The organism is Mesorhizobium sp. M1406 (genome assembly GCF_040317555.1).
GTDB lineage: Bacteria > Pseudomonadota > Alphaproteobacteria > Rhizobiales > Rhizobiaceae > Mesorhizobium.
This window is the reverse complement of record NZ_JAMYKW010000043.1, coordinates 1-45196: the sequence shown is the minus strand read 5'-3', so window position 1 is coordinate 45196 and position 45196 is coordinate 1. Positions and strand designations below refer to the sequence as shown.

At 60.9% G+C, this 45196-nt stretch carries 36 protein-coding genes; 15 read left to right on the top strand and 21 right to left on the bottom strand.

Annotation, left to right across the window (positions count from 1 at the left end; genetic code table 11):
• Positions 1-68 precede the first annotated feature (68 nt).
• The 9 genes from NKH03_RS25995 to NKH03_RS25955 form a co-directional block, all read right to left on the bottom strand.
• Positions 69-689 carry a L,D-transpeptidase gene (locus NKH03_RS25995; protein ID WP_352971437.1) on the bottom strand — a complete coding sequence of 207 codons (621 nt, stop codon included), beginning with the start codon at positions 687-689 and terminating at the stop codon, positions 69-71.
• A gap of 289 nt (positions 690-978) precedes the next feature.
• Entirely contained in the window at positions 979-2859 is a 1881-nt protein-coding gene (locus tag NKH03_RS25990) for a CocE/NonD family hydrolase (RefSeq protein WP_352872262.1), read from the bottom strand.
• 18 nt (positions 2860-2877) lie between these two features.
• Positions 2878-3933 (bottom strand): ABC transporter ATP-binding protein, encoded by a 1056-nt coding sequence (locus NKH03_RS25985; RefSeq protein WP_352883252.1) that lies wholly within the window; start codon positions 3931-3933, stop codon positions 2878-2880.
• The gene (locus tag NKH03_RS25980) at positions 3930-4892 is read right to left on the bottom strand and encodes an ABC transporter ATP-binding protein (RefSeq protein WP_352883254.1); all 963 of its coding nucleotides are present in this window, start codon (positions 4890-4892) and stop codon (positions 3930-3932) included. The genes NKH03_RS25985 and NKH03_RS25980 overlap by 4 nt, the downstream gene beginning before the upstream one ends.
• Complete coding sequence (locus NKH03_RS25975; RefSeq protein WP_352883255.1) at positions 4889-5812, bottom strand: ABC transporter permease; 924 nt, start codon at positions 5810-5812, stop codon at positions 4889-4891. Before NKH03_RS25975 ends, NKH03_RS25980 begins: the two co-directional genes overlap by 4 nt.
• Position 5813: 1 nt before the next feature.
• Positions 5814-6791, bottom strand: coding sequence for an ABC transporter permease (locus NKH03_RS25970; protein WP_352883256.1), 978 nt, complete (start codon positions 6789-6791; stop codon positions 5814-5816).
• A gap of 58 nt (positions 6792-6849) precedes the next feature.
• Complete coding sequence (gene ggt, locus NKH03_RS25965; protein ID WP_352883258.1) at positions 6850-8463, bottom strand: gamma-glutamyltransferase; 1614 nt, start codon at positions 8461-8463, stop codon at positions 6850-6852.
• Complete coding sequence (locus NKH03_RS25960) at positions 8460-9317, bottom strand: alpha/beta hydrolase (protein WP_352883260.1); 858 nt, start codon at positions 9315-9317, stop codon at positions 8460-8462. Before NKH03_RS25960 ends, ggt begins: the two co-directional genes overlap by 4 nt.
• 12 nt (positions 9318-9329) lie before the next feature.
• Entirely contained in the window at positions 9330-10940 is a 1611-nt protein-coding gene (locus NKH03_RS25955) for an ABC transporter substrate-binding protein (protein WP_352872274.1), read from the bottom strand.
• A gap of 232 nt (positions 10941-11172) precedes the next feature.
• Between NKH03_RS25955 and NKH03_RS25950 the strand changes: the two genes are divergently transcribed.
• From NKH03_RS25950 to NKH03_RS25910, 9 genes are all read left to right on the top strand, one after another.
• Complete coding sequence (locus NKH03_RS25950; RefSeq protein ID WP_352872276.1) at positions 11173-11955, top strand: IclR family transcriptional regulator; 783 nt, start codon at positions 11173-11175, stop codon at positions 11953-11955.
• Between the two features lie 247 nt (positions 11956-12202).
• Positions 12203-12385 carry a hypothetical protein gene (locus NKH03_RS25945; RefSeq protein ID WP_352872278.1) on the top strand — a complete coding sequence of 61 codons (183 nt, stop codon included), beginning with the start codon at positions 12203-12205 and terminating at the stop codon, positions 12383-12385.
• A gap of 80 nt (positions 12386-12465) precedes the next feature.
• Complete coding sequence (locus NKH03_RS25940; RefSeq protein ID WP_352883262.1) at positions 12466-13011, top strand: FAD/NAD(P)-binding protein; 546 nt, start codon at positions 12466-12468, stop codon at positions 13009-13011.
• A 254-nt stretch (positions 13012-13265) separates the two neighbouring features.
• Complete coding sequence (locus NKH03_RS25935) at positions 13266-14216, top strand: sulfonate ABC transporter substrate-binding protein (protein WP_352872282.1); 951 nt, start codon at positions 13266-13268, stop codon at positions 14214-14216.
• A gap of 148 nt (positions 14217-14364) precedes the next feature.
• Positions 14365-15180: an aliphatic sulfonate ABC transporter permease SsuC gene (gene ssuC / locus NKH03_RS25930; RefSeq protein WP_502911025.1), complete on the top strand. Its 816-nt coding sequence runs from the start codon at positions 14365-14367 to the stop codon at positions 15178-15180.
• 140 nt (positions 15181-15320) lie between these two features.
• The gene (locus NKH03_RS25925) at positions 15321-16016 is read left to right on the top strand and encodes an ATP-binding cassette domain-containing protein (RefSeq protein WP_502911026.1); all 696 of its coding nucleotides are present in this window, start codon (positions 15321-15323) and stop codon (positions 16014-16016) included.
• Positions 16017-16068: 52 nt separating this feature from the next.
• Complete coding sequence (locus NKH03_RS25920) at positions 16069-17868, top strand: vanadium-dependent haloperoxidase (protein ID WP_352971435.1); 1800 nt, start codon at positions 16069-16071, stop codon at positions 17866-17868.
• 76 nt (positions 17869-17944) lie between these two features.
• Positions 17945-18745, top strand: a complete 801-nt coding sequence (locus NKH03_RS25915; RefSeq protein WP_352971434.1) for a sulfurtransferase — start codon at positions 17945-17947, stop codon at positions 18743-18745.
• Positions 18746-19303: 558 nt separating this feature from the next.
• Entirely contained in the window at positions 19304-20233 is a 930-nt protein-coding gene (locus NKH03_RS25910) for a LysR substrate-binding domain-containing protein (protein WP_352872287.1), read from the top strand.
• On the opposite strand, the gene NKH03_RS25905 is transcribed toward NKH03_RS25910, so the two are convergent.
• From NKH03_RS25905 to NKH03_RS25870, 8 genes are all read right to left on the bottom strand, one after another.
• Positions 20220-21683, bottom strand: a complete 1464-nt coding sequence (locus tag NKH03_RS25905; protein WP_352872288.1) for an amidase — start codon at positions 21681-21683, stop codon at positions 20220-20222. The two genes, NKH03_RS25910 and NKH03_RS25905, sit on opposite strands and share 14 nt — an antisense overlap.
• 48 nt (positions 21684-21731) lie before the next feature.
• Positions 21732-22559, bottom strand: a complete 828-nt coding sequence (locus tag NKH03_RS25900) for an FAD binding domain-containing protein (RefSeq protein ID WP_352872290.1) — start codon at positions 22557-22559, stop codon at positions 21732-21734.
• A gap of 10 nt (positions 22560-22569) precedes the next feature.
• Positions 22570-24957: a xanthine dehydrogenase family protein molybdopterin-binding subunit gene (locus tag NKH03_RS25895; protein ID WP_352883270.1), complete on the bottom strand. Its 2388-nt coding sequence runs from the start codon at positions 24955-24957 to the stop codon at positions 22570-22572.
• 13 nt (positions 24958-24970) lie between these two features.
• Positions 24971-25447 carry a (2Fe-2S)-binding protein gene (locus NKH03_RS25890; RefSeq protein WP_352872292.1) on the bottom strand — a complete coding sequence of 159 codons (477 nt, stop codon included), beginning with the start codon at positions 25445-25447 and terminating at the stop codon, positions 24971-24973.
• Between the two features lie 13 nt (positions 25448-25460).
• Positions 25461-26564, bottom strand: a complete 1104-nt coding sequence (locus tag NKH03_RS25885) for an ABC transporter ATP-binding protein (protein WP_352883266.1) — start codon at positions 26562-26564, stop codon at positions 25461-25463.
• Positions 26561-27475 (bottom strand): ABC transporter permease, encoded by a 915-nt coding sequence (locus NKH03_RS25880; protein ID WP_352971432.1) that lies wholly within the window; start codon positions 27473-27475, stop codon positions 26561-26563. Before NKH03_RS25880 ends, NKH03_RS25885 begins: the two co-directional genes overlap by 4 nt.
• Positions 27472-28347, bottom strand: coding sequence for an ABC transporter permease (locus NKH03_RS25875; RefSeq protein WP_352971430.1), 876 nt, complete (start codon positions 28345-28347; stop codon positions 27472-27474). Before NKH03_RS25875 ends, NKH03_RS25880 begins: the two co-directional genes overlap by 4 nt.
• A 67-nt stretch (positions 28348-28414) precedes the next feature.
• On the bottom strand, positions 28415-29725 hold the full coding sequence (locus NKH03_RS25870) for an ABC transporter substrate-binding protein (RefSeq protein ID WP_352971428.1): 1311 nt from the start codon (positions 29723-29725) through the stop codon (positions 28415-28417).
• A gap of 883 nt (positions 29726-30608) precedes the next feature.
• Between NKH03_RS25870 and NKH03_RS25865 the strand changes: the two genes are divergently transcribed.
• Positions 30609-31289, top strand: coding sequence for a LacI family DNA-binding transcriptional regulator (locus tag NKH03_RS25865; RefSeq protein ID WP_352971426.1), 681 nt, complete (start codon positions 30609-30611; stop codon positions 31287-31289).
• A 320-nt stretch (positions 31290-31609) separates the two neighbouring features.
• Here NKH03_RS25865 and NKH03_RS25860 read toward each other — a convergent pair whose 3' ends face one another.
• The gene (locus NKH03_RS25860; RefSeq protein WP_352971425.1) at positions 31610-34171 is read right to left on the bottom strand and encodes a glycosyltransferase family 4 protein; all 2562 of its coding nucleotides are present in this window, start codon (positions 34169-34171) and stop codon (positions 31610-31612) included.
• 87 nt (positions 34172-34258) lie between these two features.
• Here NKH03_RS25860 and gmd point away from each other — a divergent pair, with 87 nt between their 5' ends.
• The gene (gene gmd, locus NKH03_RS25855) at positions 34259-35299 is read left to right on the top strand and encodes a GDP-mannose 4,6-dehydratase (protein WP_352971424.1); all 1041 of its coding nucleotides are present in this window, start codon (positions 34259-34261) and stop codon (positions 35297-35299) included.
• 10 nt (positions 35300-35309) lie between these two features.
• On the opposite strand, the gene NKH03_RS25850 is transcribed toward gmd, so the two are convergent.
• Positions 35310-36098: a sulfotransferase family protein gene (locus NKH03_RS25850; protein ID WP_352971421.1), complete on the bottom strand. Its 789-nt coding sequence runs from the start codon at positions 36096-36098 to the stop codon at positions 35310-35312.
• A 124-nt stretch (positions 36099-36222) separates the two neighbouring features.
• Here NKH03_RS25850 and NKH03_RS25845 point away from each other — a divergent pair, with 124 nt between their 5' ends.
• From NKH03_RS25845 to NKH03_RS25835, 3 genes are read left to right on the top strand one after another with little or no spacing between them, the layout of a single operon-like run.
• Positions 36223-38961, top strand: a complete 2739-nt coding sequence (locus NKH03_RS25845) for a hypothetical protein (RefSeq protein ID WP_352971420.1) — start codon at positions 36223-36225, stop codon at positions 38959-38961.
• Positions 38962-39005: 44 nt separating this feature from the next.
• Positions 39006-39872 (top strand): UbiA family prenyltransferase, encoded by an 867-nt coding sequence (locus NKH03_RS25840; protein ID WP_352971418.1) that lies wholly within the window; start codon positions 39006-39008, stop codon positions 39870-39872.
• Between the two features lie 47 nt (positions 39873-39919).
• Complete coding sequence (locus NKH03_RS25835) at positions 39920-40690, top strand: glycosyltransferase family 2 protein (RefSeq protein WP_352971416.1); 771 nt, start codon at positions 39920-39922, stop codon at positions 40688-40690.
• A 99-nt stretch (positions 40691-40789) separates the two neighbouring features.
• On the opposite strand, the gene NKH03_RS25830 is transcribed toward NKH03_RS25835, so the two are convergent.
• Entirely contained in the window at positions 40790-42679 is a 1890-nt protein-coding gene (locus tag NKH03_RS25830) for a sulfotransferase family protein (protein WP_352971415.1), read from the bottom strand.
• A gap of 303 nt (positions 42680-42982) precedes the next feature.
• Between NKH03_RS25830 and NKH03_RS25825 the strand changes: the two genes are divergently transcribed.
• Positions 42983-43705, top strand: coding sequence for a class I SAM-dependent methyltransferase (locus NKH03_RS25825; RefSeq protein ID WP_352971412.1), 723 nt, complete (start codon positions 42983-42985; stop codon positions 43703-43705).
• 21 nt (positions 43706-43726) lie between these two features.
• Here NKH03_RS25825 and NKH03_RS25820 read toward each other — a convergent pair whose 3' ends face one another.
• Positions 43727-44704 (bottom strand): UDP-glucuronic acid decarboxylase family protein, encoded by a 978-nt coding sequence (locus NKH03_RS25820; RefSeq protein ID WP_352971410.1) that lies wholly within the window; start codon positions 44702-44704, stop codon positions 43727-43729.
• Between the last annotated feature and the right edge of the window lie 492 nt (positions 44705-45196).

The window sequence follows — 45196 nt, the reverse complement described above, 5'->3', positions numbered from 1 at the left end:
CCAGCACCAGCAGGCCGGCGGCGAGCAGCCGGCGCGTGGTTTCAATCATGCGGTTCATGATGCGCCAATCATTCGACAGTGGTGGAAGCGGGCGCCTGGTCGGCGATGTGCGGTAGGACCTCCACTGCGGTGCCGATCGGGCACCGCTGGTAGAGGTCGATGATGTCTTCCGGGAACATGCGGATGCAGCCGCTGGAAGCGTCGGTGCCGATGCTCCATGGCTCCAGCGTGCCATGCAGGCGGTAGCCGATGTCGGCGCCGTCGCGGTACAGATAGAGCGCGCGCGGCCCGAGCGGATTGTTGGACGCGCCGCCTGCGACCATGGGCGGCAGGTCCGGCTTGCGCTTACGCATTTCGGGGGGCGGGACCCATTGCGGCCACAGCGCGCGGCGGTCGATCGTCGCGCGGCCGTACCATTTGAAGCCGTCCTTGCCGACGCCGACGCCGTAGCGGATGGCGGTCTTGTTTTCCGTGATGAGGTAGAGGAAGTGGTGGCGGGTATCGACCACGACCGTGCCGACCGGCTCGCTGCTGAAATACTTGACGATCTGGCGATGCCATCTCTTGTCGATCTTGGCGAAGTTGGTCTTGCGATAGACAAAATTGGTGTCGCTGGCGGTACCGGCGTAAAAGGATTTTGCCGTCGCGGCTTGAACAATATTGCCGGTGATCGCTCCGCCAGCTTCGATCCCTAGTGTTGCATGACCGTATCCCGCTCAATCGAATTGGCTAGGTCGGTTCATCAGGAACGCCCCAGCATGGATGCACTCAGATGGATCGCAGAAGGGCTGACCATCAGCCGCCCACCAAATCCACGTCACGGCTCGTCAAAAACGGCCCGCCCCACGGTTCCCTGGAGGACCGCATTCGAAGACAACATCCGCGCCGCCCGGCAAAATTTCATGACCAGATGCGATCCGGTCAAGGACGTGTCCGGTCGAAGGTTCGACAGTAGCGGTCGCGCCCAAACGCGTGCCGTTAGTTGATGTCAATCTTATCCATGATCAACCGCGAGGGTCGCATCTCATCGAGAAAAACCGTATTGCGCGCCGCCTGACGGCTACGACCGAAGCCAGCTGGTTCACCGGTATTCGGATTGACGTCGAACTTTGGAAAATTGCTCGAGGATATGTCCAGCCGTAGCCGGTGGCCGGCACGAAACAGGTTGGCGGTTGCAAACAGCTCGATGCGAAGCCGCATGATCTCACCAGGCCTCACCAGCTCGGCTCTTTCGAATGAATGCCGGAACCGGCATCGGAAAATCCCGTCGGTCAGGTTCAAGGCAAAGCCCGTCGGATAGTCCGCGCTCGGTGGATGAACGTCGATCAGCTTCGCCGTAAAATCGGTGTCAGGCGCATCGGTCGCCGCCCAGAGCTCCACTGCCACCTTGCCAAGCACGGTCAGATCGTTGACCAGCGGCTCTGTCTCGAACGAAAGGACGTCGAGGCGGGCAGAAAGCGGCAGGCCGAAATTTCGGCAGCCGAAGAACCTCTCGTCCTCCCTCTGGTCGAAGCCGCCGCCAGCGAAGATCGGTTGGCCGCTTGTCAGCGCGCCGCCTATGGTCGGGACTGGATCGGCGGGATCGAAATCATAGCTCAGCGGCGGGTCGTCGGGCGCAGGAAGGGACTTCGAGAGCCTGCCCTCGCGATGCAAGTAGTAGCTTAGCTCCTCCACATTGGGCAGCGGCCATTTTTGAGCCCTGATCCAGCGCCCGCCGTGATCGAGACGGCCCGCTTCATTTTTCGTGCCCTTTCCCCCGCCCATGACAAAAAGACGGATCGGCTCCTTGTCGAGATCGTTCTGCGGCCCACACTTCAGCCAGCGATCGAACCAGCGGCGACGAAACTCCAGCCAGCTTGCTGCCACATTGCCGCCGAGCGGAGCGTTCGGTCCGAAGTCGACGTCGCCGGCAAAGGTCAGATTCCGGTCGCCATGCAAGCCCGGACCCATGATCATGGAGAGCGGCCGTTTGCCATTGCTGGCAAGGCCTGCCAGATTCTCGAACGTCGTCGAGACATAGACGTCGAACCAGCTCGACATCAGGGCGATCGGAATGTCGGGGATGGCGTCGTAGAAGCCCGCCGCATGAATGCCGGCCTGCTTCCAGAAATCGTCGAAGGTCTCGTGCCGCCACTGCTCCAGCAGATAAGCCTCGTAGTCCGGAGCCCAGCGGAGCGGGGAACGGCCCTCCGACCAGGGCATTTTGCCAAACCAGCGATGCAGGTTCTCGGCGTCGATCGCCTTTCGGGCCAACTCGTCGCCGGCGGCAACGGCGCTCTCGCGGGCTTCCCGGTAGGCCCAAGTCGCCTGTTTCAGCTCGAACGCGCCGCCTTGGCGGATGCCGCAGGTGAAGGCGTTCGAGAACCCGCCGGAATCGAGGATCATGGTTGCAAGAGCGGGCGGCGCAAGACACGCCGCCGCCATTTGGGTATGCGCGGCGTAGGAAAGGCCCATGGTACCGATCCGGCCGTTGCACCAGGGCTGGGCCGCGATCCATGCGAGCGTGTCGTAGCCGTCCGGACCTTCTGAGAGATATTTGACGAACTCTCCTTCCGAGCCGTAGCGGCCGCGGCAGTCCTGATAGATGACGATGTAACCATGGCGCACGAAATGCTCGGCGACTGTCGCGCGATCCATCGGTTCGGTCATGCCGACTTCGAGCTCGGCGCGCGACGCCATCGCCTTGCCATAAGGCGTCCGTTCGATGATGACGGGAGCTGACCGGTCCAGCGCGCGGCCTCCCCTTGCCGGTCGGTAGATGTCGGTCGCCAGTCTTACGCCATCGCGCATCGTCACCATGACGTCGCGGCAGAGGACCATGTCATCGGTCACGGACTGGAGTGCCTGGAGGTCGGTCATCTAAAAATTCCAAGGCGTTCAGGCAGCAGCGTCATTGAGGTGGCATGCGCTCTTGTGTCCGGCAGCAACCACCTTCAGGCGGGGCGCTTCGGTCCGGCAGCGAGGCATCGCGTGCGGGCAGCGCGGGTGGAAATGACATCCGCTCGGCGGCGACAGCGGGCTCGGCAATTCACCGTTGATCGCGGCAAAGCTGCGTTTGGTGGTTTCGATCCGCGGCACCTCGGCGAGAAGCGCCTGCGTGTAGGGGTGGTTGGCCCGTGCAAAGATCTCCTCGGCCGGAGCCTCTTCGACGATGCGGCCGAGATACATGATCGCCACGCGATCGGAGATGTGCTCGACCACCCCGAGATCGTGGCTGATGAACAGGTAGGTAAGGTTCAGCCTCTCGCGCAGGTCCATGAAGAGATTGAGGATTTGCGCCTGGATCGAGACGTCCAGAGCGGCAACGGCCTCATCGCAGACGAGAAATTCCGGCTGCACGGCCAGAGCGCGCGCGATGCCGATCCGCTGGCGCTGACCGCCGCTGAACTGATGCGGAAAGCGGTGCTTCAGCGCCGGATCGAGGCCGGCACGTCGGAACTGTTCATCGACAAAGGTGCCGAGATCGCCCTTGACCAGCCCGTGAACGCGCGGCGCCTCGCCGACGATATCGGCCGCTTTGCGGCGCGGATTGAGCGACGCATAGGGGTTCTGGAATATCATCTGCACGCGCAGTTTGGCTTCACGTCGCTCGGAAGGCGGGAGCGCCCTCATATCCTTGCCGCGCCACGATACCGATCCCCTGGTGGGCGATACGATGCCGGCGACGATCCGCCCGAGGGTGGACTTGCCGCATCCCGATTCGCCGACGAGGCCCAGAACCTCGCCCCTGCGAACGGTGAGGCTGACGCTATCGACCGCTTGCACCCTTGCTGCGGGTTTGGCGAGTTTGAGCGAGATTGCCAGACGGGCGGCGAGGTCTGGCCGCGTGCCGAAGCTGTGGGAAATGTCGTTCAGCTCGATCAGCGGCACCGCGTCGGCAGAACCGGCCGAGGCGCTTTGGACATTTGCCGCAACCGGAGTGGAGGAGATCATATGCGGAGCTCCGGTAAGGGATGAACGCAGCGGTGCTCGCGTGTGCCAGCAGTGAACAGTGGCACCGCCTCGGCACACATCGCATCGGCACGGGCGCAGCGCGGGGCGAAAGCGCATCCAGTCGGCAGCCGCGCAACACTGGGCGCCATTCCGGGGATCTGCCGAAGCCGCTCGCCGCGCTGGTTGCGGCTGGGAACGGAGTCGATCAGACCGGCGGTATAAGGGTGCAGCGGACGGGCGAGAACGTCCGACACCGGGCCGGATTCGACGATGCGGCCCGCATACATCACGGCGATCCGGTCGGCGAGCCGCGAGACGACGGCGAGATCATGCGTGATCCATATCAGCGACGTGTTGTTCTGCGCCACCAGCTTTTGCATCTCGGCCAGGATCTGCGCCTGGATCGTCACGTCGAGCGCCGTGGTGGGCTCGTCGGCGATGATGAAGTCCGGCCGGTGCAGCAGCGCGATAGCGATGACGACGCGCTGACGCATGCCGCCGGAAAACTGATGGGGATAGGCCTGCAACCGCTCATCCGGGCTCGGAATTCCCACCATACCCAGCGCATCGCGGGCCCGCGCCCTGGCGTCGGCTCGTGAGACATCTTCATGCGCCTGCACCGCTTCGATCATCTGCGTATCGATGCGCAGGACCGGGTTCAGGGTCATCATCGGATCCTGGAAGATCATGGCCATGCGGCGCCCGCGCAGCGCACGCATCTCCTCGCGGCTGGAGCGGGTGATGTCGCGTCCGGCGAACACGATCTGGCCACCGACAATCGTCCCAGGCGGATCAACCAGACCGATGATCGAAAAGCCAGTGACCGACTTGCCGGAGCCGCTTTCGCCGACGAGACCCAGAACCTCGCCGCGCGCGACGCTGAAGGAGACGCCGTCGACGGCTTTTGCCGATGCGAAATGAGTCCGCAGATCGCGAACTTCCAGCAGTGCCCCACTCATGCTTGCCCCCGCGGATTGAGCACGTCGCGAAGCCGATCGCCGACGAGGTTGATCGCCACCACGGTTACCAAAAGCGCCACCCCTGGATAGAAGCTGATCCATGTCATGCCGGAGAGCATGTACTGGTAACCGTTGGAGACCAACAGACCAAGGCTCGGCTCGGTGATCGGCACGCCGAGACCGAGAAAGGACAAGGTCGCCTCCAAGGCGATGGCGCGCGCCACCTGCACCGTCGCGATCACGATCAGCGGCGGCAAGCAGTTCGGCAGCAGATGGACGAACAGGATACGCCATCGCGGAATGGCCAGCGATTCCGCGGCTTCCATGTATTCCTTGCGCCGCTCCGTCAATGCGGTGCCGCGCGCGGCGCGCGCATAGGTCGCCCATTCGACAATCACCAAAGCGAGTACGACGTTGAGCACCCCCTTGCCGAGAAAGGCAAGGATCATCAGGGCGACGAGGATGGACGGGAAGGAGAGTTGCAGGTCAACGATGCGCATGATCACCGTCTCGGTGCGGCGGCCGATATAGGCGGCGAGCAGACCGAGCGAAGCGCCGAACAGCGCTGCGAAGAGCGCTGAACTGACGCCGACACCGAGGGATATGCGCAAGCCGTAGATGATGCCGGAAAGCATATCGCGGCCTTGGTCGTCGGTGCCGAGCCAGTAGGTCATGCCGGCCATCGATTGCGAGCCGGGCGGCAGGCGGCTGTCCATGATATCCAGTTGACTGAGGTCATAGGGGTTCTGCGGCGCTATGAGCGGCGCGAAAAGCGCCAGCAGAACGATCGCCGTCAGCAGCACCAGACCGACGACAGCCATAGGCGAGCGGAAGAATGCCCGCACGAGGAGCCGGAACGGCGGCTCCTCACCTTTTTCAACCTCGGTCGGCAGTGGCGGCGGCAAGGTGTCGATGCTCATCTCACGACCCCTCGCCCTGAAGCCGCACCCGAGGGTCGAGCGCGGTGTAAGTGAGATCGACGACGAGATTGATGATGACGAAGAAGACGACGATTGCCATCAGGTAGGCCGTGATGATGGGGCGATCGAGCACGTTGATGCTGTCGATGATCAGCTTGCCCATTCCGGGCCAACTGAACACACTTTCGGTAACGACCGAGAAGGCGACGATCGAACCGAATTCCAGGCCGACGATGGTCACCACCGGGATCATGATGTTCTTCGAGACATGGACGCCGATGACGCGCGATTCCTTGAGGCCCTTGGCTCGTGCAAACTTGATGTAGTCGAGCGGCAGGACTTCGGCGACACCGGCGCGTGTCAGGCGCAGGATGAGGCAGGCATCGAACAGAGCGAGGTTGACCGCCGGCAGGACCAGATGGGCAAGCCCGTCTTTTGTCAGGAATGCCCACTGGACGCCGAACAGCTCGGCGGTCTGCCCGCGTCCGCCGCTCGGCAGCCATCCGAGTTGCACGCCAAAAAGCATGATCAGCACCAGCCCGACCCAGAAGGTCGGCAGCGAGAAACCAAGGATGCTGACAGTCATGATGATGCGACTGACGATGCCATCTGGCCGTAGCCCGGCATAGAGCCCGAGTGGCACGCCGACGACGATCGCTATGAGTATCGCCGAAACGGCCAGTTCAAGCGTTGCCGGCAGCCGCTCCAAGATCACCCTGATCGCCGGTTCGTTGTAGACGTAGCTCTGGCCGAGATCGCCATGCAGCGCGGCTTGGAGGAAGCGGAAATATTGCTGCCAAAGCGGCAGGTCGAGGCCAAGGGCTTGGACGACGCGCGCTCGCTCGATCTGGTCGGCGTCAGGCGAGATCAGGATATCGACCGGATCGCCGATGACATTGACCGCGATGAAGACGATGACGGTCATGGCAAACATGACCAATGCGGCCTGGAACAGACGACGCACGATGGCGGCGGTCATGACGACCTACCCCAGCCTGCCTGCCGGGAACTGTTGCAGGTCGCGTGTACGAAACGCGTCACGCCGGCACCGCCATAGCCATGCCATCGCGTTGCGGATCGGCGCCGCCGCGACAAACTCCGTCCTCGATCTGGATCCCGTGAAGAGCGGCAAAGGCGTAACTTTGCCAGGAGCGCTTCACCTCGTAGCCCTTGCCCTCGATTTCGTCGGTGACATAGCGTGGAACGCGGTTGGAGACGTCGATCGTGTTCGACACCGCCACGATCCGCGGGGCGGCCACCGCTTCCGGCATGCTCATGCCGAAATCAATGATGTTCATCAGGCCTTGGGCCATGGATGGCGCGATATAGCTGCCGCCCGGCGCTCCCATCACAATTACCGGCCGGTCATCCTTGAAGACAATAGTGGGCGCCGCTGAGCTGGCTCGCCGTTTGCCAGGAGCCAGCGATCCTGCCCTGCCCGGCCTCGGATCGAAGCGGCTCATCGTTCCGTTATACATGAAACCCAAGCCATCGGTGATCGCTCCCGACGGACTGCCCAGCGTGTGGGTCAATGCGACGGCATTGCCTTCCCGGTCGATCACCGAGATATGCGTCGTCTCGCGCGGCGACCGGTCCTCCACTCGCTGGACTTGGGCCCGAACCCCAGCCTTGATCTCGTCGGCCATTTGACCGCAATACTCCCGGGACAAAAGACGCCCGACCGGCACATCGACATAGGCTGGATCGCCGAGGTGTCGATCCTTGTCGTTGGTCATGCGTTTCATCGCTTCTGCCAGTACGATGACATGCTCGGTGCTGCCGTGGCCCAGGGCACCGATGTCAAAATGCTCAAGGGTATGGAGCAGTTGCAGCATGGATATGCCGCTGGCGGGCGGCGGGCTGGTCGCGATGTCGTAGCCGCGATACTCCCCCCAGAGTGGCTCGGCGATAGAGAGCTGATAGTTAGCCAGGTCGTCTTTCTCGATCAGGCCTCCATTCGCGGCCATGTCGGCTGCGATTTCGTCGGCGATCTCGCCCTTGTAGAAGATATCAGGGCCAGCTGCAGCGATGCGCTCCAACGTGTGCGCGAGGTCGGCGTTGACGACGATGTCGCCCGGCAGCTTCACCGTGCCGTCGGCGCGGAAATAGATGGCGCGTCCGGTCTTGCTGAAACCCAGCTTGTCGAGGGTCCGCACTTCGCCGGTATCGACGCCGTCCTGCGCCCAATACCAATGGACATGCGGACGTACCATGAAACCTCGCCTCGCCTGCCCGGCCGCGGGTGCGATGACGTCGGCCCAATCGAAGGTGCCGTATCTCGCCAGCGCCTCGGCGTAACCCTTGACGCTGCCCGGAGTGCAAACGGCGAGATAGCCGACCTCGCTGATGCCGCCTTCCAGCAGAAAAGCGAAACCGTCGCGCGATTGGCCGACCAGCAGTTCGCTCCACATATCCGGGGAGGCCTTGAGCGGCGCCCTTGCATAGAACTCAAGCACCTCGTGCACGCCGCGCCGTGGCATATAGACCTGCATCGAGCCAAAGCCCCCAAGGCCGGACATTTGTGGATCCACGACGCCCTGCATGAAAGCGCAGGCAATCGCCGCATCGACGGCGTTGCCGCCGCGCTTGAGCACAAGGGCGCCTGCCTCCACCGCTTCAGGCTGTGGGGCAACGATCATTGCATTCATCACGACGCGTTCCGTCGTTGCTTGAGTTCTTCTGCGAGGAAATCCTGGACGGGATCAAGAACCTCCAATCGGTCGTGCGAGACCCCCGGCAGCAAATCGAAGCGGACGCGCACGCCCACTTGCTCGAACGATTGACACAATGCCCTGAGGCGTTCCGGCCTCGTGCGGCCGGCATCGTTGGCTCCGGGTAGCCAGTGGGCCCCGCCTTCACGATGCGTGATTTCCCAAGTCTCCAGATCAGCGTCGCCGACAATCATCTGGACAGGCACGTTGGCCAGTGCGGCGGCGTTGAAGGTGATACCGAACTTCTCTGGAAGATCGCGAATGCCTACCCACCAGTCCCGGGTCGGGTCGAGCAGGGTCACCGAGCCGGGCGCGCCGATCGAAGCCGCCCACAGCCGATCGGGATGCAGAATGGCGAAACGATGCGTGAAATGCCCGCCGCCGGAAAAGCCGAACATAGCGAAGTGGCTCCAGTCCTGACGGTATTTGACACTGACTTCCTCGACGATGGCGAGCAGCGCCTGATCGTAGCGGATCTCGCCCTCCAGCATGTATTTGTAACCACTGCGGGCACCATCGCCCAGAACGCCCATTGGAAATACCGGGCACAAAATGGCGCAGTCATTCCAGCGCCCGAACTCAGCGAAACCGTCTCGGAAGTCCAGGAAGGAGGTTCGGCCGGTGCCGTGCATGGCAACCAGCAGATCGACCTTGGCGCCGTCTCCGACCGAGCGCGGTACATAGAGACAATAGTGAAAGCGCGGATCTGATTTGGAAGCAAAGATTGCGGTCGCGCCAAGATCATAGATAGCGCGACCGCGATCTGCAACGAACCCAGTGGTAATGCTCGTCAAGTCGACAACTCCTCAGGCAGTCTTGGCGTTCATGGCCAGCGTGTACTGATCGGCCCGCGTCGTGAACTGAATATCCTTGCGGGCAGCCACCACGAGAACCTCGTGGTGCATCGGGATCAGGGCGACATCGTTGAAGACAATCTCGCTAATTTCCGACAGCATCTTTTCGCGCTTGGCATCATCGAGCGTCCGCTTGGCCACGGCGAGCTTGGCATCAACGTCGGGATTGGAGTAGCGGCCCGAATTGGCGATGCCCAGACCAGCGTCGGAATTTTGCGTCGCAATCAGCGCCGTCAGCGGGTTCGAAGTCTCGCCTGTGTTTACGCCCCAAGAATCCAGATTGAAGCTGAACGTATGCGCATCCGCTTTGTCGGCATAAACCGACCAGGGCATGACGTCCACGCTGACCTTCAAGCCGATGCGGGTGAGCATCTGGGCCACCACCTGCACGATCTTGGAGTCGTTGACGATACGATCGTTGGGCCCGTGGATAGTCAGTCGGAAGCCCTCGGGGTAGCCAGCTTCGGCGAGCAGGGCCTTGGCTTTTGCAGTGTCGAATGGAACGGGTTTGATAGCAGCCGAAGTGCCCGGGGCGCCGGCAGGCAGGAACTGCGAAGCGACAATGGCATTGCCCTGCATCAAGCGCTCCACAATGGCGCCGCGGTCGATCGCCATGGACAGCGCCTGCCGCACGCGCAGATCCTTCAGCGGGTTGCGGTCGAGCGGCTTGCCGTCCTTGCCAGTGATGAAGGGCGTGACGTCTCGGAACGTGTCCAGGGAAAAGAAGACGACCCGGCTCGAGACGCCGCGGATGATATGAAAACGTTCGTCCTCTTCGACGCGAGCAACGCCTTCATAGGGCACCTGTTCGACCAGATCGAGATCGCCGGCGAGCAGGTTCGCAAGCCGCGCGCCGGCATCGGTGACGATGCGAAGCTCGACGTCCGGCAAGGCAGGCTTCGGTCCCCAGTAGTTGGGATTGGCGGAAAGCGCGACACGGTTGCCGGAAACATATTCCTTCAGCACATACGGGCCGGTGCCGATCGCCGCGGTGCCGTTGTTGAACTGATCGCTCGCGGTATCCTTGAACTTGGCGCGGATGATGCGAATGCGACTGAGGGAATTGGGCAAAAGCGGCTCCGGCTGCTTGGTTTCGATGAGAAGCTTGCCGGGTTGGGGTGAGGTGATCGACTTGATGTTGCGCGTGTAGGTCCGGAAGGACGCGGTGCTTTCGATTGTGTTGGCCCGGTCGAATGAGACGACGATGTCGTCTACCGTGAGCGGCTCGCCGTCGCTGAAGCGCACGTCCGGCCGCAGGTCGAACTCCCAATGGGTGTCGTCGACCACGCGCCAGGCCGTCGCGAGCCCCGGTCTCGAGACGGATTTTTCGTCATTGGTGACAAGCGTGTCGTAGATGTGGGTGGCAAGCGCGTTGTTCGGCGCGTTGCTCTTCAGATGCGGGTCCAGCGTCGTCGGCGGAGCAGCCATGCCGATCCGCAACTGGCCGCTTGCCGCCGCAGCTTGGGCCATCCCCACTCCCGTCCAGTTGGCGCCTTGCAAGACGGCGGCACTGCCGAGCGCCCATTGCATCAGCGCACGGCGCGATATTGTCCGGTTCTTCATTGGTTTTCTCCGTGTCCACTCTGGATAGTTCCATCGGAGGAGTTCTTTTCCGCTGCCGCTTGCCATCATCGACCCTGTTGGGGGTTCGCTTACGGTGCCGGCCTCCTTCCTGACAGCGAGTTGAAAAGAAAGCTTCTCCGTTTGTCAACGCAGATAAACCGTTGTTTCACTGGACGAAACGAAATTCCTCATTTAACCTTCGGAATCAGATGTTTTGGGGAGGGAGTGAGAAATGACCGATCAGGCAGACACCCGATACACGGTCGATTCCGTCGATCGCGCGATCAGTTTGTTGCACACTGTGGCCGGCGAGGCAGATCTTGGTGTTTCCGAAATCGCGCGGCGTTCTGGTGACAGCAAGGCACGAGCTTTCCGGCTTTTGCAGACGCTGGTGAAGCGCGGCTTGCTGGCGCGGTCATCGGATGGAAAGGGCTATCGTCTCGGCCTCGCCGCGCTGATGCTCGGCCACGCCGCTAGCGAACAGATGGACCTGATCCGCATTGCAAACCCTGTTCTGGAAGAACTCGGTCAGGAGATCGGCGAAACCACACAACTGCGAATCCGCGATGACCAGGAAAGCCTCTGCGTCGCCAAATGGGAGCCGAAGCGAGATCTTCGCGTCAACGCGATTGTCGGCCGACGGCGCCCACTACATGCTGGTTCGAGTAAGGCATTCCTGGCCCATATGGATGACGAGGAGCGCGAGGCCATTCTTTCCGGCCCCTTGAAGCGCTTCACCAAGAAAACTGTGACCGATCCTCGGCTTCTAAGGGGCGGGCTCGAGCAAATCCGCAAGGCCAAGTTTTTCGTCAGTCGCGGTGAGATCAACGACGATCTGATTTCGATCACCGCGCCTGTGTTCGCTTCGCCTGGCAAGATAGTCGCAGCACTGAACATCGCCGCCCCGGAAAACCGCGTACCAGAAGAACGCATATGCGAACTCGGTGAAATGGTGGCCAAAGCCGCCCAGCGAATTTCTGCCGCTCTCGGTTTCCGCTCACCGGCTATGAAATGATGCAGACGAGCGCCCTCGGCAAAGGCTCGGTTGGGATCGAGAATCTCCTGGCTATGGCGCTCGCCTACTCGCAGGCGGAGGCGGCCCATCCAGGATGCCGCGCGCGTGTTGCGGGCGCTCTGTGTCGAGCGTCTACGCAATCTCGACGCCGCCTAGTAATCACATCTAACTGGAGCGTGTCGGATTTCTCCTTATACCCCCCTCCCGGGTCGCGCCCCGCGCTCGCGAGCCGCACGGAGATCGCTCGTTGATGACGGTCGCCCATCGCCGAAAATGGAATTTGGCCGCCCCCACGGTATCGGCGAGCTCGATTGCAATCATCGGCGGCGGTGCAAGCGGCGTGCTGATGACGACCAGCTTCTGCGCAATCGAGATTCCGACCTTGACATCGTCATCCTCGAAAAGCGGACCTTGCTTGGACGAGGCTTAGCCTATTCAACCGACCTCCCGGATCACCTTCTCAATGTCCGGCCTCGAATATGAGGCCTTCGCCGATGATCCCGACCATTCGTGCATTGGCTGCGGGCTCGCAATATCCAGATCGATGATCCGACGACCTATTTCGCTCCCCGCCGCCTGTATGGCAGATATCTCGGGCAGCTGCTGCATGAGACTTCGAAAGAGAACGGCTCATATGGAAGATTGCGCATAATCGACGAGGAATGCGTCGGAATCGTTGAGCGCGATGAGTATTTGGAGCTGGCCGATGGTTCAAGTGTTGTGACGCAGCGATGCGTTCTGGCGACGGGACACGATCAGAAGGCGAGCCGCAGTCAGTCCTTGCTTGCGCAGTCAGGGGCAGATGACGCCGCCCTGCCCGATCCAGCCGATCAAGTCCTCATCATCGGCAGCGGCCTCAGCATGGTCGATACATGCCTGTCTCTGATGCTTGCCGGGCACCACGGCCAAATCGTCGCTGCTTCACGTATCCGCAGAGATCGCATTTCAGCAGTGCGCTTACCCGCGGCACCTTTTTCGAGATCGAAGCGATCCCACATCCGCGTTCAATGCCAGCGCCTCGCGACCGCATTGCTCAGCCAGCCTTCGTCGACGTGACGCCAGGTGGCGCCTTCTTGTTCGGGCCACGGGCCGGTGCTTTGTCGGTCCTCTCCTCCAAAGGAAAACCTTTCTCAATAAATTCTATCAGATTAGTAGAATATCCTTTGTGAGGGCTCCTCCCGCCCGTTACGCTCAACGAAATCGGGCATCCCCGACTGCGCTCCTGAATTGCGGGCGCAGAGCACTGCGGCATGCTTCATGCCAGCTGATTTCAAAGTCCTGTACTGACGTTGGGAAGAGGAGTCCGATTGATGAATGCCTTCATAAGCTACCTTGCGAAGCTCGCTCTCGCCGGCACCATTGCGCTGGCCGCCGCCACCGCAACTCATGCGGATGACAAAATCGTCCGAATAGGGTTCCAAAAGTACGGCACACTCATTCTACTGAAGACAAAGGGGCTCCTTGAGGAAAAGCTGAAACCGCAGGGCTACACGGTCGAGTGGACCGAGTTCCCGGCGGGGCCGCAACTGCTTGAGGCGCTCAACATCGGGTCCATTGATTTCGGCACGACTGGCGAAGCGCCGCCTATCTTCGCGCAGGCTGCCGGTGCTCCCCTCGTCTATGTGGGTTATGAACCTCCGGCGCCTGAAGCCGAGGCGATCCTGGTCCCCAAGGATAGCCCGCTCAAGACCGTCGCCGACCTGAAGGGAAAGAAGGTCGCGCTGAACAAAGGCTCGAATGTCCATTACCTTCTCGTCAAGGCGCTGGAGAAAGCCGGGCTGGCCTATTCTGACGTGGAAGTCTCATTTTTGCCGCCTGCCGACGCACGCGCCGCATTCGAGAAGCAGGCTGTCGATGCCTGGGTGATCTGGGAACCATTTCTGGCGGCCGCGGAAGCAGCCACCGGTGCCCGCCAATTGGCGAACGGCAGCGACGTGGTGGACAACCACGAATTCTATCTCGCCTCGCGCGGCTTCGTCGACACTCACCCCGAGGTCGTCGACACCATCGTGGTATCCCTCGGCGAGATCGACACATGGATCAACGCCAATCGCGGCGATGTGGCCGAACAGTTTTCGCCGGCACTCGGCATTCCTGCCGACATTCTCGAAGTCGCAGTCCAGCGGCGCTCCTATGGCGTGAAACCGATCACACCGGACGTGGTGGCCGCGCAGCAGAAGATCGCCGATGTGTTCCATGAACTCGGCCTGATCCCGACCGCGATCTCGATCGCCGATGCCGTGAGGAAGCCACAGTCGTGAACGTCGCCGACGAGCTTTTTCCCGACCGCGTCAACGTGCTGTGGTTCCTGCCGTCTCATGGAGACGGCAGGTACCTCGGCACAGCGACTGACGGGCGTGCCACAGACCTGCCGTATCTGCGCCCGGCGCCGCCAAGGGCATCCTGACCGTGGCTCACCCGACGCAGCTTCGAAACGCAGGCGCAGCGGCACTGCAGATCCTCGCGTCCTGGGCGTTGCCGATCGGCACTGTGGTCGTATGGGAAATTGCTTCGCGCAGCGGAATAATGTCGACCCGCCTGCTGCCAGCTCCGAGCGCGGTGGCCGCCGCTTTTTGGGAAGGCCTGCGCAATGGGACGCTTCTCACCCATGCCGCCATCTCGACGGAACGGGCGCTGAAGGGGCTTGCTATCGGCGGCAGTATCGGTTTCGTCCTCGGCGTTCTGGCCGGAATTTCGCGGCCGGCCGAGACCGTGTTCGACTCGTCGATGCAGATGTTGCGCAACGTGCCGCACCTGGCCATGATTCCCCTCGTCATCCTCTGGTTCGGGATCGGTGAGGAGGCGAAGATCTTTCTGGTGGCGGTCGGGACCGCGTTTCCGATCTACCTGAATACTTTTCACGGCATCCGCACCATCGACGTCAAGCTGATCGAGATGGCGCGCGTCTATGGGCTCGGCCGCCTGGCGCTGTTCTGGCGGGTGATCTTGCCGGGTGCGTTGCCGTCGATTCTTGTCGGCCTGCGCTTCTCGCTCGGCATCATGTGGCTGACGCTGATCGTCGCCGAGACGATCTCGGCCTCCTCGGGCATCGGCTACATGACAATGAATGCGCGGGAATTCCTTCAGACCGACATCGTTGTCCTCGGCATCATCGTCTACGCGCTGCTCGGCAAGCTCGCCGACGCGATCACCCGGCTGATCGAGGCGCGCGCTCTCGCCTGGCATCCGGCGTACCAACCCGCCGCCACCAGGGCAGCACCATGAGAGAAGTTGCAACCGCGCTCCGGCTGCGCGAAGGCGGCCCCACAGTATTCCAGGAAACGGATTCCGTCCTGGTTCGTACCGAGACGCTCCGCGAATTCGCAGAGCGTGGTCTTGAAGAGCGCTCAGCGAACGGAGAAGCCGTGCTGCTCGACGGCTTGTCCAAGTCGTTCGGAGAAAGGCGGGTGCTGTCCGAGTTCGGTCTGAGTATTCCGGCGGGGCAACTGCTGGCGATTGTCGGTCGCTCCGGCTGCGGCAAGTCCACGCTCCTTCGCCTGATCGCCGGCCTCGACCGCCCGACGAGCGGGACCGTCTCGGTCGGCGGCGCGAAGGTCCAATCGCTGCAGTCGAACGTCCGGCTGCTCTTCCAGGACGCGCGGCTTCTCCCTTGGCATCGTGTTCTCGGCAATGTCGGAATCGCACGGGCGAATGGCTGGCGCGAGACCGCCACGGCAGCGCTCGCCGATGTCGGGCTTGCGGACCGGGCAAACGATTGGCCCGCGGTCTTGTCGGGGGGCCAGTGTCAGCGCGTCGCCCTTGCCCGTGCCCTGGTGAGTCGGCCCGGTGTTCTTCTCCTCGATGAGCCGTTCGGGGCTCTTGACGCGTTGACGCGCATGGAGATGCATCGTCTGCTCGAGCGCATCTGGCGCGAGCACGGTTTCACGACGGTTCTCATCACTCACGATGTCGCCGAGGCGGTGGCCCTTGCCGACAGGGTGATTGTCATCCGCGACGGCGCCATAGCGCTCGACAATCCGGTCGATCTCCCTCGCCCTCGACGCGAGGCCGCGGACACGTCGGCCGTCGCCCTGCAAGCGCGAATTCTCGAAGAGGTTTAGGCGCGGCACACCTTCGATCAATGCAGCGCTTCGGCGAAACAAGGAGATCGCAATGACGCACTGGGATCACGGATCAGAAGGCGACGGCCAGACCGGCCGTGAGGCATCCGCACCGGATAGGGCAGATGTCCACAACGGCGGCCGCCGCCGCTTTCTTGGAGCAGCCGGAGGCGTCGCGGCGATAGCGGTCACAGGCTTGCCTTCCCTTGCGGTCGTCCGCTCGGCCAGGGCGCATGCCGGCGAGGAGACGACGGACGCCCACCTTGTTTTCCGCAAACACGCCTTTGTCGTGCGGAGCGCCGCGGCGGACACGGATTTCGCGGTGGCGGTCGTGCCGCATCCGGTCAGTGGCGACGAAGAGAAATACCCAACTCTCATCGGTTCCGATACGCGCGGCCTGCCGCACGACAAACGCGGTGAAGTCGACAGACCAGCCTTCGACGCGACGCTGAAGGCCTACGCCTCGGGTGATCCGGCCGACTTCGAGGCGATACCGCTCGGCGGCAAGCGCAAGCAGCTCAATCCGATCGGCTCCCTTGCCGTGAACCTGACGGGCTGCGTCGGTCCGCAGTTCGCGATCCCGCCGGCACCTGCGCTCGACAGCGTGGCGCGGGCCAGCGAGGCTGTCGAACTCTACTGGCAGTCGATCCTGCGCGACGTTCCGCTGTCGGAGCTGACGGACGACACCAGCAGCAAGGACGTGCTCGCCGCGGTTGAAGAGTTGAGCAAGCTCGCTGCCTTCAAGGGGCCGCGCAGGAACGGAAGCATTACTCCACAGTCGCTGTTTCGTGGGACGGCGCTTTACGTCGACGTGGCTGATCCGTCGCGGCGAACCGGTCGCTATGTGACGCCGCCCGGCACACTTCAGGGTCCCTACATCTCGCAATTCCTGCTCAAGGACGCTCCTTACGGCAGCCAACTCATCTCCGCCCGCATTCGCACCGCCGCGGCCGGGACCGATTTCCTCACCGGCTACGACGAGTGGCTCGCCATCCAGAACGGCAATCCGCCCGCCAAGCCGACCAGCTTCGACCCGACGCCGCGCTACATCGCAACCGGCCGCGATCTCGCGGAATACGTCCACAACAACCCGGCCGCCTTCTGGTCGGCAGCCCTGCTCCTTGGTGTAGCACCCGACAAGGCCAATCCGGACTATGGCGGTTTTGGAATCCCCTTCAGCAAATCCAATCCGTATGTGAAGTCGAAGACGCAGACCGGCGGTTACGGCACGTTCGGGCTGCCCTACGCGCAGAGCCTGCTGCCGATCACCGCCTCGCTGGCCATTCGCGTTGCGTACTGGCAGAAGTTCTATGTCCATCGCACTTTACGGCCGGAAGCGTATGGCGGTCTGATCCATCACCGTATCGCCAACAAGGTGGACGTCTATCCGGTCCACAGCGACGTCCTGAACTCGGCTGCGTTGGCGCGAAGCGTCGGCAAGTTCGGCAGCCATCTCCTGTCGCACGTCTACCCCGAGGGCGCGCCGATCCACTCGAGCTATCCCGGCGGAGCCGCCCAGATCGCCGCGTCCAACGTGACGATCCTCAAGGCGCTCTTCGATGAGGACGCCGTGATTTCGAACCCGGTTCAGACTGATCCCAAGGATCCGACTAAGCTCATCCCCTACCGGGGTGGGCCGCTCACTGTCGGAGGCGAGCTCAACAAGCTTGCCTGGAACTACGGCGTCGGCCGCGACTGGGCCGGCATCCATTGGCGCTCGGATTTCTCGGCGTCGCTGGCGCTCGGCGAAGAGCTCGCGATCAGCATTCTCCGCAACGAGCGGCAAACATATCGCGAGCCGTTCGAGGGGTTCAGCTTCGCCCGTTTCGACGGCACCAAGGTCGAGGTCTAGCGCATCCATGCCAGTACTCGCCCAAAATGCAGTTGCGGCACAATTCGGCGCCGCGCCTCCTGTCAGAGAGAATCTGATGCCACACGATCCCATCATCGAGCCCGACGCGCTGCCATCAATTGGCGAGTTTCGTCTGCTGGACGTACGTGAGCCTGCGTCCTTCGAGGCCGATCACCCGGCGATGGCCGTTCGCGTGCCAATCGAAGAATGGGAGGCCGCCGCGAAGTCGGGCGAGACCTCCTTTGAGAACGTCGCCTACTGGGAGCAGGCGATCACCGATCTCGGCGTCGGCGGCCCACGGCCCGCTGTGATCTATGACGACGGGCGCATGACGGAGGCCGCCCGCGTCTGGTTCGTCCTGCAGTATTTCGGCGCCGAGGCGCTGATCGTGAACGGCGGATGGCCTGCGATCCGCGAACGCGCGGAACTTCTGGCAAAGGCACGCGAAGCTTCGGAAGTAGCGGCGTTCCAAGCTCGACCGGGAGCCGGATCGGTTGGGCTGGTCGATCGGCACATGCTGAAGGCCGACCTGGACAGCGTCCAACTTCTCGACGCTCGAACGGCGGACGAGTTTGCCGGCACCGACTTGCGGCGTAACGCTCGGGGCGGCCATTTGCCGGGCGCGCGCTCGCTTCCGCATGCGGACCTGCTCGACGATCTGAAGTCGCCCAGCGCTCTTCGCGATCTCCTCTCCAAGGCCGGCTTCCAGGCCGGGGGTCACGTGATCACCCATTGCGACGGTGGTAGCCGGGCGGCACTCGCGGCCGCCGCCGCGGTCCGAGCCGGATATGACGACGTCCGCGCCTACTATCTGAGCTTCGCCGACTGGGCGAAAGACGAAAGCTGCCCGGTCATACTGGACCCGCAACCCCGGTGACTGCCATGACAAATCCCACCGTCGTCTGCTTCTCAGGCAATCTCACGCGGCCGTCCAAGACGCGCAGCTTCGTCGAAGGCAAAGTTTGCCTCTACGACCGAAATCAGGCGCGAAGTTGCCGTTCGCGTCGTGGATAGCTTTCGGGTCAGACTCTCCCGTTCCCTACCGGTCTTTGCAGCACCGAGACAGGCCCATCACGCCCGACACTGTGGAACATATCGCATGCTCTCCGAGTGGGGGGAAAGGCGGTAGCGCTCTCCCGACTCCCCGACTCTAACCCCGAATACCCGGCACCTCGCATTGACTGGGATCAAATTGCTACCCTGCGTTCGCAGATCTGGTCCAGCCCGCAAGCCCCGTGGCGATCGACCAGCCGACCGCTCGCTAGTAGCCGTCATGCACGGTGATCGGGCTGCGGCCATCTGCTTCTTCGCAGTCAGACCCGGCCGCATCTCGGCGTTCATATTCGTGGGTGGAAGCCATATGCATGCGCATCAGATTTGGAATGAATCTTGCTTGAAATTGGCTGGGCGCATTGGATCTGGCTCGGGCACGAATATGAACCTCATCAGCGTCGACATACGAATGCTCCGATCGCTGCAATGTGTCGCGGAAACCGGCAGCATTACGGAGACGGCGCGGCGCCTCAGCCGCTCACAGCCGGCCATTACCCTGCAACTTCAGCGACTCGACGACATTTGCGGCTGCAACCTGTTCCGTCATGACGGACGCAAGATGGTGCTCACTTCCGATGGCAGGCTGGTGCTTTCCTATGCAAATTCGATCCTGCGCCTGCACGACGAGCTGCTGTCGCGCCTCTCGTCGCCCGACATCGAAGGCCAGGTCATTCTCGGTACGCCCGATCTCTACGCGGCCTATCTGCTGCCGTCGATCCTGGCTGTATTCCAGCGCGCCTTCCCGCGTGTCCAGGTCCAGCTTCAATGTTCGCTGTCGACGCCGCTGGTCGCGCAGGTCCATCGCGGCGAAATCGACATCGCGCTGGTAACGCGGATGAACGACTTCGTCGGCGGGCGGGTCGTGCGTCAGGAACAGCTCGTCTGGATCACCGGGGAACACTCAACGGCGCATATCGAGACACCCTTGCCGCTGGCACTGCTGCCGCCTGGCAATATCTATCGCGACCACGCCATCGAGCACCTAGAAATGGCGGGCCGCCCCTGGCGCATCGCCTGCGTCAGTGAAAGCGTCAGCGGGCTCCAGGCCGCGGTGTTTTCGGGTATGGCCATCACAGTGCTCGGCCGCAGCGCGCTCGTTTCGGGCATGCGCGAGATCGTCGCTAGCGGCGAATTTCCGACACTGCCGAAGGTGGACCTGCTGCTCTACAAGGCGCAAGGCGCGACCACGCCGGCCGCCAAGGCACTGTACGACTATCTTTCGCACTATCTCGATATCAGCCGCGAGATCGGCGGTGTGCTGATGCCGGACATGCGTGAAGCTGAAAGCGAAGAACCCCTCACTGGAAGTTGAGCGGCGGCCATTCCAGAGCCCAAGGCCGTGCCTGCTCGAAGGCTCCCGCCAGCGCAATGACGGAGCTCTCCCGCATCCATGGCGCGATCATCTGCAGGCCAATCGGCAGACCCGAGGAATCGCGCCCGCAAGGAACCGTCGCGGCCGGCAGGCCGCACAGATTGACCGGCCAGGTGAAGGGCGACCAGCCCAGATGCGCGTCGACCTGACGCCCGTCGACGCAGGATGCGCCAAGCGTGCCGGCGGCGAAGGCGGTGACTGCGACCGTCGGCGTCAGCAATATGTCGACGGTGCCGAACAGTTCGACGAACTGGCTCCTCAGCCTTGTGCGCAGATGCGTTGCCGCCATGTAGTCCGCGCCACTGTAGCCAAGGCCTTTTTGAAGAACCGCGCGGAACGCATCGTCCGAACCGACAAACGCCTCTTCACCGCGGTCGCCGACCGATGCCGCTTGTTCGGTGAAGGCGATCGGCTTGAGCACCTTGTCCAGCATCTGCGGGTCGAGGGTAAAAGGGAACTCGACGAGTTCGGCGCCGGCGGAAGCCAGGATATCCACTGCGGTGGCAAACGCCGCCCGGACTTGCGGGTCGATCGGCGCGTAGCCGAAATCGGCCGAGAAGGCGACGCGCAGGCCCTTCGCTGACGGCGGTATCCTCGAATATTCCTGTGGCTTCAGGGCGAGCGAGGCGGCGTCGCGCACGTCGTAGCCCGCAATTGTCTCGAGCAGCAGGGCCGCATCGGTGACCGTTCGAGCAATGGGGCCGGTATGCGCGAGCGATCCCCATGACGGCGGGAAGAAGCCGGGCGCGCGCGAAACGAGGCCAAAGGTCGGCTTCAGACCAAAGACCCCGCAGAACGAAGCCGGGACGCGGATTGAACCGACGCCGTCGGTGCCAATCGCCAGCGGGCCGCAGCCGGCGGCGACACCGGCGGCGGCACCGCCGCTTGAGCCGCCACTGGTGCGGTCCGGTGACCAGGGATTGCGGGTAATGCCGCTGACCGGACTGTCGGCGGTGAGCTTGTAGCCGGATTCACAGGTGGTCGTTTTGCAGGTTACGATGGCGCCGGCGTCACGGAGGCGGCGCACGACATGCGCGTCGACCTCAGGCACGAAACCGGCGAGCGAAGGTGCGCCGGCTTTCGCCGGTTTGCCGGCGACGAAGACGAGATCCTTGACAGTAACAGGAACGCCCGCCAGCGCACGGTTCTCAATGCCCTTTCGGTAGCGTTGTGCTATCACCTTGGCGGCGGAAACAGCCTCGTCATAAAGGTCGGTCACCACGATGTCACAGACAGCGTCCGCGCGGCGCAGTGCCGACACCGTATCGTCGATCACGTCGACAGCGTCGAAACGCCCTGCTCTGTAGCCGGCGACCATGTCGGCGGCGGAAAGACGCGCAAGGTCGCCCGGCGCGCTGGCCGCGCCGAAATTGGCTGGATTGACGGTCATAAGCCCTCCCGGGCCGGACTCGCGCGGCCGAACCGCGCCGGCCGGCCGCTATTGTCCTTTTGTTGCACCCTGGCCGGCGTTTCGAAGCGCAGCCGCTACCGCTCGGCGTGCCATGACCATCACCAGATTGGCGCGATAGTCGCGATCCGAGTGGATATCGGAATTCAGTCCCGATGGATCCATCGAGACGCGGTTGAGCGCATCCGGATCGAACCGCTCCTGCAGCGCCGCCTCGACGTCGAGCGCCCTGAAAACCGACGAGGCCGCACCGGTGACGGCGACACGCACCTTTCCGGCCGTCCGTGCGACGAACACGCCGACAAGCGCATAGCGCGACGCCGGGCTGCGGAATTTCGCATAGGCTGCCATGTCCGGAACCGGGATTCGGAAAGCGGTGACGATTTCCCCAGGCTCGAGCGCCGTCTCGAACATATCGACGAAGAACGCGTCGGCGGCAACGGTCCGTCTGGTCGTGACCACAGTCGCATCGAGCGCGAGGATCGCCGCCGGATAGTCGGCGGCTGGATCGTTGTTGGCTACAGAGCCGCCGATCGTGCCGCGATGGCGCACTTGCGGGTCGCCGATCTGCCCGGCGAGCAAGGCCAGGCCGGGGATATGCGTCTGCACCAGAACGGAGACCGCCACGTCGTAGTGACGAGCCATTGCGCCGACGACCAGGGCACCCTCCTCGAATGCTATCTCGCGAAGTGCCGCTACCGCTGAGAGATCGATGATCGCTGCCGGCGCGGCCAGGCCTTGCTTCATCGTGGGTAGCAGCGTCATGCCGCCGGCCAGGATCTTGGCGTCGTCATGCTCGGAAAGCAGATCGGCTGCCGCAACGGTCGTCTCGGGCTTCAGATAGGCGAAGGATTTCATCGAAGCCCCCTCATTCGGCTGCAAGCGCGGCGCGTGAATTGCGGATGATGTTCCAGATCCGGTTGGGCGTTGCCGGCATGTCGACATGGGTGATGCCCAGTGGCTGCAGGGCGTCGACCACGGCATTGATGACGGCAGCCGGCGAACCGATGGTGCCGCATTCGCCGCAACCTTTCACGCCCATCGGCGTATGGGTACAGGTCGTCGAATGCGGCGCCACGATGATCGACGGAAAATTGTCGGCGCGCGGCATGCAATAATCCATGAAGGACCCGGAGAGCAGTTGTCCGGAGCTTTCGTCATAGACCCCGTGCTCAAACAGCGCCTGACCGACACCCTGGGCGATGCCGCCTTGCAACTGGCCCTCGACAATCATCGGATTGATGATCGTGCCGACATCATCGACGGCGGTATAGCGCTCGAGCGTCACCGTGCCGGTGTCGGGGTCGATTTCGACTTCGGCGAAATGCGCGCCGCCGGGATAGGTGAAATTGACCGGGTCGTAGAAGGATTGCTCCTCGAGCCCGGGTTCGAGCGTTTCCAACGGATAATCGAACGGTACATAGGCCGCGCCGGCGATCTCGGTGAACTTCTTCTTGCGGTCCGTGCCGGCGACGGAAAACTCCCCCGCGTCGAAGATGATATCCCCTAGATCGGCCTCGAGTTGGTGGGCCGCGATCTTCCTCCCCTTCAAGATCACCTTGTCGGCCGCCTTCGAAAGTGCCGCGCCGCCGACCACGAGCGAGCGCGAGCCGTAGGTGCCCATGCCGAACTGCACCTTGGCGGTGTCGCCGCAGACGATGTCGATATCCTCGAAGGGTACCCCAAGGCGATCCGAGACGATCTGCGCGAACGTCGTTTCATGGCCCTGGCCGTGATTGTGAGTGCCGATCAGCACGGTGACGGCACCGGTCGGATGCACGCGCACCGTGGCACTTTCATAGAGGCCGCCGCGCGCGCCGAGACTACCGGCGAGCCGCGATGGCGCAAGCCCACAGGCTTCCACGTAGGTGGAGAGCCCAAGGCCGCGATATTTGCCGCGGCGCGCCGATTCCAGCCGCCGCTGCTCGAATCCTTCCACATCGGCGAGCTTCTCGGCCCGGTCGAGGCAACCCATCGGGTCGCCGCTGTCATACTCGACGATGACCGGCGTCTGATAGGGATAGGCCTCTGTCGGGATCATGTTGAGACGTCGGATGGCGCGCTTATCGATACCCATCTCGATCGCCGCCACGTCGACCAGACGCTCCAACACGAAGGTTGCTTCCGGCCGCCCGGCACCGCGATAGGCATCGACGGGAACGGTGTTGGTGAAGACCACCTTGACCGAGCAGTGGATGGCCGGCATCCGGTACACCCCCGATAGCAGCGGTGCATAAAGATTGGTCGGGATATTGGGTCCGAAGGTCGAGAGGTAGCCCCCCATATTGGCGAGGGTGCGCACCCTCAAACCCAGGAACTTGCCGCTCTCATCGAGGGCCAGATCGGCCTCGGTGAAATGGTCGCGGCCATGGGCGTCGGAGATGAAGCCTTCCGACCGCTCGCATACCCACTTGACCGGTAGGCCGAGCTTGGCGGCTGCCCAGGTGACGACGGCTTCCTCGGCATAGTGGAACTGCTTGACGCCGAAGCCGCCGCCGACGTCTGGCGCCACGACGCGCAATTTGTGCTGGGGGATATGAAGCACGAACTCGCCCATCAAGAAGCGCACCACATGCGGAAACTGGCTGGTGGTCCACAGCGTATGCTGGCCAGTGGCGAAATCATATTCACCGATGGCCGCGCGCGGCTCCATCGGATTGCCTATGAGGCGGTTGTTGACGAGTTCGATGCTGGCGATATGCGCGGCGTCAGTAAAAGCCGCCTCCACGGCGGCGGCGTCGCCCAGTTCCCAGTCGCAACAAAGATTATCTGGGATCTCGTCGTGGACGGCGGGCGCCCCCGCCTGCAGGGCCTCGACGACGCCGACCACGGCGGGCAGGACCTCGTACTGGACTTCGATCGCCTCCACGGCGCTCCGCGCCTGCTCGACCGATTCCGCCACCACAAAGGCGACGGCGTCGCCGACGTGGCGCACCTTGCCATGCGCGATCGGCGGGTGTGGCGGCTCCTTCATCGGGTTGCCGTCCTTGCCGTGGATGCCCCAGCCGACCGGTAGTCCGCCGACATTGTCGGCTTTAAGATCTTCGCCGGTATAGATCGCCGCCACGCCCGGCATGGCCCGCGCTGCCGTCGCATCGATCGCTCCAAGCCGGGCATGCGCATGCGGCGAGCGCAGGAACGCGCCGTACAACATGCCCGGCCGCCTCATGTCCGCGACGTAGTTGCCGCGCCCGGTAACGAAGCGCAGATCCTCCTTGCGCTTTGGCGACGCGCCGATACCGACCACTTTTGACATGTTCATAAGCCCCTCACTTCGCATCGCGCATGGCGGCAGCGCCGGCGATCACCGATTTGACGATGTTGTGGTAGCCGGTGCAGCGGCAGAGATTGCCCTCCAACCAATCGCGCACCTTCGTCTCGGTCGGGTCGGGATCGCGTCCGACGAGATCGACCGCGCTCATCAACATGCCCGGCGTGCAGAAGCCGCATTGCAGCCCATGGTTTTCATGAAAGGCCTGTTGCATCGGATGCAGACTGGCACGCCCGGCAACCGACAGGCCTTCGACCGTCATCACCGAGCCACCATCGGCCGAGACAGCCAGCATGGTGCAACTCTTCACGGACTCGCCGTTGAAATGCACGAGGCAGGCACCGCATTGACTGGTGTCGCAACCGACATGAGTTCCCGTGAGCGAGAGCTGCTCGCGCAGAAGCTCAACCAGGAGCGTCGCCGGATCCACCGAGACGCTGATCGGGCGTGTGTTGAGTGTAAGATTGATTTCCATCACGGGCTCCGGGCTAGGCAAGCAAATGTGCGCGGTCGATCAGCCATGCGGCAAGGACGTTGTCGCCCACATCGAACGGATTCTTGAAAAAACGGCGCTCCGGCACATAGGCGACGAATTCCGTCTCGCCGGCCGCGTCAAGCATCACCTTGACGAAGTTTCCCTGGTACTCGATGCCCAGGATCGTCGCCGGCACCGATGCCATGTCCTCGGAGAGTACCGTATCCTGGCGGAAGAGCTCGACATCGTCGCGCCGCACCGCGATGTCGATTGCCTGGCCGGCCTCAAGCCGGGCACCAGCGTGCACTGGAATCTGAATGCCGGCGATCTCGGGGCTCGCGATCATCGCCCGCGTGCCGTTGATCTTGCCGACCTTGCCGCTCAGGACATTCTGCCCGCCAAGAAACTCCGCGACGTAGCGATCCTTCGGTGCGGCATAGATTTCGCGCGCCGGACCCGACTGCTTGATCTTGCCGTTCTCCATGACGACGACCATGTCGGCGAGCGCAATCGCCTCGAGCTGGGTGTGCGTGACATGAACGAAGGTGATACCGAGTTCGCGCTGCATGCGTCTCAGCTCGGCGCGCATCCTGATGCGCAAATGCTCGTCGAGCGCCGACAGCGGCTCGTCGAGCAGCAGCACCCGCGGCTCGGTGATGGCGGCGCGGGCCAGCGCCACGCGTTGCTGCTGGCCACCAGACAGCTGCGCCGGGAGACGGTCGGAAAACTCGGTCATCCGCACCTTCTCGATCATGGCGTCGGTCTTGGCGTAGCGCTCCGTCTTCGAAAGCCCGCGAACCCTGAGCGTGAAGGCGATGTTGTCGCGCACCGTGAGATGCGGAAACAGCGCGTAGGACTGGAACATCATCGCCGTGCGGCGCTCGACCGGCGGCAGGCCGACGACATTCTCGCCGCCAATCAGGATCTCGCCGACGGTCGGATCCTCATGGCCCGCGATCATGCGCAGGATCGTGGTCTTGCCGCAGCCTGACGGGCCGAGAATGCAGCAATAGGCGCCGTCCGGGATCTTCAGATTGACGCCGTCGACCGCATAGGTGAAGCCGTCATAGCTCTTGGCGACCCCGGCGATTTCGATATGGCCCTTGCCGAGGCTCATGCCGCGCCTCCCAACTGGCCAGACGGGCGCGACTCGCGCCGCTTTTGGATGAAGGCGATCGTGCCCAGGCTCGCAGCAATGACAACAAAGGAGACGATCGTTGTGACAGTGCCGAGCGCATAGAGCGCCGGTGAGGTGATGTTCAGCGTCATGCTCCAGATCTCCAGGGGCAGCGTGTTGAGCGAGCCGGCCGTCTGCAGCGTCCGGGCAAATTCATCGTAAGACAGCGTGAAGCCGAACAGCGCGACAGCGACAATGCCGGGCGCCAGCACCGGGATCACAACGAGGCGGATCGTCTGCCAGGGCGACGCGCCGAGATCGCGCGCGGCCTCCTCCCAGGCATGGTCGAACCGCGACATGACAGCGAACATGACAAGCACCCCGAAAGGTAGCGTCCATGAAAGCTGCGCGCCAAGCGCCGATGTGAACAGGCTTGCCTCGACGCCGACCGCGTTGAAGATGAGCCCGACGCCGATGCCGAGCACCAGGCCAGGAGCAACCAGGCTGCCGATCATCAGGTAGAAGATGATCGTGTCGCCAGCGAAGCGCTTGCGGAAGCCGAGCCCGGCCAAGAAGGACACGGCCACCGTCAGCACCGTGACCACGATCGCAAGCTCGAACGAGCGCTCGAAGGAGCCTTTGACATCGCCGGTGCGAACTTGCGTGAAGAGGTCGACGAACCAGTGCAGCGACAGGCCCTTCATCGGGAAGACCAGCCCGCCGCGCAGATCCTGGAAGGAAAGAATATAGATGCAGGCCATTGGACCGTAGAGCGCCATCAAATAGAGGGTGAACAGGATGGCAAGCACGTAGAAGGTCCACGGCCGTCGTCCACTGGCCGGCGCGATCGCCCTGCTTCTGCGCGCCGGTGCGCTGGCGACGGTTGCGTCCGAGACACGGGCCAGGCTCATCGCGTGATCTCCTTGCGAATGTCGACCAAGCGCAGGATCAGGCCGACCGTGACAACGAGGATTGTCGTCAGCAGAACCGCACTTGCGGCTGCGGTCGGATACTGCAGCACAGAGATGTCCTCGTAGAAGGCGCCGACGACCGAGGCCGAACCGCCGCCCGACATCACCTTGACCACGAAGAAATCGCCCATGACGATCGAGATGACGAAGATCGAGCCCAGCGCGATACCACTCTTCGACAGCGGCACGATGATCAGCCGCATGATGTCGAAACGACTGGCGCCGGCGTCCAGCGCGGCCTCGACGACGCGTTTGTCGATCCGCCCCATGGCGTTGAAGATTGGCACGATCATGAAGATGGTCAGCTGGTGGACATAGGCGACCACCACCGCGAAGCTCGAAAACAGCAGGAATTCGAGCGGCTGGTCGATCAAGTCGAGCTTGAGCAAGGCCTCGTTGACCAGCCCTTCCTTGCCGAGCAAGGGGATCCAGGAAATCATCCGGATGATGTTCGAGGTCCAGAACGGCACCGTGCAGAGCAGGAACAGCCCAAGCGCGAGCAATTGGTTTCTGACATGGAAGACGAGGAAATAGGCAACGAAGAAGCCGATGAGGAGACTGAAGAACCAGGTCAGCACGGTGAACTTGATCGTCTCGTAATAGAGATTGAACGTCAGTCCCGAGGTCAGGATCTCGGTGTAGTTGTCGAGGTTGAAGGCCGGCAACAATCCCCCGAACCCGTCGGTGTCAAAGAAGCTTGCGGCCACCACGGCGATCAGTGGCAGCACGAAGAAGGGGATCAGCACGACGACCAGTGGAGCCACGTAAGCCCATCCGGCCAGATTTTGCTTCAACGCAGCGCTTTGCGCCATCGCGGAACTCCGAAGATTTCGGATGAAGGTATGACCGGGCACGGCGTGCCCGGTTACGGCTAGCGCCTCAGGCGACCTTGAAGTCGTTCCAGCGCTTGTTCATGTAGGCCGCCTCTTCCATCAGCGTGTTCCAGCACGAGATATTGGTTACGCGCTCGACGAAGGAGCCGCCGTCGCGCATGGTGCCCACCTTCTCCATGGGCACACCATATGGATCCTTGACCTCTTCCGGTGCCGGTTTGCCCTCGTACCAAAAGGTGTATTCGGCTGGCGTCATGAACTTCTTCGCAGTGGACGGGACCGGACTGTAATAGCCGTAGCGGCTGACGAAGGCACCCTGCCAGCCCGACATGTACCAGTTCATATATTCATAAGCGGCGTCGAGCTTCTTTCCGGTAAGATGTTTCATCAGGCCCATGCCGTTGCACCAGCCGCGATAGCCTTCCTTGTCGCCCTTCTTGTTTACCGGGGCATATACGCAAGGAATTTCCTTGACCCTCACAGCGGCGACGGCTGGCGACCACATCGACTGGATGATCACCTCGCCAGCCGCCATCAACTGCACCGATTGGTCGAATGTGGTCCAGGTGGCCCGGAAGTGGCCCGACTTCTTCAGTTCGATCAGCTTGTCGATGGTGAAGTCGATCTCGGCCTTGGTCATGTTTCCCTTGTTGCCGTATTTTATCAGGTCGGCGCTCTCAAAACAAAGAGCGGCGTCCATGATGCCGATCGCCGGCACGTCGAGGATCGCCGCTTTGCCCTTGAACTTCGGGTCGATCAATTCCTTCCATTCGGTGACCGGATGGCCGACCAGATCGGGACGGTAGCCGATGGAATCGGCATTGTAGACCTGCGGGACATTCGTCAGCCATTCGGTGACGCCGTCATGCAGTTCGGTCGAGCTCGGTTTCTCGATGTAGAGCGCCTCATAGGGGGAGATACCCTGGCGCGGGATTTCGTGCCCGTCGAGTTCACCTTTGGTGAAGATCGGCAGGAAGTTGTCGAATTCCTTGATCCGCTTGGCTTCGATGCCCTGGATCACGCCGCGCTTGGCAGCGAGCTTGGCCTGCCAGCCTTCGAGATCGGCAATATCGACCGAATTCGGCTGGGTGATAAAACGATTGATGGCTGCCGAGGTGTCGAGATTTTGCATCGTCACCTTGAAGCCGAGGTCCTTGGCGGCCTGGTCACCGATGGCCTTCACCACCGAGTACGAAACGCCGAGATGGCGCAATTCAATGTCCTTAATCTCCTGGGCCCAGATCGTTGGAAACCCGCCGATCGCACCCGATCCGACGGCAGCCCCGGCAGCGGCCGCGCTGCCTTTAAGAAACTTTCTTCTGGTCACTGAATTCGTCGACGCTTTCACCTGTTTCATGGTCAAACCCTTCCCCTGCATGCCGACCCTGTCGTCGGCAATCCACATTCCTTCGATGTCTGGCTGTCTGCTTGAGGGCAGGATATATTTTTTGCGTTGCCCGCCAAATTAGAAGTAAAAATTCCAATTATAAGCAGCGCAAATCTGCCGCCGATTTGGGCACGGGTAAACGCAACCCTGCCAAAACATATGCAGAAAGCTCAATTTCCTGGGATTTCCGCCAGAATATTGAGCAAACCGGCGATTCTGTTTCGCGAAGACGCGCAGCAGCCGAATGAAAATAACGCTAGGGCGCTCTGGCTGAGGCCCCGTCGCTGAATCTTAAGAACACGACTTGCGAACGTTTCAGGTTTGAATGGGCTTGAGTGGCACGTTCCCTCTGCAAGCTCCAGATTATGCGACTTGCCCGACGCAACTTTTGTAGCATGGCTCCAGTTCGGCTGGAGGTCGCATTTGGGATACAGACACCGATATTTTGCGCCAATTCAGTTTGCCTCTGCAGCATTCTCGATCGGGCGCTCGAACCATCCCATTGACACGCTTGCGGCAGCCAGATCGAGCGGCCGGAATGATGTCGCCGCTGTTCCAGTCGTTGCCCTTCAGGCGAACCGGGAAATTGCCGGCCCGCGTTTGTCCTCGATCCTGGCATTGACCGGCTCCGACATCTTGCCCAGATTTCGAGAATTATCGACAGCACCGGTCGATTTTCCCAGCTGGACTGGACAGATTTCACGATCGGAAACGCTGTCGGCAGGTGAAGATCGGAGCTTCCAGGAGACGCTGATACTACCCGGTCAGCCGATGGCCGGGTCGCAGCCGCAGTCTACGGACCGCCGCTGGGGCGGCGACGTTCGGACAAGGTGCGTCCAGCAACCCGGTAGCGTTGCGGCGCGCGCTAGCGGCGCACCTTTCAACCCGACCTTCAGGCCGGCCGCTTGCCCTGCTTGATAGGGCACTGCCCGATCTGGGTGTCGATACCGTCACGATCGACGATCGCGGCATCGCCATGCGGGCGACGCGCATTCTTGCGGATGCCGGCCACCGCAACATCGCCTATGTGACTGCGGTCGACGCCGAAGGGCATGAATACCGCGATCTGGCGCAAATCTACACCTCGTCGGTTCGCGAGCGTATCGACGGCTTCCTCACCGTGTGCCGTGACGCCGGAATTGAGCGGCCAGAACGCTATGTTCGACTTGGTGCAACAAGCCCGGCCGAAACGCGCGGGGTTGCCGACAAGCTGCTGTCCGGACCAGATCGGGCGACGGCGATCCTTGCCTCCGACAGCGTCACGGCGCTGGAGATCTTCAGGGTGATCCGCCAGCGCGGCTTGCGGATTCCCGAGGACATTTCGCTGATCACCTTCCATGACGCAGATTGGACGAGCGTGACAACGCCGCCCGTTACCGTCATTGACCAGCCGGTCTATACGCTTGGCAAGAGTGTCGCGGAATTGCTCATCCGGCGGTTGAAGGGTGAAACACGATCGCCCGAAAGGCTCATTCTGCCGACCGCGATCATCGAACGCGGATCCGTAGGTCCGCCCTCGAACAGAGGGCGGTAGACGCCCAAGGGTCAAGCGCAAGCAACGCGGCAGTTTGCCCAATCGGAATTCAGCGTCAGGAGGTTGCGAGGTTCCCGCTCCATACCCGTCGGGCATGCTGGGTCACCCTGTGTCACGCTTTAAATTCGCTTTGAAATGCGTGACTTGAGCATCTCCTTCTCGCGCGCCAGACTGGCGCGCGACGGGTGATAGAAAGCAAATGTAGCCAGTTGTCCTGCGAGGGCGTTATTGGAGGAAAGAAATGCGCCTTCCCTGCCCCACAATGCAACGCCCATCCCGCGCAGCGGTTCGTTCTCCGACCCTGGGGAACATCAACAGTATCAATAGGCATTTAGAATGGAATTCCTATATCCTTGGATGTCTTGAAGGCGACTAGCGATCACCTTGCCGACCGCCTCGGGGCTGTGCACCGCGGCCATATACTTCCGAGCACGCTCGCCCACAGCGGCGACGACCTCAATGTTGTCGGCAAGTTGCTCCATGACCCGAGCGGCTTCATCTATGTCGGGATCGGCCCATTTCTGGCCTTCGAGGAAATAGGGGTATTGATCGGGTTCGACGCCGATCAATCGGTATGGAATAGGAAACCCCGTTTGCGTGCCAACAAAATCCTTACTTCCCGAAAAGTCTGTTGCAATAACGGCTTTGCCCATAGCCATGGCTTCGGCAATTCCCAACCCGAAGCCCTCCGAGCGATGCAACGAGACGAAGACATCGCACGATTTTGTCAGACAATAGGTTTCGGTCCGAGTGAGAACCTCATCAATCAACACAATCCTGTTGTCGGTCTGCGCCAGGCTACGAATTGAATTCAGAATTGCTCGTTTGTGGGGGCTATTACCCATTGTCTTGATAACCAAAGAAACCCGTCGATTTCGGTCATGTCCGAACGCGCGAAGGTAGGCTTGTAAAACGGCGTCCGGGTTCTTCCGGTCCGGGTAGGACGAAAAATCGAATGCAAACAGAAATGCGGTAGAATTCTTTTGAATCTTGAAAGGCTCACGGCTCGCCTCGATGTCGGGCGGGACGGATATGGCCACCGGAATATGCACAACGGGGCGGTCAGTACCGGCCATGAAGGCATCCCGAACGAAGGCCGTCGGGGCCCAGATCTCGTCCATATGTTGCAGACCGTTCAGCCATTGAGGGTGAATCGAAGGCAGTTCCCAGAAAGGCCTGACGATGTTGTATCTGTTTTGGAGAACACCGCCGCCAATGCCATGAATGGTTGACCCCAGCATGTCGGCGTTTACGCAGAAAACGTTCACCATTTTGGAAGGTCGAACAACGATGTGAGACGTCAAGGCTCTATCCCTCCTCGACGAAAGAACCTGCTCGTCAAAGTTCGTGACATCATAGTTGATGTTGGCACTGTCGACTGAGCGAGCTAGCGAGCGCATTGCTTCACCCACGCCCGTTTCTGAAAACGGATAACCGATCAGGGACAGGCCGGGCCCAAGGGTGGCCTTCGATGTCGTATCGAAATTTGCGGGCCACGCATGCCTGAACATCGCATCGAGAAAGCGCTTTCGCTTGGCCGGTGGCACCATTCTGTAGAGCCAGCGAATGTGAGGCTGAACTTTCATGAGAGTTCGATAAGCGCGGCGCGCGATACGCGTCGCAATCACGGATTTTTCTGTGGCGGAAACATCTGCGGTTCCGTGACCTAGTTGGCGGATTCTTTTGGCGACAGTTTGCGTGAACCTGGCAGGAATCCCTGCCGACGTTGCGCCGCCGGCGATATACCAGTCGGCGTAGTTTATCTGGGATTTCCCCTCTTGGAGAGGGAAGTAGGATTGTAGGTCTCGCCTCGTCGTCCAGAGTGCGTGCGCAAGCTGCGTGACCACACCACCGGGGTTGGGCTTGATGCCGGCTGGACGGTCCAGATGGCCCGGCATCAGAGTGAAAGGATCGCCCTCGAAAGGCTCGAGCTTCTCACGAAAGAGAATTCGCGCCAGTTTCGGAATTTTGGTGCCGTCGGAGAACGTCCCGAAGCCATAGGGGACAGAAGAAAAACTGCTTGCGCCGAAATCTTCCAACTGGTCATGATAACCCGCTGTGAGGCTTGCCAACGCTTCCGTAGATGTTGGTTTCCATCGCTGCTGGTGCTTCGACAGGACGCCCCTGTCGCCGGGAGTGATTCCGCTGAAATGGAAGAAGGCGAGTGGCGAGCCGTTGACCTCGTAGTTCTCATTCGTGGTTTTGATCGTGCGGGTATCCAGGTTCCAGTACGCCACGTTGTAAGCTGGATGGCGCAGGATGTGTGTGCCCGGGCAATAGGCGGGCCACAGGTCCATAAATTTCTGGTCAACGAAAATCCCGTCGCTCAGGCGATCGGCGACACACTCGCGCTGCAGACGCGACTCCCACCATTCCAGCAGAGCCGACGTCTCGCCCGTCCTGGCCAAGGCCAAAAATCCCAGATTGTAAATCCCGGATTGCATAAAGGTCAGGTCGTTTGGGCTCTCGGAATGGAGATTGGGGGCGAGGGAATGCGGCGTCAGGATGGAAGTCGCTCCCTCATCGAACGCCCGCAATATCTCGTCGAAGCGACGATAGGCGAAGATATCCGGATCTAGGTAAATCACGCGGTCAAAACCATCGGCAAAAAGTCGCCGGAATAACGTTGGCTTGATGGCCGTATTCAGTTCCACGACATCGTAGCGAAAGCTGAAAGAGCGACGGTCAGGCAGATCGAGTTCGTCGAAAAAAATATGAGCATCGAATTCGGGGAAGGCGCCCTGTTGCAGATCGTTCCGAGGTGTGTCAGCGATGGCCAGTATGCGTGAGAACTCTGGATGGTAGCGAGCAAACGAAGACGCAAGCGTCCGCGAATAGTGGAGATAGTTCCACGATGAAATCGTAAAGAACGCATTCCTCATGCTGGGCCCGAATCTTTCTTTGCCTTCGCATCCAAACGTTGCCATAGCCCACGACAAGGGAAATCCACAATCGCAAGGGGACGGGCTGTGGCAAATAAGACCGCTTTGATAACGGGCATCACGGGGCAGGATGGAGCTTATCTGTCAAAGCTGCTGCTCGACAAGGGATACCGTGTGGTGGGCTCCATGCGCCGCACGTCGGGGATAGGCACATGGCGCCTCCAAAATCTGCAGGTTCTGCAAGATATCGAATTCGCGTCGATGGAATTGACCGAGGACTCAAACGTGCGTGTGGTGCTGGAGAATGTCCAGCCTGATGAGATATACAATCTTGCGGCTCAGAGTTTTGTCGGAGATTCGTTTAGACAGCCAATCTATACATCTCAGGTGACCGGGATTGGAACATTGAGGTTGCTTGAAGGCGTCAGGACTGTCGTCCCTGCAGCTAAATTCTACCAGGCTTCGACGTCTGAAATGTTTGGTAAAGTGCAAGAGGTTCCGCAAAACGAAAGAACTCCCTTCTATCCGCGCAGCCCTTATGGAGTGGCCAAGCTATTCGCGCATTGGACGGTCGTGAACTACAGAGAGGCGTATGGCTTGCATTGCTGCAGCGGCATCCTCTTCAATCACGAGTCGCCTTTAAGGGGCGTGGAGTTTCTCCCTCGAAAAGTGACACTTGGTATGGCCAAATATGCGTTGCGCGGCGAAGGGCCTCTGCGGGTCGGAAATCTAGAGGCGAAAAGAGATTGGGGCCACGCCCGGGATTATGTCGATGCAATGTGGAGGATGCTGCAAACGACGCCTGTAATGGATTTCGTTGTGGCGACCGGGAGAACGCACACGGTTCGTGAATTTGTCGACATGGCCGCGAAAGCCTGCGGCATCTTTCTGGATTGGCAAGGAACGGGGCACAACGAGCGAGGTATCGACCGGACTACCGGAAAAGTCGTTGTGTCTGTTGACCCGGCCTTCTACAGACCATCGGAGGTCGACCTACTTGTCGGCGACTCTTCGCTTGCCAAAGAGGTGCTTGGCTGGAGTCCCACGGTTCGACTGGAGGATCTGGTCGCCGAGATGGTTGAGGCCGACATGCAACGGGTCTCGTCAAACCATGCTGCAGGGTTCTAGCGGCAGCGCTCTAATATCCCCATAGCCTGCCCAGATCGCGGCCGATCAGGTCGCTGGTCGTGGACACGTCTGCCGCGAACAGTTTTTTCAAATCGACTGCCACGTCGTCGGCGATTTTTGTTTCGAACCCTACGGCGCGGTTGTCGCGGCACTTCTGGTTTACATTGACACCCAGGAACCGCTGCAATTGCCGCGCCCAGAGACCCTGGCGGAAGGGGCGCCATCGCGTTAGGTCATCGTAGACCAGCACCAGTATCTGGTTGTGGGGAAATCTCCGGTAATAACTTTGCAAATGCTTTCCGTAAAACGAGTGATTTATATTCATGGCTGCAGAATACCATGAGTTATATTCCAATTTATTGTCGTATATATCCGCCAATCCCTTTCTGATATATGAATTTATATTTAGCTTAAGTTCCGGACCCAAAGACGGGTCTATCTTCCCCTTCATGTGCCTGTAATGTGAAATCACTCGGCTGACAGGGTCCCTGAGCGTCGCGATGATTTTTGCCTCCGGATTGTAGGCCTGTATCCCCTCCGCCACCTGGATGCTTGAAAGATAGACGGGGGAAATATCGGCGAGATAGCGATGCTCAGTCCTCGCCTCCGAGAAGCGCATCTCGTACACGCTTTCGGTCACATCCGCGTCGATGCCGAAGCCATTCATCTCTTTCGCTTCGGGAACGAAGACCTTCCCCGTCCCGCGCAGCATCCATGCCAGACTGCTGGTTGCGGTCCTTGGGGCTCCGATGCCGAACAGATTTACCCGCCTCGCGGTGTGCGCTTTTAACAGTGTCAATCTTATCCCCCAAATCGCCGGCAGCCCGGCATGATCTAAATATTCTTGTGTCCGGTTGTAGCCGCAACGCGATCGTTGTACGAGCGCTACACGTCCCACTAGGAGCCTTGAACGGGGAAGATCGTTGATCGTGGCAATGACCGCCCACGTTCCGAGCCAGATGGTATCGACGCCGGCTTTTCGACGCATCCGTGCGCGCGATGTCGCGATCGCTTTGCTCCTCGGGTTCCTCTCCCTCCTGGTCTTCAACGCGAATATGCGCTCGATCGCGGCAGCGGACAGCTTCGCAGCGCGCTATCTGCCCTTTTCAATCTGGCAGAATCACAGCCTGACCTTGAACCCAATCCTAGACCTGGTGGCTCAGGGTCGAAAGCCTCCGTCAACGCCGGACAAGACTTACAATGCCCATTGGATCGTGAAGGTTCGTGGGGGCAATTTCGTGTCGAAATTTCCGGTCGTTGTTCCCGTCGTCCTCTCCCCACTCTATCTGCCGGCGGTCATGTATCTGGACCGACATGGTTCCGACCCGCTGCTGTTAGACAAGCTCGCCCGCATCATGGAAAAGCTCTGCGCTTCTTCGATAGCGGCGGTCTCTGTGGGGCTGCTCTACTTGCTGCTTCGACGCAGGACCGATGAAGGGTGGGCAGCCATTCTGAGCTTGCTCTATGCATTCGGTACCACGACATGGGTCATCAGCAGTCAGGCCCTCTGGATGCACGGACTCGCGCAGTTGCTGGTCATAGGCACGATGCTTTTGCTTACAGGCCCAGCCAAGCCGTGGCGGGTCCTGCTCGCCGGTCTGCTTTGCACGCTTATTGCGGCCAACCGCCAGCCGGATGCCATACTGGCTGCGGGCTTGGGTATCTACGGCCTGTGGTGGGCTGGCCGCGTAAGATCACTGCTCGTTTTTTCAGGCATGGTCCCCATCGCTCTAACCCTTGCCTACAATATCATGCTCGTCGGCAATATTGCGGGTGCTTATGCAGTGCATGTCAGAGCCGGCGACTTAAATGACAGCTTGATGGGCGGTATCGCGGGTCTGCTTTTCAGCCCGACTCGAGGTCTCTTCGTCTTCTCCCCTTTCCTGCTATTTGTCCCGATGTTTTTTCGCCGCCTCGGGGCCGAACACTTGGGACGAGGTCTAACTGCGGCAGTCGGTTGCGCAATGATCGTGCAAGTGTTCTTCTACGCCATGATCGACTGGCGGCAAGGCATGTCCTGGGGACCGCGATGGCTTACCGACATGGTGCCCATGCTCATATGGATGCTTCCAACGGTCGTGAAAAGCCTGTCACGCAGCGGCCGTGCGGCATTCGGCCTTGCATCGCTGGCGGCGATCTCAACCCAGACGATCGGCGCTTTCTGGTACACTGGCATTTTCGACATGCCCGTTATCTCAACCCAGGGCCCGGACAGAATGCGACCGGCCTGGGACATTCATAACGCGGCCTTCATCGCCGAACTGTCCCACCCGCATGTGCGCCCCGACCTAGTTGTAGATTTAACAGGCAACATCGACGTGGTTAACGTCTTGCCCGCAGCCGTCGGCGGCCAAGCCGGCCGGCAGCTCGAGATCCTTGGATGGGCGCTCACCAATAATCACACTCCAACAGATGTCGGTGTGCTGATCGACGGCCGGCAGGTGGGTGGAACCCGGGATTTCTTTGGCAGAGCCGATGTAGAGAAAGCTTTGGGACAACCGAGCCCAGCTGGTTGGCGCGTCACCATCCCCATCGATCACATGACGCCGGGCGAACATTTCCTGGCGGTTCTGGTGCGCGCGACCCCGGGTGGCGACCCGCGCCTGCTCAAGCAGATCTCGTTCCTTATTCCTGAAGACAAAGTGGCACTTGAGCATGTCAGCGATCTGCCTAGCGCAGCGCGGCACGCCAAGCAGATGCTCGCTAGCGATCAGCAGGCTGGCGGCTACTGGCTTACATCCTATACCAGCGCAAACCGGTTCGATCAGCCGCGCCAGGAACTCAATACCTATCTCAACGCCGTCATGCTTGACGTGGCGAGCCCGGTGGCCGAAGCCGCGGGCTTGAGCGACATGCTTGGTGGAGCGCGGCAGTTCCTATCTGCCCAGATCGAAGAAGGCGGCCTTGTGCGCTATCACGGGCGACCGGATTCGCCGACAATCGGCACGCTCGGCTGCGCCATTACGCCCGATTCGGACGACACAGCCCTGGCGTGGCGGGTCGCGCCCAGCAACAAGCGCGAACTGCTGCACCCGGCGCTTGCCACCATCGCGCAATTCAGGCGGGATGACGGGCTTTACCAGACTTGGCTTGCGACAAGAGACGAGTACCAATGCCTCGATCCGGGACACGACCCCAATCCCGCGGATGTCGCAATCCAGATGCACATATTCCTCCTTCTTGACCGAGTGGATAAATCCGCCGCGCGGGCGCTGTGCGACGCCCTCTCAAAAAAGGCGAGCGACGACGGTATCTGGGTCTACTATGCGGATGCGCCCATCATGCCGACGTTGCGGTTGGCGGACCTTGAAAAAGCCGGCTGCCTGCCGCCGTTTCCGCAATCGCGATTGCAGACCGATATTCCCGGCCAGGACATCTGGGTTCGGGCCGCCGGAGCGCTTCGGCAAATGGAAAGCCATGCCGGCTCATCCGAGACCTATCAACGCACAGCCGAGTTGCTGAAGGATATTGCGGCCGATGACTTTTCCTTGTTAAGCCACACCCCTCCGCTTCTGTATCACAATGACCTTAGTGCGACGGTAAGACGATTCTACTGGTCGCAAGATTTCGGCTATGCCCTGTGGCTGCGGCTCTATTTCGAGAATGAGCTTATGCGCTCGAAGTTTGCCTGCGGCTCAAAACAGGAATGTGGTGACAAGTGACACAAATCGCCGGCGAACCAGCCCCTCGAAGTCGCCTCCCGGCGATGAAGTTGTTGTCGCGTTGGCTTTCCTGCATCCGTATTGACGAGGTCGCGGCCCTGCAGGCCACGCCTTTCATCGGAGCCGTTTGTTCAGTTGGGGCCATGTCGGCGGGTCATCTTCTGACCGGGGCCATCGTGATGGCGGGCAATTTGTGCCTGATGGCTCATGTGTTCGTTCTCAACGACTGGTCAGGTATCTTCAGCGATCTCAAGGACCCGGACCGGGCCAGCCGGACATTCGCTGCAAGAGGTATGTCACGCACGGAAGTCGGTTATATGGCTGGCTCACTACTGGCGATCAGTCTGCTCCTTGTTGGGCTTATCGGTACAAGAACGCTCCTGATCGCAGCAACGATCGCCGGATTAAGCGCCCTGTATTCCAGCCCCACCTTGCATTTGAAGGGTGCGCCGCTCTTCAGCTCAGCCCTGCATTTTGTTGGCGGCTGCATGCATTTCCTGCTTGGTTACACAGCCTTTGGCGCGATCAATGCACAGGGCGTTGTCGTGAGTTGTTTCTTTGGACTGGTATTCACCGCCGGCCATTTTACGCATGAGGCGCGTGACTACGAGGTTGATCTGCTCAACGGCATACGCACGAATGCCGTGGCGTTCGGCAAGACGCAAAGCTTTGTCGCCGGCTTGGTGCTTTTTATCTCCTCTTACATCTACCTAGTCGCGCTGGCTGCATTCGGGCTCGTTCCGTTTGCTCTCGTCTTTGCCGTTGCGCTCATTCCGTTGCATCTGTTGGCGTCCCGCCGCGCCATGCGGGCTGGCCTTACCCCCCAGAGCCTGCGTCGACTGCAACGGTGCTATCGGGCGCTCTTCGCCACCATTGGCATCGCCATGATCTTGATGGTCGCTCTATCCTAGCCGGCGGTGTCGGATTCCACCGCAACAGCTGCTGGCCTCGAGGTTCCATGCTCTCCGTAATCGTACCGGTCTTCAACGAAGCAGCGACTTTGCCACACGTCCTGGGGATGGTGAGTACAGCACTTCCCGAGGTGGCGAAGGAGATCATCGTCGTCGACGACGGCTCCTCCGACGGCACCCGCGAGTGGCTCCAGGCCAATTTTCCAACCGGTTCCCGCTGGGCCACGGCCCTGACAGTCGGCGTCGAAGGAGGTCTCCTCTTCGCCGAGGAACCGGCGAGTGCCCCTGTTGCGGTGCGCGTGTTCTATCACGACAGAAATAGCGGAAAAGGCGCCGCTCTGCAAACCGGGCTGGCGGCAGTCCAGGGCGACGTAATTGTCATCCAAGACGCCGACCTTGAATACGATCCCGCGGATTGGACCGTCATGTATGACCTCATTGTCAGGCGAAAAGTTGCGGATGTCGTCTATGGCTCACGTTTCTACGGCCGGCCTCATCGCTCTCTCTATTTCCACCATTATTTGGCCAATCGCCTCATCTCTCTGGTGTTCAATCTTCTCTTTAACCAGACACTTACCGATATTGAATGCTGCTACAAGATGTTCACGCGAGACGTGTTGAGCCGGCTGCGTCTGACCTGCAACGACTTTGGTTGTGAAATCCAGCTCAGTGCCCAGATCGCGCTTGCAGGCCGTTGGCGCATCTACGAGGTGGGCATTAGCTACTTCGGTCGCACCTACGAGGACGGCAAGAAAATCGGATGGCGCGATGGTGTCAAAGCGATCTGGTATCTCGCCCGTTTCCGGCTTTTTTCCTAGTCGCCGCCGGAAGTTAAGCATGCCGAGCCATGGTCCTAGGCAAAACCAGCTACAAATGGGGGGCTTGGTCAAATGTGCCTGGATCTAAGCTCTTCGCCGTCAGCTCCATGCGGTCGGGTTGAGTTTTTCTAGTTCTGCCTCCAGCGACTTGGCATACTCCTGGGTTTCAGCTCGCGACCGTTCGAGACCTCGGGCGTATTCGGCTGCGGTCTCATTCGTCTTCCGCAACAGGGCCACTGTGTCCTCCAGGGAGCTCGCATAACGCGCGGCCTCCGCAGCATCTCTCGATCGCGCTTCGAGGGCTGCTTGCAAGCTGTGCACATACCGGCCGACCTCCCCATTCAGCGTGTTGCCGCCGGCGGCCGCCTCGATCTGAACCCGCGACTGTTCAAGACTTCTCGCGTATTCGGCCGCGCTCTCGTTCGCCGTCCGCAATTGGGCCACCGTGCCTTCTAGGGAACTCGCATAACGTGCCGCCTCCGCGGCATCCCTCGATCGCTCCTCAAGGGCTACCTGTAGGCTGTGTACATACCGGCCGACCTCGCCCTTCAACGCATTGCTGTTTGCGGCAATGATCGCTTGAGCGGTACTTCGCTCGACTGCCATTTTTTCCAGGTGTTCGATGCCGATCGTCACCAGAGTTGATGGAAGCGCGCCATTCTCTTGCCTGATCCAGTGGGGGCTCCCCGCGGCAACAACGGCCAGGGAAATGCCGTCGAGCGTCAATCCGGTCTGCTTTGCCACGGCGCTTGCGCTGCCAAGGCCATCCTGATCCTGAAAGAGAATGGCATCGTAACGCCGCGCCCGGACGTATCTCCACAATCGAATCGTCGCAGCCAGGAAGGATGGCTCGATTGGCGGGTCGTCCTCGTAGGGATACTCGATGTCGAAGGAATGGCTTTCGGCAAAGGCGGCAAAGGCGGTCTCATCTGCATCGGTGAAGGCGCCGATGTCGACGATGGAAATTTCGATGTCGTCGGCTATGGCGGCTTCGACCGCGGCCATCGCCGAGCCGTCACCAGGGGTCGGCTTCCAAAACAGGCCGCCGGCAAGGCATATCTTTCGCCTGCCCCTACCCCGGCGCATGACGCGCAGACGAGATCGCCCTGACGGTCGCTGCTGGGCCGGAGGCTGCTGAATGGCGGTATAGACATCGCCGAACGACTGCTTCACTGCGTCGAAAATGGCCGGGTCTGGGCCACGGCCTTCGGTTGCGCCACGCAGCTCCGAAAAGATCGGCGCGATCCATTCGGACCACACCCCATGGCGGTGATCCAAGTCCTCGGGCTCTTGATGGTGCCGCAGGTCGCGCGAAAGAAAGCCGTCGATCTCGGAAGCGGCATCCGGGACAGATTTCGGCCATGCGATATTGAGTTCATCGCCCAGGCGGCGCACGACCGATCTCCAGTCCCCGAGCAATTTCGGATAGTCGCAGAACGCCCTATCGACGCCGCGCGTGTATTCCTCGGCCGCAAGATTGTAGCGCAACCACAGAAGGCCACCCCTATCCAGCGGCCACGATTGCCAATCGCCTGCCACGCCCTGTCGCTTCGCCAGCGAGAGCGCAACCTCCACTGGATTGCGCGAGATGACGACAGCGGCACACCTTATCTTCAGTCTACTCAGCGCGACGCGCCACAAGGGAAACAGCAGCGCGATTCGGGGGTCCTTCAGCACGAACAACGGATCGTCGCCATATTCATCGGCGATCAGATCCACCAGCCTGTCGACGCAGGCGAGAGCCTCAGGCCGTTGCAGCCATTCGCTGGCAGGCCCTTGGACGTCGTTTACCGGACACTCGGCCAGATTCAGAATCTGGTCATTGAGGCGAACAGCAGCCTCCGGCTCCCAATGGCCGACCTCGTTGCCCAATCCCGCGGGATTGAGGTTGCGTGGCAAGGCTGCGCCGAGAAGACTGAGCACGCGCGCCAGCGCAGACGTCCCGCTGCGGTGCATCCCGACAACAACTACGGCGGTTCTGTTGGTCATGACGCCTCCAGGGAATCGCGCTCGACGCCTAGGGCAGATCCAGGAACAGTGTGAAACGATTGTACGTCCAAAGTTGTTTCAAAGCAGGCGGATGGGGGCCGTTGCCCTGAAACGGTAACGCGCTCTGGCAGCGGTACGTCAGGGGTGTCCATTCGCCCATCGCAACTGTTGGGAAATTCAGTTGCACTGTTGGCAACGGTGGCACCCGCATGCATAGTCGCGGCTTGGCGCGCATCGCCGGCATATGAGGCTCGGGTCAAAAATTTATCTCCTGAGTGAGGCAGGACGTTGGAGATTAGAGATATGTACCCGGCAGCACCAGCTTCGACGTCGCTCGACCGCGAGCGCGCGCGGGCGATCGTCGCAAGGGTAAGCCATTGGCACCACAAGTTTGAAGTGTTCCCAGGCGTGGTCACTCCGGGTTCCTATGACCCAGGATTCTTACTCGAAAAACTCCAATTGCCGAAAGACATGGCCGGCCTCAAAGTCTTGGACATAGGTCCGTCGGACGGCTTTTTTTCGATGAACATGGCGCGTCGCGGAGCGCGGGTGACGGTCGTCGACTATCGGGCCAAGAACGTTCATGGTTTCGGAGCCATGGAGCAGTTGACCGCTTTGGAATTCGATTACCGCCAAATGAACCTATACGATATCCCTGGATCGGACATTGGCACGTTTGACATCGTGCTTTTTCTGGGCGTTCTCTATCATTTGCCCGACATGGTGCGCGCGCTGAACATCGTTGCCGGACTGTGTCAGGGCCGCCTGCTGATTGAAACGGAATTCGCGCCGGCCCTGATGCCTGGTGTCGCGGCCGCGCAATACTACGAAGCGGCCTCCCTTGCCGGCGACATCACCAATTTCTGGGTGCCCAATCGGGATTGTCTCTTTGCTATGGTGCGCGACATTGGCTTTAGGATTAATCGCAGCGACAGTTGGGACACACGCATCCTTGTGGACGCCTCGCCAGGCGGTACAGCAAAAACGGAAAAGATGGCCTATGCTTATGGGCTGCTGCCAGGCTGACTGGTTCACGGCCAAAATGGCTCAGCGCATCCGCGGCGCAACGTCCAGCAGCCGATCCCTGAAATAGTCGATCGTTTTGTGCAACCCGGTTTCCAGACTCACCGTTGGTTCCCACTCGATCAGGCTTCTGGCCAGGCTGATATCGGGCTGGCGACGTCTGGGGTCGTCTTGCGGCAAATCACGGTAAGCTATCTTCGACTCAGATCCAATCATTCGCGTGATCATCCCGGCTAGCCCAGTTATCGAGAACTCTTGCGGATTGCCGATGTTGAAGGGGCCGATCACGTCCGGTCCCGTGTCCATCAAGCGGATCAGGCCGTCGACAACGTCGTCAACATAGCAGAACGACCGGGTCTGGGACCCGTCGCCAAAGATGGTTATCGGATCGCCACGAAGCGCTTGCACGATGAAGTTCGACACCACCCGGCCGTCCGCCGGATGCATGCGCGGTCCAAACGTATTGAAGATGCGGGCAACCTTGATCTCCAGTCCGTGCTGTCGGTGGTAGTCGAAGAAGAGCGTCTCTGCGCAACGCTTGGCTTCGTTATAACATGAGCGTGGTCCGATCGGATTGACGTTGCCCCAATAGGTTTCCGGCTGCGGGTGAATGGCTGGATCGCCGTAGACTTCGCTGGTGGATGCCTGGAATACCTTGCATTTCAGTCGCTTTGCCAACCCAAGGATGTTGATGGCGCCGTAGACCGATGTCTTCGTCGTCTGAACCGGATCATGTTGATAGTGAACGGGCGATGCTGGACACGCCAGATTGTAGATCTCGTCCACTTCCACATAGAGCGGGGAGGTCACGTCGTGGCGCATGAACTCGAAGCGGGGATGCGTTGTCAGGTGATCAATATTGCGCTTCGACCCCGTAAAAAGGTTGTCGACACACAGGACCTCGTTGCCGCGTTTGAGTAGGCGGTCGATGAGATGTGAACCGATGAATCCAGCACCTCCGGTAACAAGGATGCGGGTCCGATTATCGCGAAGTCGCGCCAATTGTTTCACCTAGAGCTGTGGGTTCATAGGGTTCAGTTGCCTGGTCGTGCTGACACTCGTTCGCGTTAGGCGAAACCACGATGTTGTCAATGGATTGCGTTCCCGAGGAGTGGCCGTCCACGATCTGGTCTGCCTCCGCCCTAATCGATTCACGTTCGCGGAAAATGACGGGCGCCACAATGGTGGCAGAAATTTTTCAGCCTCCTTGGCGAGCGTCAAAACCTTGCGTGATTTGTAAACGGTACTCCGAGTCCGTCTCATGGCTCGCTCGGATTCTCTCGCCGCCAGGGGCAACTGCGTTCTAAGAGTCCGCTCTCGGGAGACTGTGCTTACCGCCGGAACGACCGACATTGTGAAGGGTTTCGGGTGCCGTCAGGCGTACGAAAGCCTCCCATGCAGGAACCCATGGGCCGCATGCTGTGCGCTATGGGGATTTGTGTGGCGGGGTGTGCCAGCGCCTGTCGCGAACGCTCACATTTCGTGCTGCGGGCG

Coding starts and splice junctions, on each gene's coding strand:
- NKH03_RS25990 (WP_352872262.1), bottom strand. CDS start 2,859: ATGACCGACCTCCAGGCACTCCAGTCCGTGACCGATGACATGGTCCTC.
- NKH03_RS25985 (WP_352883252.1), bottom strand. CDS start 3,933: ATGATCTCCTCCACTCCGGTTGCGGCAAATGTCCAAAGCGCCTCGGCC.
- NKH03_RS25980 (WP_352883254.1), bottom strand. CDS start 4,892: ATGAGTGGGGCACTGCTGGAAGTTCGCGATCTGCGGACTCATTTCGCA.
- NKH03_RS25975 (WP_352883255.1), bottom strand. CDS start 5,812: ATGAGCATCGACACCTTGCCGCCGCCACTGCCGACCGAGGTTGAAAAA.
- NKH03_RS25970 (WP_352883256.1), bottom strand. CDS start 6,791: ATGACCGCCGCCATCGTGCGTCGTCTGTTCCAGGCCGCATTGGTCATG.
- NKH03_RS25955 (WP_352872274.1), bottom strand. CDS start 10,940: ATGAAGAACCGGACAATATCGCGCCGTGCGCTGATGCAATGGGCGCTC.
- NKH03_RS25950 (WP_352872276.1), top strand. CDS start 11,173: ATGACCGATCAGGCAGACACCCGATACACGGTCGATTCCGTCGATCGC.
- NKH03_RS25935 (WP_352872282.1), top strand. CDS start 13,266: ATGAATGCCTTCATAAGCTACCTTGCGAAGCTCGCTCTCGCCGGCACC.
- NKH03_RS25920 (WP_352971435.1), top strand. CDS start 16,069: ATGACGCACTGGGATCACGGATCAGAAGGCGACGGCCAGACCGGCCGT.
- NKH03_RS25915 (WP_352971434.1), top strand. CDS start 17,945: ATGCCACACGATCCCATCATCGAGCCCGACGCGCTGCCATCAATTGGC.
- NKH03_RS25910 (WP_352872287.1), top strand. CDS start 19,304: ATGAACCTCATCAGCGTCGACATACGAATGCTCCGATCGCTGCAATGT.
- NKH03_RS25905 (WP_352872288.1), bottom strand. CDS start 21,683: ATGACCGTCAATCCAGCCAATTTCGGCGCGGCCAGCGCGCCGGGCGAC.
- NKH03_RS25900 (WP_352872290.1), bottom strand. CDS start 22,559: ATGAAATCCTTCGCCTATCTGAAGCCCGAGACGACCGTTGCGGCAGCC.
- NKH03_RS25895 (WP_352883270.1), bottom strand. CDS start 24,957: ATGTCAAAAGTGGTCGGTATCGGCGCGTCGCCAAAGCGCAAGGAGGAT.
- NKH03_RS25890 (WP_352872292.1), bottom strand. CDS start 25,447: ATGGAAATCAATCTTACACTCAACACACGCCCGATCAGCGTCTCGGTG.
- NKH03_RS25885 (WP_352883266.1), bottom strand. CDS start 26,564: ATGAGCCTCGGCAAGGGCCATATCGAAATCGCCGGGGTCGCCAAGAGC.
- NKH03_RS25880 (WP_352971432.1), bottom strand. CDS start 27,475: ATGAGCCTGGCCCGTGTCTCGGACGCAACCGTCGCCAGCGCACCGGCG.
- NKH03_RS25875 (WP_352971430.1), bottom strand. CDS start 28,347: ATGGCGCAAAGCGCTGCGTTGAAGCAAAATCTGGCCGGATGGGCTTAC.
- NKH03_RS25870 (WP_352971428.1), bottom strand. CDS start 29,725: ATGAAACAGGTGAAAGCGTCGACGAATTCAGTGACCAGAAGAAAGTTT.
- NKH03_RS25860 (WP_352971425.1), bottom strand. CDS start 34,171: ATGAGGAATGCGTTCTTTACGATTTCATCGTGGAACTATCTCCACTAT.
- NKH03_RS25840 (WP_352971418.1), top strand. CDS start 39,006: ATGAAGTTGTTGTCGCGTTGGCTTTCCTGCATCCGTATTGACGAGGTC.
- NKH03_RS25835 (WP_352971416.1), top strand. CDS start 39,920: ATGCTCTCCGTAATCGTACCGGTCTTCAACGAAGCAGCGACTTTGCCA.
- NKH03_RS25830 (WP_352971415.1), bottom strand. CDS start 42,679: ATGACCAACAGAACCGCCGTAGTTGTTGTCGGGATGCACCGCAGCGGG.
- NKH03_RS25825 (WP_352971412.1), top strand. CDS start 42,983: ATGTACCCGGCAGCACCAGCTTCGACGTCGCTCGACCGCGAGCGCGCG.